Below are 55,208 nucleotides of genomic sequence, written 5' to 3' on the forward strand. Positions count from 1 at the left end.
TAGACTAGAATTGTCTCTCATTGACCTGGCTTGTTGACTACCCTCACATTTCGGGCAAATAATTCGCGAAAAGAAATAAGATTTTCTGATGCATAAAAAAACCGGCCCCGGGGCCGGTTTGTTAACATCCTCAGGCAAGCAGGGTGACTACGCCTTAGGTGCCTGCGGATCGGTGTCGTATTCAGCACAGGTCTGATAGCCGGAGTTGATCACATGACCGGTATCATCCAGGGCGACAAAGTAGGTTTCTGCCTTACCATCACGTTGACCCAGGATATAGGTCTGGCAGGTCCCTTTCGCATGAATCATGGTGACTTCAGAAGAAGGTTTACCGGCAATCGCAGCCACCTGCGAACGGGTCATCCCCTTTTTAACGTCTTTTACTACGGGCTGCGTAAACTGATCCTTGGTGCGATCGTAAGCCGTACACCCTGCCAGCATAGTCAGTACCGCCGCTGCGCTAAGAATTCCTGCTACGTTCTTGTTCATATTCCGTCCTCTTGTTTATCAGCGTGTTATCTAAGCATGGGATAAAAAGTACTATTGTTCAACTTTGTGCGTTACGCCAGACGAATTTCGGAAAATTCTAATAAAACAACGATAAGCTGCTAAATCGGCGCAAATTAGCGCACTCGAAACTGTGATCCTTGTCGTTTCTCGCCCAAAGGGTTAGTTTTAACAGTTAACACATTCTGTTTATGGAGAGCGTGATGACTCTGCAACAAGAGATTATCCAGGCGCTGGGCGCGAAGCCTGCGGTAGATGCACATGAAGAGATCCGCCGCAGCGTGGATTTTTTAAAAGCGTATTTAAAGAAGAACTCTTTCCTGAAATCTCTGGTGCTGGGCATCAGCGGCGGCCAGGATTCAACGCTGACCGGCAAGCTCTGCCAGATGGCCATTTCAGAGCTCCGCGAAGAGACGGGCGATGAGACGCTGCAGTTTATCGCTGTGCGCCTTCCTTACGGCGTACAGGCAGACGAGCAGGATTGCCAGGACGCCATTGCCTTCATTCAGCCTGACCGCGTGCTGACCGTGAATATTAAAGGCTCGGTGCTGGCAAGCGAGCAGGCGTTACGCGAAGCGGGCATTGAGCTGAGCGATTTCGTTCGCGGCAATGAAAAGGCACGCGAGCGCATGAAAGCGCAGTACAGCATCGCCGGGATGACCAAAGGCGTCGTGGTCGGCACCGACCATGCGGCCGAAGCGATCACCGGCTTCTTCACCAAATATGGCGACGGCGGCACCGACATTAACCCGATCTTCCGCCTGAACAAACGTCAGGGCAAGCAGCTGCTTGCCGCGCTGGGCTGCCCTGAGCATCTGTATAAGAAAGCGCCGACAGCTGACCTTGAAGACGATCGCCCTTCCCTGCCGGATGAAGCGGCCCTTGGCGTCACCTACGACAACATTGACGATTATCTGGAAGGCAAAAAGCTGGATGAAGGCACCGCGAAGATCATCGAAGGCTGGTATCTGAAAACCGAGCACAAGCGTCGCCCACCGATTACGGTGTTTGACGACTTCTGGAAATAAATGCAAAACGGTAACCCCGTTTTGTAGGCCGGGTAAGGCATCGCCGCCACCCGGCTCTTTTTTAACCACCACACTCCTGCTACACTGTATACCTGAACAGTATATGGAGCAGTATGTGAGCAGGCGTCAATCCGCCCCGCGTCTTGAGTTTGAAGCGGCGGCTATCTACGAATATCCCGAGCACCTTCGCCCCTGGCTTGAAGCACTGCCTAAACAGCCGGGCGTGTACATCTTTCACGGCGAAAGCGACACCCTGCCGCTCTACATCGGCAAGAGCGTTAACATTCGCAGTCGGGTATTATCCCATCTGCGTACGCCGGACGAGGCCGCCATGCTGCGCCAGTCGCGACGCATTACCTGGTTCCAGACGGCGGGAGAAATGGGCGCGCTGTTGCTGGAGGCGCGGTTGATAAAAGAACAACAGCCGCTTTTCAACAAGCGCCTGCGCCGCAACCGTCAGCTCTGCTCCCTGCAGATCAACGAAGGCAAGCCACAGGTCGTCTACGCGCGCGACGTCGATTTTTCTCATGCCCCGAATCTCTACGGACTGTTCGCCAATAAACGTGCCGCACTTCAGGCGCTGCAGACGCTGGCGGACGAGCTCCAGCTTTGCTACAGCCTTTTGGGCCTGGAGGCGACCACGCGCGGACGCGCCTGTTTTCGATCCGCGCTGAAGCGCTGTGCCGGTGCCTGCTGTGGCAAAGAGAGCGTTGAGGCGCACCACGCACGGCTCCTCTCCGGTCTGGGGGCCATCAGCGTGAAGTGCTGGCCCTGGGAAAGCGCCGTTGCGCTCAAAGAAGTGGGTGACGCGATGACCCAGTACCACATCGTCAATAACTGGCTCTGGCTGGGCGCTGTAGACGATATCAACGACGCGGCAACCCTGCTGCGCACGCCCGCCGGATTTGACCACGATGGCTACAAAATTCTCTGTAAACCTGTGCTGGCCGGTAAGTTTGAGATCATTGAACTCAATGGCCTGGCAGCCACGTGATTTCGCTGAACAATAAGGTACCCTGAGCCTCCAGCAGACGCAGCGTATGGGTACCCTCCTCCCAGCTGGCGCCCTGATCGGCCGTCAGCAATTTATCACCCAGTTGCCACGCCCCGCTTAACACAAACACCACGCCCCCGCGTGTGCCAAAGGTGGTAAAGGTACGGTCAGCCACGCGCACCTTCGCCCGGCAGCAGTCGCGACGGGTCATGATGTTGAAGTCCATCGCCATCCGCCCATCGGACAGCAGCGCTTTCACCGGCAGGTCGCCGGCAAAACTATAGGGCTGATGGTGCTTCAGGGTATGGAAGAACGCCTGACCGGCATCCAGCGTCACCTCCCCACCTTCCAGCAAGGTAATCACCCGATCGACGCCGGGGAAAGAGGAGAATTCGCCGTTGCTGGCGATAGTCGCGATACTGGCACGCCAGTGAAAATCACGCGTCGCGGGAGGGAAACAACAAATCTCACGCGTTTCACCCGCACCATTGCGCCACAGGCTGACCGGCATTTTACGGATATCAAAGAACTCCATCACCACTCCTGAATGGCACAACCCGTGCCAGGGCAAGGATATTGCTATCGTTGCTGTCTTGTTTGTTATCGTTAGGTATTCACAGACACAGTATCGGCAGCAGAGCGGGCAGGCCTTAGCGGAACGTCAATAAAAATGCTAACGCCATGACTCTACAAACATTCTCTGATGCGACTACAGGAGCATACCGCGCTGGCGGCGGCAGACAAGAGGGCAGGAAAGAAAAACCGCCGGTCCTGTCCACAGCGTTTTCGCTTTTGTGGACAGGATCCCGGCGGTCTTAAGAGAGTGAACCGATTATTCGGTTGGTGCTGGCATTTTACCTTCCATCGCCGGACGTTCTGTCAGACGCTTCTCAAAATTCGCATTAAATTGTTTTTTCTGTTCCGGGGTCAGAATGTTGTAGATCTTGTTCTGGGTTTCCAGGTGAGCCAGCATGCGGGCTTTGTGCTGCTCGGCCATTTTGTCGATCTGCGCTTCGGCTTTTGCCTTGTCGAAGCTGTCGCTGGCGATGATGTCATGCATGGCACGACGCTCTTCCAGCGGCGGACGTTTCATCTGGTCGCGTTCGCTTTTCCGGATATCGCGGATCTGCTGTTTCTGCGCATCCGTCAGGTTGAGATCCTTAAACATCATCATCTCGTTGTGCATACCCGGGCCTTTATGATGCATCATCATTTTGCCTTCAGCAGGCGCGGCAGCGGTTGTGGTCGCAGTATCTGCGGCGAACGCCATGCTGGTAGCGCCCAGAGCCAGGGTAGAAGCAACAAACAGTGCAGTAAACTTACGCATAATTTATTTCCTTTCTTTCAGTTATTCTTCGGCGCTATGCCGTGTTGACGAGATTAACTTTACGGGGTTTATCGTCAATTAGTCAGAGCAACGGTAAAACAATGAAAGTGTAAAAAACAAATTTTCGCCAAATGTGGAGGAAATAAGGATAAAGCGTGGAGAGTTGCAACCAAAAATATTCAATACGATGATTTTAAAGCGATTTAGCAAAAGTATAACGAAGTGAAGGTGAATAATAAAGCAATTCACCAGGAATATTCTGCAAAACACGTACAGGCGCTTTAATTGCTAAGAAAGGGTATTTTACTTCCCCTCCCGGATGAAGAGAGGGGAAAGGTTCAGGATATTTTTTCCAGCATCAGTCCGGCACGCAAGCCAAACGCCACGGTGGGATTAGGAAATAAAACATACTCGGTGGTTTTCTGCACCTCATAACGCTCCTCGCCATCCTCGGCCAGCAGCGCCCCTTTGCGGAACGGCGTGAAGTTCAGGGTATGCGCGGCCATATGGAGCAGGAAGGCATCGCTGCGCCGCGTGATCTGCTGGACGACCCGGTACCGCTCGACGGGCTGATGCGTAGGCTCGGGAGCCTTTCCTCCCAGCAGCGCCCGCAGGGCGAGATGCGTAGGCGCAAAGCGAGAGAGATCGTTTTGCCCAAACGGCAGCGCTTTCCCCAGCTCCAGCGTACAGGACAACGCACCAAAGTGTTCACAGGTGAAGTGCGTAAAGGTTCCGCCCGGCGACTGGTGAAACACCAGCGCCTCCAGCCCGGCGTCTCCCAGCCAGCTCAGAAAATCTTCCTCCCACGGCTGATTGCGCTGCGGCAACACGCCGAAGCGAACATGGTAGGACGCGCGGATGGCCGTATGCAGATCCAGATGCCAGCGCGCCGGTCCCGCAGCAGCAAAAAACGCGGTCACGACGTTCTCCAGCCACGCTGCCCGCGCCGTTTCGTCACTCTGCGGAAACTGCGACCAGCGCCCGCCGAACATGCGGTTAATGTCGCTCACCAGATACCGTTTGTTTTCCGCCAGCGCAGGCGGATTGCCGAGCACCACCAGCACGCGGCACGTCAGGGCAATCTCATTGCGATACAGCGCGCGCAGCAGCAGATCGACAATCTCAACGGGTGCCGTTTCATTCCCGTGAATGCCCGTTGAAAGCAGCAGCGAGAGATCGCTTTTTGCGGTCGGCGTCAGCTCAAGCACCCCGCGCCCCAGCCACCGCCAGCGAAATGAGGGACCGTCCCCCTCTTTCTGTTCCGGCGTTTCATCGGCCAGGGTCAGCGCCAGTAAATTTTCCATATCCACTCCTTTAGCGCTGGAACGGATAAACCGATCCCAGTTGCAGGATTGTCGATAACGCGTCCAGCGCCTCACGTCCTTCACGCAGAAGCTGCGGGTCAACCAGATCGGCCTGCGTTAGCCGGTCGCGATAGTAGCGATCGACCCAGTCATTCAGGCGCGTAAAGAGCGTATCGTTCATCATGACCGCCGGATTAACCGCCTGCATTTCGTCCTGAGTCAAGACCACGCGCAGACGTAAACAGGCTGGACCACCGCCGTTGGCCATACTTTCACGCAGGTCAAACACGCGCAGTTCGTCAATCGGGTTATCGGCCTTCACCAGTTCAGTCAGGTAGCGCCACACGCCCTGATGATCCCGGGACTCCTGCGGCAGAACCAGCATCATGCTGCCGTCATCGCGGCTCAGCAGTTGGCTATTGAACAGATAGGTTTCAACCGCGTCCTGCACGCTTACCGCCGCCGTTGGCACCTGAATGGGCGTAAAGCCGCGCACGCGCTCATGCAGCGTGGCGAGCAGCTTTTCCTGATGGGCAAACGCCTGCTCGTGGCAGAACAGCACCTGGCGGTTGGAAACGGCAATCACGTCGTTATGGAACACGCCCTGGTCGATCACATGCGGGTTCTGCTGGGCGAAAATCACCTGGGAAGGATTGACCTGGTTCAGGCGGGCAACGGCCTGGCTGGCCGCCAGCGTCTGGCGCGCAGGATAACGGGTTGGCGCGGCGTGGCCCCCCTCTTCGCGCCCGTAAATAAACAGCTGCAGACCCGGCTCGCCATAATCGCCCCCCAGGCGGTTATGGTTGGCCGCGCCTTCGTCGCCAAACATCGCCACCTGCGGCAAGGCCTGATGCACCGCGAAATGGGCGGTCTGACTGAAAATGGCGCGCAGCACGCGCTCGGTGGTTTCCGCTTCGGTGGCGCGGTGGAACTTGTTATTCAGGTTAGCCACCGTCAGATGGACTTTGCCATCCAGCGTATCGGCGGACGGCGCGACGGTTGCCGCGTTGGCGACCCACATCGAAGAGGCGGAGCTTGCCGCCGAGAGCAGGTGCGGCGTCTGCGTCCCCGCTTTTTCGACCACCTGCTCATCGGTACCGCTAAAGCCGAGCTGACGCAGCACCGCCACGTTCGGACGCTCCTGCGGCGGGATCACCGCCTGCGGGAAACCGGCATCCGCCAGCGCTTTCATCTTAAGCAGCCCCTGCTTCGCCGCCAGCTTCGGGTTGGAAACCTGAAAACGGTGCTTCGTGGAGGCTTCATTACCAAAAGAGAGACCGGCGTAGTGGTGGGTCAGACCCACCAGCCCGTCAAAGTTGACTTCACGCGCTTTCATGACGATCCCCTCCGGTAAAGTCCAGCCCCGGATTAAGCGTCTCCGGCAGCGTCAGCGCCGGGGTTTCCAGGCTCGCCATCGGCCAGGCACAGTAATCGGCGGCATACCACGCGCTGGCGCGATGGTTGCCCGACGCGCCCACGCCGCCGAACGGCGCGGTGCTCGCGGCCCCGGTCAGCGGTTTATTCCAGTTCACAATCCCGGCGCGCGCTTCCAGCAGCAGTTGGTCAAACTTCTCGCGATGCGGCGAAATCAGCCCGCTCGACAGGCCGTAGCGGGTGTTATTGGCCATCGCAATCGCCGCATCGAAATCGTCATAGCGCCAGACGCACAGCAGCGGGCCAAAGACCTCTTCATCCGGCACGTTGCTCGCGCCGCTCATCTCAACGATGCCCGGCGTCAGGAGCGAGGCACCCGGCTGAACCTGCTTCGGTTCGAGCAAGGTTTTCGCGCCGCGCGCGACGTGGTCCTGCCAGGCCTTCAGCACGTTCAGCGCGGCCTGTTCGGAAATCAGTCCACCGATAAACGGCTGCGGATCGGCATCCCACGCGGCTGGCACCAGGCGCGCGCTCACCTCTACCAGACGCTTCAGGAAAGCATCACCCTGCGCGCCTCTTTTCACCAGCAGGCGGCGGGCGCAGGTGCAGCGCTGTCCGGCGGTAATAAAGGCGGACTGAATCGTCAGGTGCACCGCGGCGTCAATATCATCCGGGTCTTCCACAATCAGCGGGTTGTTGCCCCCCATCTCCAGCGCCAGAATTTTTTCCGGCTGCCCCGCCAGCTGGCGATGCAGCTGATAGCCCGTCCCGGCGCTGCCGGTAAACAGCAGGCCGTCGATATCGCTCAGCGCGCTCAGCGCCTGGCCGGTTTCGCGTCCGCCCTGCACCAGATTCAGCACGCCCGGCGGCAGGCCAGCCTGTTCCCACAGCTTAACCACCGCCTCGCCGGTGAAGGGCGTGAGCTCGCTCGGTTTAAAGATGACGGTATTGCCCGCCAGCAGCGCGGGCACAATGTGGCCATTCGGCAGATGCCCCGGGAAGTTGTACGGCCCAAACACCGCCAGCACGCCGTGCGGACGGTGGCGCAGCGTGGCCGCGCCGTCCGGCATCTCGGTGTGCTGTTCGCCGGTACGGGTGTGGTAAGCCTTCACCGAAATGGCGATTTTGTTGATCATGGCCGTCACTTCGGTTGCCGCTTCCCAGCGCGGTTTACTGGTTTCAGACGCGATGATGCGCGTCAGCTCGGCCTTGTTTGCCTCCAGCAGCCCGGCAAACTTTTCAACAAGCGCCTGGCGCACGGCGAAAGGCTGTTTTGCCCACGCCGGGAACGCGCGGCGAGCGGCATGGCAGGCTTGTTCCACCTGCGCAGCGCTGGCGTCATTCCCCTTCCAGAGCGCCTCTTTTCCTACCGGATTGGTCTTTACGCGCTGTTCGCCTTCGCCCGTGACCCAGTCACCGTTAATCCATGATGTCATGCTGTTTTCTCCTCAGGGCAGAGACGCACCAGGCGAACCTTATCGCCGGCGTTACATTTCAGGGCATCCAGTTCTGCAGCCGTCAGCACCAGACGTTCACATTTCGGGTTGGTCCGCACCAGCATGGCGCGGAAGTTGGCATAATTTTCGTTCGCCACCAGGCACGCCGGCCAGTCGCCCGGCGCGGGCTGGCCTTCAGAGACCTCAACCAGCCGGCTCTTACGGATCGCGCGCACGCGGTCGATATCGCACTCAAGCGTAGGCCCGCCGTCAAAGATGTCGACATAGTTGCGGTAGCGGAAGCCTTCTTTCTCCAGCACCGCGCGGGCGGGTGCAGTTTGCGGATGCACTTCGCCGATCACCGCCTGCGCTTCCGGGCTGAGGAAATGGGTATAGATAGGATGCTTCGGCATCAGTTCGGCAATAAAGGCCTTCTGACCGGTGCCGCAAAGATAGTCTGCCCGGCTGAACTCCATCGAGAAGAAACGCTCTCCCAGGCTCTCCCAGAACGGTGAGTAGCCGGTGTCGTCGATTACGCCGCGCATCTCCGCGACCACTTTTTCGTTAAAGCGATCGCGGAAGGCGGCCATAAACATAAAGCGCGATTTGGAGAGCAGATAGCCGTTGCCCTCTTTGCGCCACGCCGGATCGAGGAACAGCGTGCAAAGCTCGCTGGCGCCCGTGTGATCATTGCAGAGAAACAGCGTAGGCAGCGCGTTATAGACGTTCAGCTCTTTCGAGGCGTGAACCATGGTACCCACGCGGTAGTTGTACCACGGGTCGTTCAGCCCGACGGCCACTTCAATGGCGCAGATCCCGGCCACGGTTCCCGTATCGGTGTCTTCCAGCACGAACACATACCCCTGTTCGCTTTTTGGCAACGTCCCCTGCCAGGTTTGCAGGGCGCGCTCAATGCGCGCCGACAGCGTTTTTTCATCGGCAGGAAGCGAGGTCAGCCCGCCTCCCGTCTTACCGGCAAGCTGCATGAGCCCGGCGAGATCGCCGCGCTCAACGGGACGGATGACCATCATGATGACACCCCGGATTTCACTTTTTCACACGCCAGCGCAAAGCGGTCCAGACCGGTTTGCACCTCTTCCTCGCTGACAATCAGCGCAGGAGCAAAACGCACGACATTAGCACCGGCAATCAGCACCATCACGCCTACTTTTGCCGCTTCCTGTGAAATAAGTTTAGCTTTTCCGGCAAACTCAGCGGTGAGCTCGCAGCCAATTAACAGCCCCAGGCCGCGAATTTCTTTAAACAGGCCAACCTTGCTGTTGATGGCATTCAGGCGCTCAACAAACCAGTCGTGGCGCTGCTTAACGCCCTTCAGCACCTCAGGGGTGTTAATGATGTCGAGCACCTGTCCGGCGACGGCGGTGGCCAGCGGGTTGCCGCCGTAGGTGGTGCCGTGGGTGCCGACGGTCATCACGCTGGCGAATTTATCGGTGGTCAGCGTCGCGCCAATCGGGAAGCCGCCGCCCAGCGCTTTGGCGGTCGACAGCACGTCCGGCGTCACGCCGTAGTGCATATAGGCATACAGCTCGCCGGTGCGGCCCACGCCGGTCTGCACTTCGTCGAAAATCAGCACCGCGTTGTGACGATCGCACAGCTCGCGCAGCCCCTGCAGGAACGCTTTTTGCGCCGGAAGCACGCCACCCTCGCCCTGCATCGGCTCGACGATCACCGCGCAGGTGGTGTCGTTAATCAGCTCGCTGGCGGACTGCAGATCGTTATAAATACCGTGACGAATATCCGGCGGCAGCGGCGCGAAATCCTGCGAGTAGGAAGGCTGCCCGCCTGCGCTGACGGTAAAGAGCGTGCGTCCGTGGAAGGCATTTTTGAACGCCACGATACCGCTCTTGTGGGTTCCAAATTTATCGTGCGCATATTTGCGTGCCAGCTTCAACGCCGCCTCGTTGGCTTCCGCCCCCGAGTTACAGAAAAAGACCTTCTCCGCAAACGTCGCGTCGATCAGTTTTTTGGCCAGGCGCAGCGCGGGCTCGTTGGTGAAGCCGTTGCCGGTATGCCAGAACTTCGCCGCCTGATCGTTCAGCGCCTGACGCAGCGCCGGGTGCGCATGACCCAGCGCGTTCACCGCAATCCCACCTGCAAAGTCGATATACTCTTTACCCTGCTGATCCCACAGGCGCGAGCCTTCCCCACGAACCGGAATAAAAGCCGCCGGAGCGTAAACCGGCATCATCCATTCATCGAAATTTTCACGCGTAATTGACAGAGACATAGCGACCTCATCCGGTAAATAAAAGGTTATTTGAATGTTAAATAATTGAGTGTTTGCACTGTGAATGTAGATTGCAGCCTTCGTGCCAGCCAGCGATAAAAATGCATAAACGGGTTGAGGTAACAGAATATCAATGATTTACAATATGGAGTTATTCACTGTTAGTGCATAAAAAGTGAATATTTTTACGACAAGCGGCGCTTTGCCGCATGAAAATCAGAAAGAGTATGCACAGGCCAAATATAATTCTGGAATTGTGATCGCTCGCGAAATTTATCGGCCATTTACGCCCTGTTTGAGGGCGAAGCGCGTCAGAATGGTGCAAATATTGCACCACCGGCATTATCTGTTGCAGTTATTGGTCGAAGCCGGTAACAGTTGACGCAAATTCTGCTACCATCCTTGCACTATTCACCTTGCACTGGCAGCGACTATGAAATTTGTCTCTTTTAATATCAACGGCCTGCGTGCCCGCCCTCATCAGCTTGAAGCTATCGTTGAGCAACATCAGCCAGATGTGATCGGCCTGCAGGAGACAAAGGTTCACGACGACATGTTCCCCCTCGAAGAGGTGGCGAAACTCGGCTACAACGTCTTTTATCACGGCCAGAAAGGTCACTATGGCGTCGCGCTGCTCACCAAAGCGCCGCCGGTTTCCGTGCGTCGCGGCTTCCCGGGCGACGGTGAAGAAGCGCAGCGTCGTATTATCATGGCGGAAGTCCCTTCTGCGATCGGCAATATCACGGTCATCAACGGCTATTTCCCGCAGGGTGAGAGCCGTGACCATGAAACCAAATTCCCGGCGAAAGCGAAGTTTTATCAGGATCTACAGGACTACCTGACCACCGAACTCAAAAAAGAGAATCCGGTGCTGATCATGGGCGACATGAATATCAGCCCGACGGATCTCGATATCGGTATTGGCGAAGAGAACCGCAAACGCTGGCTGCGCACCGGAAAATGCTCCTTCCTGCCGGAAGAGCGTGAGTGGATGGAGCGCCTGCTGGGCTGGGGCCTGGTGGATACCTTCCGCAATGCCAATCCGGAAACGCAGGATCGCTTCTCCTGGTTTGACTATCGCTCTAAAGGCTTTGACGACAACCGCGGCCTGCGTATCGATCTTCTGCTCGCCAGTACACCGCTGGCCGAGCGCTGCATCGAAACCGGGATCGACTACGACATCCGCAGCATGGAAAAACCATCTGACCACGCGCCAGTGTGGGCTAAATTCAAGCTGTAATGACGCGTGAACATTCCAAAAACACTCTTCCTGTGCGCCCTTCTGGGCGCATTTATGTTGACGTTTGTCATGCTTCCCCCGGGAACCCTCTCCCTGGAAGGGATTAAAACGCACCACCAGGCGTTACTCGCCTATGTCGACCACGCGCCGCTGCGCAGCGCGCTGATCTTCTTTGCGGTCTATGTGGCGGTCTCCGCCCTCTCGATACCCGGCGCGGCTGTCCTGACCCTGCTGGGCGGGGCATTGTTTAGCCTGTGGGAAGGCACCGTGCTGGTCTCCTTTGCCTCCACACTCGGGGCCACGCTGGCGATGCTCGCCAGCCGCTATTTTTTGCGCGACTGGGTGCAACGGCGGTTTGCCCGGCAGATGAGTACGGTGAATACCGGCATGGCACGCGACGGCGCGAACTTTCTTTTTGCCCTGCGCCTGATGCCGCTGTTCCCGTTTTTTCTGGTGAATTTGCTGATGGGGCTGACCCGGATTGGGGTATTTCGCTACTGGTGGGTGAGCCAGGTCGCCATGCTGCCCGCCACGATTATCTTTCTGAACGCCGGGCGCGCGCTGGGAAAAGTGACCTCGCTGCGCGATATTTTGTCGCCGGGCACGGTATTCGCCTTTACACTACTGGGGTTATTACCGCTGGTCACCCGCCGGCTGTTTTCCCGTTTTCTCCCGTCTGCTAAAAAGTGAGGCATTATGCGCCGTGTGCGTTTTTGCACGTTTCTGACCGGTCTGCTGCTGGCAGCCCCCCTATTTGCCGCCGACGGCTGGCAGGCCATTCAGCAACAGGCTAAAGGCCAGACCGTCTGGTTTAACGCCTGGGGCGGCGATCCGGCGGTCAACCGCTATCTGGAGTGGGTCAGCGGTGAGATGCAAACGCACTATGCCATTACCCTTAAAATTGTCCCGCTGGCGGATGCTGCCGACGCGGTAAAACGCATTCAGACCGAAGCCGCCGCGGGACGTAAGACCAACGGCTCCGTCGACCTGCTGTGGGTTAACGGCGAGAACTTCCGCACGCTGAAAGAGGCAAACCTGCTGCAGACCGGATGGGCGCAGACGTTGCCCAACTGGCGCTATGTTGATACCCGCAAGCCCGTCACGGAGGATTTTGCTATCCCCACAGACGGCGCGGAATCGCCGTGGGGCGGCGCGCAGCTGACCTTTATCGCTCGCAAGGCCAGCATGCCGACGCCGCCTGTGGATCCTCAGGCGCTGCTGGCTTACGCGCAGCAGCACCCCGGCAAGATCAGCTATCCTCGCCCGCCCGATTTTACCGGCACGGCATTTCTTGAGCAGCTGCTGATGACGCTAACCGCTCACCCGGAGGCACTGCAAAAGGCCCCCGATAGCACCTTTGCCGAGGTGACGGCGCCGCTCTGGGATTATCTGGACAAACTCCACCCGCTGCTGTGGCGCGAAGGGAAAGATTTCCCCCCTTCTCCTGCACGGATGGATGCCCTGCTTGCCAGCGACAGCCTGAACCTGTCCCTGACCTTTAACCCCGCACATGCGCAGCAGAAAGTGGCGAGCAGCGAACTGCCCGCCGACAGCTACAGTTTTGGTTTCCAGGGCGGGATGCTCGGCAACGTTCATTTTGTGGCGATTCCGGCCAACGCCAGCGCGAGCGCGGGAGCGAAAATAGTCGCCAATTTCCTGCTGTCGCCGCAGGCGCAGATCCGTAAAGCTGACCCGGCCATCTGGGGCGATCCGAGCGTGCTGGATGCCAAAACGCTGCCTGAAGGTGAAGCCAGACAGCTGCTGGCCCACACGCCGCAGGGGCTGCCGAAGGTGCTTGCAGAGCCCCAGTCCGCCTGGGTGAATGCGCTGGAGCAGGAATGGCTGCGTCGTTACGGCACCCGCTGAGCGGGCTTGTCTGGCTGGCGATGGCGGTAATTTATCTGCCGCTCCTGCCCGCCGGCGCCATGCTGCTTGCCCCGGCGTTTTCGGTGACAAACTGGCAGCGGCTGCTGAACGATCCGCAGTTGCCTCAGGCAACCATTGCCACGCTGGTCTCAACGCTCATCGCCACGCTGGGGGCGTTGCTGATTGCCCTTCTCCTCGTCAGCCTTGTCTGGCCCGGGAAACGCTGGCGACGTCTCACAACCCGCCTGCCGTGGCTGCTGGCGATCCCCCATGTGGCGTTCGCCACCGGCGCGCTACTGCTGTTTGCCGAGGGCGGTCTGTTTTATCAGGTCTGCACCGTCTGTTCCCCACCGTTTGACCGCTACGGTGCCGGGCTGGGCCTGACGCTCGCCGTCAAAGAGAGCGCCTTTGTCCTGTGGGCGATTTACGCCGTGCTGCCGGAAAAACGGCTCGCGCAGCAAAAAATCGTCCTGCAGACGTTCGGCTACGGGCGTTTTCAGACGCTCAGCTGGCTGATCCTTCCGGCTATCGCCCCTGTCCTCGGGGCAGTAATGCTGGCGGTACTGGCGTGGTCGCTGTCGGTCGTCGATGTGGCGATCGTTCTCGGGCCGGGCAACCCGCCTACCCTGGCCGTGCTGGCCTGGCAGTGGTTAAGCCAGGGCGACGCGCAGCAGCAGGCAAAAGGGACGCTGCTGTGCCTGCTTCTCCTTCTGCTGCTGGCCGCGCTTGCCGCCCTGGGATACGGCCTCTGGAAGGCATGGGTTCGCACGTTTGCGGATTTCACCGGAACGCGTCCCCGGTCTCAGCTCACCCTGCCTGAGCGGGCACTGAGCGGGTTCCTGCCCGCGTGCGGCGTGCTGTGCGCCGCGGTGCTGCTGATGCTGGCGCAACGGGAAGACGTTGGCCCGGTGGGGACCAGCCTGTCATTCGGTCTGCTTTCAGCCCTGATCGCCCTGGTCGTCGGCTTACTCTGGCTGGAATGGGGTCCGCAGCGCGGCGCGCTGTGGGTATGGTTACCGCTCGCCCTTCCGGCCCTCCCGCTCGTCACCGGCCAGTATGCCATTGCATTGCACCTGGGCGTCGACGGGCACTACGCCGCCGTGCTCTGGAGCCACCTGCTGTGGGTATTGCCGTGGACGCTGCTGGTGCTGCAACCCGCCTGGCGCCGGATCGATCCCCGTCTGCTCCTCACCGCCAGAACCCTCGGCTGGCGACGGACCAAAGTCTTCTGCCTGGTGAAATGCCCCCTGCTGGTGCGCCCTGCGCTGCTGGCCTTTGCCACCGGCTTTTCCGTCAGCATGGCACAATACATGCCGACGCTGTGGCTGGGCGCGGGGCGTTTCGCCACGCTGACCACCGAAACCGTCGCGCTGAGCAGCGGGGGCAGCATCCCGATTCTTGCTAACCGGGCGCTGGGATTACTGCTGGTCACGGGCACGGTGTTTGGTGTTGCCGCCCTGCTATCCCGGCTCGTGGGCCGCTACCGACAAGGGTTACGTTAATGCTGAAGGTAAAAAATCTCACCATCGAACCGCTTTTCCGCGAGGTCAGTTTTTGCGTGCCCCGGGGGGAGATCGTCACCCTGATGGGGCCGTCCGGCAGCGGCAAATCGACCCTTTTTGCCTGGATGGTCGGCGCGCTGTCAGACGATTTCCAGGCGCGGGGCGAACTGTGGCTCGACGCGCGTCGCTGCGACGGTCTTCCCGTGGAGTCCCGCGGGCTGGGTATTCTCTTTCAGGACGCGCTGCTGTTCGATCAGTTCAGCGTCGGGCAAAATTTGCTGCTGGCGCTGCCTGAGCGGATCGCCGGCAGCGCGCGGCGGGAAGCGGTCGCGCAGGCGCTGGATTCCGCCGGGCTGAGCGGCCATTACGCCAGCGATCCGGCCACCCTTTCCGGCGGAGAGCGCGCCCGGGTCAGCCTGCTGCGGGCCCTGCTCGCGGAGCCGCAGGCGCTGCTGCTGGATGAACCGTTCAGCCGCCTCGATAAAGCGTTGCGGGCCTCATTTCGGGCATGGGTGTTTGACGCCGTCCGCGCGCGCAATATTCCGGTGGTGCTGGTCACGCACGATGAGGACGATATTCCGCCCAGCGGCGAGCTGATTGAGATTTCTCGCTGGCAATAATGTGCTAACGCAATGTTTTCCGATTCGGGAGAGACGACAATGCCCCCCTCTTTTACTGACGTCAGGTTATTCGATGAAACGTGTTTCTCAACTGACCGCGCTGGCCCTGCTCTGCGGCCTCGCTTCTTTTTCCTCACTGGCGGCTGATATGCCCAACGCCATCACGCTGTCTCAGCTTCAGGCACAGCACGGCACGCCTGTCGACACACGCGCCAGCGCCTTCTATAACGGCTGGCCGCAGACGCTCAGCGGCCCCTCCGGGCATGAACCCGCCGCACTCAACCTTGCTGCCGCCTGGCTTAGCGCCATGAGCGACGAGCAGATTGCGCTGTGGGCCAAACAGCATCAGCTTACCCCTGCGACGACCATCGCCCTGTACGGCGACGAGAACGATAACCAGGCGGTGAAAGCCCGCCTGGAGAAAGCCGGATACCGCCACGTTTCGCTGCTCAGCGATGCACTGCAGACCCCAGACCGCCTTCAGCGCCTGCCCCACTTTGAACAGCTGGTTTACCCGCAGTGGATCCACCGGCTCCAGCAGGGTAAACCCGTGACTGCCGCACCGGCGGGCGACTGGAAAGTGATCGAAGCCGCCTGGGGTGCACCGAAGTTTTACCTGCTGAACCACATTCCCGGCGCGGGCTATATCGACACCAACGAGGTGGAAAGCGAACCGTTGTGGAATAAAGTCTCCGACGACAAGCTGAAAGCGATGCTGGCGAAGCACGGGATCCGTCACGACACCACTGTCATCTTGTATGGCCGCGACGTCTACGCCGCCGCGCGCGTGGCGCAGATTATGCTGTATGCGGGCGTGAAGGATGTGCGTATTCTCGACGGCGGCTGGAAGGCGTGGTCAGATGCAGGCCTGCCGGTTGAGCGCGGCACGCCCGGTAAAGTAATGCCAGCCCCCGATTTTGGCGCGCCGATCCCCGGTCAGCCGCAGCTGATGGTGGATATGGAACAGGCGCGCGGCATGCTGCACCGTCAGGATGCCTCCCTGGTCAGCATTCGCTCGTGGCCGGAGTTCATTGGCGAAACCAGCGGCTACAGCTACATCAAGCCAAAAGGTGAAATTGCCGGTGCCCGCTGGGGCCACGCGGGCAGCGATGCTACCCACATGGAGGATTTCCATAACCCGGATGGCACCATGCGCAGCGCAGACGACATCGCCGCCCAGTGGAAGCGCTGGAATATTCTGCCGGAACAGCACGTCGCGTTTTACTGCGGCACCGGCTGGCGGGCGTCTGAAACCTTTATGTACGCCCGGGCGATGGGCTGGAAGAATATCGCCGTCTATGACGGCGGCTGGTACGAATGGAGCAGTCACCCGCAGAACCCGGTGACGACCGGTGAGCGCGGGCCTGAAAGCGCGCGCTAAGGGTTGAGTGACTTCAGCGTCACGTAGCCGCTCCAGATGCGCGTTGTGGTGGTCAGCCAGCACAGCGCGCCAAATACCCACGCGAAAAGCGTAAAGTGCGCCGGAAAGAGGCAGCACAGCACAAACAGCGCGAGGGTCTCCGTCCCTTCCGTTAACCCGCCGATGTAATAAAACGACTTGTGCGCATAGCCGGGGTTGTCGATCTCGTGCTTCGCGGCCAGCGCCGCAAACGCCAGAAAACTGCTGCCGGTCCCGATAAACGCAAACAGCAGCCAGGCCGCGGCCAGCGCATTCTCAACGGGTGCTGCCAGCGCAAAGCCAAACGGCACCAGGGCGTAGAACAGAAAATCGAGCGCAATATCGAGAAATCCCCCCGCATCGGTCAGCCCTCTGCGGCGCGCCAGCGCACCATCCAGACCGTCCAGCAGGCGGTTCAGCACGATGACGGCCAGCGCCGCCGGATACCAGCCAAGGGCCAGAAACGGCAGCGCCAGCACGCCGATGGCAAACCCGGTCAGGGTTAATCCGTCGGGCGTTATTCCCGGTCGGTCCAGCACGGAGACCAGACGATTCAGCGCCGGTTTTATCCGCGGATGAAGGTGGCGATCAAGCATGAGGCGTCTCGTTAAAGGTGGCGCACAGCCCCTGCGCCGGAATATCCAGCGCGGCGTTAAAGCGGGCAGAGAGATTCTGAAAGGCAATGAGCGCCGTCATCTCGGTGATAGCGTCATCCGTAAAATGGCGCTTCAGCGCCGCTCTGATGGCCTCATCCGCCCGGGGCGGCGTGGCGGTCACCGCCTCGGCGTAGGCCAGCGCCGCGCGCTCCTGCTCCGTGAACAAGGCGGAACCCTGCCAGTCGCTCACGGCCTGCACCTTATCCAGCGCCCCGCAGCGCTCGGCCAGCCGCAGGCTGTTGGCATCAATACAGAAAGCGCAGTGGCAGAGCTGGGACACCCGCGTCATTAGCAACGAACGAAGCACGGGCGTCAGGCGCGCGCGACGACGATCCAGAAAACCGACGAACAGCGCTACCAGCCAGAACAGACGCGGCATGCGCCCCCACCAGCGCGTGGGATTCAGCACGGCGCCAAAATGCTTTTTCTGCATCACGGCAATGGGTTTAAGGCTGGCGGGAAGGGATTCGATAGGGGCAACCCAGGCGGTAGTCTCTTTCACCTGATTCTCCTGATAGCTGGACTCTGAGAAAGGGCACGATAATATGTCTTTTTTCGTTATCAATTATTGACGACCATGCTGAAAACACTCGATGTCGTTGCCGCCATCATCGAAAAAGACGACAAAATTTTACTGGCACAGCGCCCTGCCCACGCCGACCAGCCGGGCATGTGGGAATTTGCAGGCGGCAAAGTCGAGGCGGGAGAAACCCAGCCCGAGGCGCTTATCCGCGAGCTGCGTGAAGAGTTAGGTATTGAAGCACGCCCTGCGCAATACGTGGCCAGCCACCAGCGTGTAGTCTCGCAGCGGTTAATCAACCTGCACGCCTGGCACGTTCCTGCGTTTAGCGGCGAGCTCACGGCGCACTACCACAGCGAGCTGGCGTGGTGTACGCCGGAAGAGGCGTTTGGCTACGCCTTAGCCCCCGCGGATATTCCCCTTCTGGAAGCGTTTATTGTTTTACGCGACGCCAGACCAGCGGGTTCGTGCCAATAACGCGCTCGTCACGCTGGCACTGCAACAGAACGCCCTCCGCTTTCACCACGGCCCCTTCCGAGTAGTTCTGGTTCTGATAGATGCAGCACTGATTACAGGGCTGCACCGTTTGATTCTGGCCGCTGGAGCTAAACACTTCCGGCGGCACATTCACTTCCACGTCCGGGCGAATGCGGTCAGCCTGCGCACCTGCGGTAAAGATCACACATAATGCGGTCAGTAGATAACGGTTCATAGACACATCTTCCTGTTGTTCCCTTGATAATGACTATAACGGTAAACCAGCGCGGAACCTTTAATATATCTCGTCATCGCTTTTGGTTATGACGCAGCTCATTTCATTAATTTCCCTTTCGCCCTGAATTTCTGCTTGCCAGACAAAGCAGTACGGGTGGTATAGTCAAAAAAACAACACAAAACGCATAAGTCATATACAAACATTATTATAAGAGGTTCTTATATCTATGGATCAGACACGCTCTCTGGAAAGTTTCCTTGCCCACGTTCAGCAGCGCGACCCGCACCAAAGCGAGTTCGCCCAGGCCGTGCGTGAAGTGATGACCACCCTGTGGCCCTTCCTTGAACAAAACCCGCGCTATCGCCAGATGTCTTTGCTTGAACGCCTTGTCGAGCCAGAGCGCGTGATCCAGTTCCGCGTGACGTGGGTGGACGATCGCAACCAGGTGCAGGTTAACCGCGCGTGGCGCGTACAGTTTAACTCCGCCATCGGCCCGTTTAAGGGCGGCATGCGTTTCCATCCGTCCGTGAATTTGTCCATTTTGAAATTCCTCGGCTTCGAGCAGACCTTTAAAAACGCGCTGACCACGCTGCCCATGGGCGGCGGGAAAGGCGGCAGCGATTTCGACCCGAAAGGCAAAAGCGAAGGCGAAGTGATGCGTTTCTGCCAGGCGCTGATGACCGAACTCTATCGCCATCTTGGTCCTGACACCGACGTGCCTGCCGGTGATATCGGCGTGGGCGGGCGTGAAGTAGGCTTTATGGCCGGTATGATGAAAAAGCTCTCCAACAACAGCGCCTGCGTCTTTACCGGCAAAGGGTTGTCGTTTGGCGGGAGCCTGATCCGCCCGGAAGCGACCGGGTACGGCCTGGTTTACTTCACCGAAGCCATGCTCAAGCGTCACGGCTTAGGTTTCGAAGGTATGCGCGTCGCGGTGTCCGGCTCCGGTAACGTGGCGCAGTACGCAATTGAGAAAGCGATGCAGTTTGGCGCTCGCGTAGTGACCGCCTCTGATTCCAGCGGAACGGTGGTGGATGAAGCGGGCTTCACGGCAGAGAAGCTGGCGCGCCTGTGTGAAATCAAAGCCAGCCGCGATGGACGCGTGGCGGATTACGCCCGGGAGTTGGGCCTGACCTACCTGGAAGGGAAACAGCCGTGGGGCGTGCCGGTGGATATCGCCCTGCCGTGCGCCACGCAGAACGAGCTGGATGCTGAAGCCGCGCGCACGTTGATTAGCAATGGCGTAAAAGCGGTGGCCGAAGGGGCGAACATGCCGACCACAATCGACGCGACGGACCTGTTCCTGGAGGCGGGCGTGCTGTTTGCACCGGGCAAGGCCGCTAACGCGGGCGGCGTAGCGACCTCCGGCCTCGAGATGGCGCAAAACGCCGCGCGTCTCGGCTGGAAGGCGGAAAAAGTGGACGCGCGCCTGCACCATATCATGCTGGATATTCACCATGCGTGCGTGGAGTACGGCGGTGAAGCATCGCAAACCAATTACGTGCGCGGGGCGAATATCGCCGGGTTCGTGAAGGTAGCGGATGCGATGATTGGGCAGGGTGTGATTTAAGTTTTCGCTGCGTTCTCAACGTGTAGGCCCGGTAAGCGTTAGCGCCACCGGGCTTTTTTCAGGACGCAGAGCTGCTTTTCGCCGGGTGGCGGCTTCGCCTTACCCGGCCTACGGGTTAAGAGGCGGCCGCGCTCTTTTTCTTTTTGAAAGGTTTCTTCGCGCCACCACCGGGTGCAACCATCCCTCTGAAGCGCTTCACCGGCGTGCTGCGCGCCTGATCGATCAGCTGGTAAAGCGTCCCCACCAGCGGCTGCATAAAGTCCTGATAGCGGCACTGCTTCTCGCTGATCTGCGTCAGCACCGACTCCCAGTGCGCGGTCATGTCCGGCCTGGCGGCCAGCTCAGGCAGGGAGTGAATCAGCGCGCGGCCCGGCTCGGTCGAATGGATGTAGCGCCCCTTTTTCTCAAGAAAACCGCGCTTAAAGAGCAGCTCGATGATCCCCGCGCGGGTTGCTTCCGTACCCAGACCGTCGGTGGCGCGTAGGATCTTCTTCAGATCTTTATCCTGCACGAACCGGGCGATGCCGGTCATCGCGGAAAGCAGCGTCGCATCGGTGAAATGGCGCGGCGGCTGGGTCTGACGTTCAACCACTTCGCCTTTCTCGCATAGCAGTTCGTCATCTTTAGCAACGACGGGCAGCGGCGTGCCGTCGTTCTCCTCGTCACGCTCTTTATTCCCCAGCAGCGTGCGCCAGCCTGCTTCAGCAAGGAAACGGGCTTTCGCAATGAATTTCCCTTTCGCGATTTCCAGTTCGATCACGCATTTGCGGAACACCGCGTCCGGGCAGAACTGCATCAGGTACTGGCGGGCGATCAGGTTATAGACCTTTGCTTCGTTGTCGGTCAGATTGACGTTGCTGGCGCGCGCCGTCGGGATAATCGCGTGGTGGGCGTCCACCTTTTTGTCGTCCCAGCAGCGGTTATGGGTGTCAGGGTTCACCACCGGCTGCGGCAGCAGATCCGGCGCATGCACGCTAATGGCGTTCATCACCGAATGACGACCGGCAAAATGCTCTTCCGGCAGATAGCGGCTATCTGAACGCGGATAGGTGATCAGCTTATGGGTTTCATAGAGCTTCTGGCAGATGTCCAGAACGTTCTGCGCGCTGAGGCCAAAGCGCTTCGCGGCCTCAATCTGCAGGGCCGACAGCGAGAATGGCAGCGGCGCGGGTTCTGATTCCCGTTTATCGTTATAGCTGGTAACGATAGCCGGCTGTCCGGTAATGCGGTTAACCACATGATCCGCCAGCGGACGGTGCAGCAAACGCCCCTCTTCATCCTGATACGACTCGCAGGCATCGCTCGGCTGCCAGACGGCGGTAAAGCGCTCGTCTTTAGGCGTGACGATATGCGCTTTCACCTCAAAGAAATCTTTAGCGACGAAGTTCTCAATCTCTTCGTCACGACGCACGACCAGCCCCAGCACCGGCGTCTGCACGCGGCCCACGGAGAGCACGCCCTGATAGCCCGCGTTGCGCCCGAGGATGGTGTAGGCGCGGGTCATGTTGATACCGTACAGCCAGTCGGCGCGGGCACGCGCGAGCGCCGAGACGCACAGCGGAATAAACTCGCTGTTGGCGCGCAGGCGCGAAATGGCTCGCTCGACCGCCTGTGGGTTGAGGTCGTTGATCAGACAGCGCTGCACCTGCTGGCGCTTTTCCGGCGCCAGCTCCAGATAGTCCAGCACCTCATCGACCAGCAGCTGTCCTTCCCTGTCCGGGTCACCCGCGTGCACGATTTCTTCGGCTTCATGCAGGAAGCGCTTGATCACGTTGAGCTGTTTGGTGACTGAAGGCCGGGGCTGCAGGCGCCATTTTTCCGGCACGATGGGCAGATCGTTCAAATTCCAGCGGGCGTAGCGGCTGTCGTAGACATCCGGCTGCGCCTGCTCAAGCAGGTGACCGATACACCAGGTGACCACCTGCCCGTTACCGCATTCGATAAAGCCGTCGCCCTTGCGATGCGGCTTGGGCAGCACATCGGCAATGGCACGGGCCAGGCTCGGCTTTTCGGCAATAAACAACCGCATCGAATTAACGGATCTCAATCATCGGTCGGCCACCGCGCGCGGTTACCAGCTCGCCGATCGCCGTCAGGGTAATGCCGAACTCGGCGGCAGTGGCCTGGACCTCGGCTTCGGATTCCGGCGTGACCGCCAGCAGCAGGCCGCCGGAGGTTTGCGGATCGCACAGCAGGTTGCGCCATTCTTCTGGCATTTCGCCCATCAGGTGACCGTAGCTGGCGAAGTTACGCTGGGTACCGCCCGGGACCGCGCCCTGAGCAATGTACTCTTCCACGCCCGGCAGCTTCGGCACGTCCTGATACCAGACCTGCGCCTGCACGCCCGCGCCCTGACACACTTCGGAGAGGTGCCCCAGCAGACCAAAACCGGTCACGTCGGTCATTGCCTTCACGCCGTCGATATTGGCGAACGCCGCACCGGCGAGGTTCATCTGGCACATGACTTCGGTTGCCAGCCCTTTGTGCTCCGGTTTCAGCAGGGACTTTTTCTCGGCGGTGGTCAGCACGCCAATGCCCAGCGGCTTGGTGAGGAACAGCTTGCAGCCCGCCTGTGCGGTGCTGTTGCGCTTCACGCGTTCGGTCGGGACCACGCCGGTAACGGCCAGGCCGAAGATAGGCTCCGGCGCATCAATAGAGTGACCACCGGCCAGCGCAATTCCTGCCTGCTGGCAGGCGAAACGGCCGCCATCAATCACTTCACGAGCCACTTCCGGCGGGATGGTGTTGATCGGCCAGCCCAGAATGGCGATCGCCATAATCGGCTTACCGCCCATGGCAAAGATATCGCTGATGGCGTTGGTGGCCGCAATGCGCCCGAAATCGAACGGATTGTCGACAATCGGCATAAAGAAGTCGGTGGTACTGATAATGCTGGTGCCGTTACCTAAGTCATAAACTGCAGCATCGTCGCGCGTTTCATTGCCGACAAGCAGGTTCGGGTCGACAAACTTCGCCTGTTCACTGTGAAGGATGGTCTCCAGCACTTTCGGGGAAATTTTACAACCGCAACCGGCTCCGTGGCTGTACTGCGTTAAACGAATGGTTTGCTCGCTCATGGACGTCTCCTGTCATCTCAATCGCGCTATGGTAGCGCTCATTCCATAAAGAGGTAAGTATGACTGTCTGAATTCTGCGGCAGATGCTCAGAATCCAGACAGTTTAGCGTGCGTTATCAGAAGCGGCTGACGAAAGGCGTGGTGTCCGGCACGCTGATGGTGCTGGAGGCTTTAAGCTGCGGGGTGCCGAGGTAGAGGAAACCGACAATTTTGTCATGCTCACCGCAGCCAAAACCGTCACGGACCGCCGGGCTTTCGGTCAGCGCACCGGTGCGCCAGATACCGTTGAAGCCTTGCGCGACGGCGGCCATTTGCATCGCCATCACCGCACAGCCCGCGGACATTTCCTGCTCCCAGACCGGCACCTTATGGCCCGCCTGACATTTTGCCACGACGGCGATGATCATCGGGGCGCGGAACGGGGCATTACGCGCCTTGTCGATCCCCTTCTCATCCTGCCCTGCGGCCAGCGCCCCCTGCTCCAGCAGTTGGCTGAAACGATCGCGTCCTTCGCCTTCAATTACAAAGAAGTGCCACGGCTGCAGTGTGCCATGATCGGGGGCACGCATGCCGGCACGCAGAATGTTCTCCAGCTGCTCGCCTGCCGGGGCAGGTTCGGCCAGACGGGAAGCGCTACGGCGGTTAACAAGCAGTTCGAGTGCGTCCATTGGTTAACTCCTTTCTTGAAATTTACTCACAAAATTAACACGACGGCAGATTTTGTTACAGCCTGGCAGGCGATTCCTGCTGACAAGTGGCGGTTGGGTCATTACGATAACCCAACATTACCGTCCAGTGGCGACGGAAACAGTCATTTTCTGGTTAGGGAGAATACATGCGAACCCTTTGGCGAATTATTGCCGGTTTCTTTAAATGGACGTGGCGACTGCTCAACTTCGTCCGCAACCTGGTGATGAACATCTTCTTCATCCTGCTGGTTCTGGTTTGCGCGGGTATCTGGATGCACATCAGCAACGCGAATCAGGCGCAGCATTCGACTCGCGGGGCCTTGTTACTTGATATCACCGGCGTAATCGTTGATAAACCGTCAGCCAGCAACCGTCTGGGCGTAATCAGCCGTCAGCTGTTTGGCGCCACGTCAGACCGTCTGCAGGAAAATTCCCTGTTCGATATCGTCGATGCCATCCGTCAGGCCAAAGATGACCGCAACATCACCGGCATCGTGCTGGATCTGAAAGATTTTGCCGGCGGCGATCAGCCGTCTATGCAGTACATCGGTAAAGCGCTGCGCGAATTCCGCGACAGCGGCAAGCCGGTCATTGCCGTGGGCGACAGCTACAGCCAGGGACAATATTATCTGGCGAGCTTCGCCAATAAGATCTGGCTCTCCCCACAGGGTACGGTCGATCTGCACGGCTTTGCCACCAACGGCCTGTACTACAAATCGCTGCTCGATAAGCTGAAGGTCACCACCCACGTCTTCCGCGTCGGTACGTACAAATCTGCCGTGGAGCCGTTTATCCGTGACGATATGTCCCCTGCCGCCCGCGAAGCGGACAGCCGCTGGATTGGTGAGCTGTGGCAGAACTATCTGGGCACCGTTGCCGCGAACCGTCAGATTACGCCTGAGCAGGTGTTCCCTGGCGCGCAGGGCGTGCTGGCAGGCCTGCGTAAGGTTGACGGCGATACCGCGAAATATGCGCTCGATAACAAACTGGTTGATGCCCTGGGCACCAGCGCCGAGATTGAAAAATCCCTGAGCAAACAGTTTGGCTGGAGCAAAGAGGACAAAAATTACAGCGCCATCAGCATGTATGATTACTCGACGAAGAAACCGGATGAGAACGGTGACAGCGTCGCGGTGGTCTTTGCCAACGGTGCGATCATGGACGGTCAGGAGACCCCGGGGAACGTGGGTGGCGATACCACCGCGTCACAAATCCGCGATGCGCGCCTGGATCCGAAAGTGAAGGCGATTGTCCTGCGGGTCAACAGCCCTGGCGGTAGCGTCAGCGCCTCCGAAGTCATCCGCGCTGAACTGGCCGCGGCGCGCGCCGCCGGTAAGCCGGTCGTCGTCTCAATGGGCGGAATGGCCGCCTCCGGAGGTTACTGGATCTCCACGCCAGCCAACTACATCGTGGCTAACCCAAGCACGCTGACCGGCTCGATTGGTATCTTCGGGGTGATCAACACCGTAGAGAACAGCCTGGATTCTCTGGGCGTGCATACCGACGGCGTAGCGACTTCTCCGCTGGCGGATGTCTCGGTGACCAAATCCCTGCCGCCGGAAGTCTCTGAGATGATGCAGCTCAGCATTGAGAACGGCTATAAACGCTTTATCACCCTGGTCGCAGACTCGCGTAAAAAGACGCCTGAGCAGATCGACCAGATTGCACAGGGCCACGTCTGGACCGGTCAGGATGCGAAGAGCAACGGACTGGTGGACAGCCTGGGTGACTTCGATGACGCGGTGAAGAAAGCCGCCGAACTGGCGAAGCTGAAGCAGTGGCATATCGAGTATTACCAGGACGAACCGTCGTTCTTCGATATGGTCATGGACAGCATGTCCGGCTCGGTACGCGCCATGCTGCCGGAGGCGCTGCAGGCTTACCTGCCTGCGCCGGTCGCCACGGCGGCAAAAGCGATGAAGGCGGAAAGCGATAAGCTTGCGGCCTTTAACGATCCACAGAGTCGTTACGCGTTTTGCCTGACCTGCGCGAACGTCCGTTAAAAACCGTCCCCTCTTCCCGCGAAGAGGGGATTTTTTTCTTTTGAAGAACAAGAACTCACTACCATGCAGAAGAAATCGATTTATGTAGCCTACACTGGCGGTACCATCGGTATGCAGCGCTCCGAAAACGGCTATATCCCCGTCTCCGGCCACCTTCAGCGTCAGCTTGCGCTGATGCCCGAATTCCACCGTCCGGAAATGCCTGACTTTACCATCCACGAATACGAGCCGCTGATGGACTCCTCCGACATGACGCCGGAAGACTGGCAGCACATCGCGGATGACATTAAAGCCCATTACGACCAGTACGACGGCTTCGTGATCCTGCACGGTACCGACACTATGGCGTTTACCGCCTCGGCGCTCTCCTTCATGCTGGAGAACCTGAGCAAGCCGGTTATCGTCACCGGGTCGCAAATTCCGCTGGCGGAACTGCGCTCCGACGGGCAGATCAACCTGCTGAACTCCCTGTACGTGGCGGCGAATTACCCGATTAACGAAGTGTCGTTGTTCTTTAACAACCGTCTGTATCGCGGTAACCGCACCACCAAAGCCCACGCCGACGGCTTTGACGCCTTTGCCTCACCTAACCTGCAGCCGCTGCTGGAGGCCGGTATTCATATCCGTCGTCTGGGAACCCCTCCTGCGCCGAACACCGCGGGCGAGCTGATTGTTCATCCGATTACTCCGCAACCGATTGGCGTGGTCACCATCTATCCGGGTATCTCTGCGGACGTGGTGCGTAACTTCCTGCGCCAGCCGGTGAAGGCGCTGATCCTGCGCTCCTACGGCGTGGGCAATGCGCCGCAGAACGGTGAATTCCTGAAAGAGCTTCAGGAAGCCAGCGAGCGTGGAATTGTGGTGGTGAACCTGACCCAGTGTATGTCCGGTAAAGTGAATATGGGCGGCTATGCCACCGGCAACGCGCTGGCGCATGCGGGGGTGATCAGCGGTTTCGATATGACCGTTGAGGCAACGCTGACTAAACTTCACTATTTACTGAGTCAGGATCTGGACATTCAGTCCATTCGCAGCGCGATGATGCAAAACCTGCGCGGCGAACTGACGCCTGACGAATAAGGAGGTCTCATGAAGCAACGCGCCCTGCTCCTGGTCGATTTGCAAAATGATTTCTGCGCGGGCGGTGCGCTGGCCGTCGCCGAAGGTGACAGCACCGTTGACGTGGCCAACACGCTGATTGACTGGTGCAAAGCCCGCGGTGAAGCGGTTGTCGCAAGCCAGGACTGGCACCCGGCAAATCACGGCAGCTTTGCCAGCCAGCACAACGTCGAACCGTTCACCCAGGGTGAACTCGACGGGCTGGCGCAAACCTTCTGGCCGGATCACTGCGTACAGCAGACGGAAGGCGCGGCGCTGCATCCGCTCCTGAATCAAAAGGCCATCGATGCGGTGTTCCACAAAGGCGAAAACCCGGCTATCGACAGCTATAGCGCGTTTTTTGATAACGGGCATCGTCAGAAAACCGCTCTCGATGCGTGGTTACGTCACCACGAAATCACGGAGCTGATTGTGCTGGGGCTGGCAACGGACTACTGCGTGAAGTTCACCGTGCTGGATGCGCTTCAGTTAGGCTACACCGTCAGCGTCATCACCGACGGCTGCCGCGGGGTGAACATTCACCCGCAGGACAGCGCCCAGGCGTTTATGGATATGGCTGCGGAAGGCGCGACGCTGTATACGCTCGAAGACTGGCTGGAAACGCAGGCTTAGGCCTTTTAAGCCGGGTGGCGGCTGCGCCTTACCCGGCCTACTTCTTTGGTTTTGTAGGCCGGGTAAGCGTCAGCGCCACCCGGCAAACCCCCTCCGATCTCCCATAAAGTGAACTCCCTCGCAACCTCAGCGAAGCGGCAATGCTATTCTCTTCAGGCTGTTTTTTCGCCACGCCTTTTCCGTGGCGTGGTTAATTTTATTTAGTCAAAGAGGAACTTGTATGAAACGTTTGCCCTTGCTGGCAGCATTACCCTTGCTTTGCGCGTCAGTTGCCTCCGCCAGTTCCCTGATGTCCGTGGGCTACTTTAACGGGGGTGGCGATGTCACCGCCGGACCGGGTGGCGATATCAATAAACTGGACGTTCGCCAGATCACCCACCTGAACTACTCGTTTGGTCTGGTCTATAACGACGAAAAAGACGAAACCAACGCCGCGCTGAAAGATCCGGCGAAGCTGCATCAAATCTGGCTATCGCCAAAAGTGGCGTCCGATCTGGCCTTAATCCCCACTCTGCGTAAGCAAAACCCAAATCTTAAGGTCCTGCTCTCCGTCGGCGGCTGGGGCGCGCGTGGCTTCTCTGGCGCAGCGGCAACCCAAGAGAGCCGCGCGGTGTTCATCCGCTCCGCACAGGAGATTGTCGAAAAATATGGTCTGGACGGGATCGATCTCGACTGGGAATATCCGGTCAACGGCGCCTGGGGGCTGGTGGCAAGCCAGCCCGCCGACCGGGATAACTTTACCGCCCTGCTGAAGGAGATGCGCGACGCGTTCGGGCATAAAAAGCTGGTGACCATTGCGGTAGGCGCGAATGCGGAAAGTCCGAAAAGCTGGGTGGATGTGAAAGCCATTGCGCCTCTGCTCGACTACATCAACCTGATGACCTACGACATGGCGTACGGCACGCAGTACTTCAATGCCAACCTGTATGACTCCAGCGCCTGGCCGACGGTGGCCGCCGCGGACAAATACAGCGTCGATTTTGTGGTGAACAACTATCTGGCCACCGGACTCAAGCCGCAGCAGATGAATCTCGGGATTGGTTTCTATGGCCGCGTACCGAAACGCGCCGTGGAGCCGGGCATTGACTGGACGAAACCCGATGCGCAAAAAAACCCGGCCACTCAGCCCTACTTCGGGTCGCAGGAGATTGGGTTATTCAAGTCACTCGGCTATGACCTGACCAAAGATACCTACGTGAAGTACAACGATATCGTCAAAAAGCTGCTGAACGATCCGCAGAAACGCTTTACCGAACACTGGGACGACCAGGCAAAGGTGCCGTGGCTCTCGGTGAAAGGTGCCGATGGCAGCGCGCTGTTTGCGATTTCGTATGAGAACCCGCGATCCGTGGCGATCAAAGCGGACTACATCAAAGAGAAAGGGCTCGCCGGAGCGATGTTCTGGGAGTACGGCGCGGATGACGAAAACCAGTTAGCGAAGCAGCTGGCGGCGTCGCTCGGGATCCCACACTAAGGTGTAGTGTGCCGGGTGGCGCTAGCGCTTACCCGGCCTACAGGGAGAGCCTTATTTGAAAGTCGCAATCGGCTTCGGCGTGATACCGAAGTCCTCTTTCAGCTCACGCTTGCTCTTCATCACCATCTGACCACGGGTGTCGATCGTCATGTGCTGCGCGTCAGTGTTGTTGCGCGCCTGCCACAGCATCACCAGCTGCAGGCTGTTCTCTTTCTGCTCCGGGGTCAGCGCGACGCCATCGGGCCATTTTCCCAGCTCTACGGCGGTGACCAGACGCTGATAAATTTCCGGCGTCATCCCGCTAATCATGTCTTCAATATTCACAATCCCGCCCTTTCGAAGGAATAATTTGCTGAATCGTTTTTTCAACCCTTGATCTGGTCGCCGTTTTCGTCGTCAGTGAAGCTCATTGAGGCTGAATTCACGCAGAAACGCTCGCCCGTTGGCTGAGGGCCATCCGGGAAGACGTGGCCAAGGTGCGCATCGCAGTTGCCGCAGCGAATTTCGGTGCGCACCATACCGTGCGACGAGTCGGTCAGATAGCGGATAGCCTCATCGCTCACCGGCTCGTAAAAGCTCGGCCAGCCGCAGCCCGAATCAAATTTCGTTTGTGAATTAAACAGCGGGGCATCACAGACCAGGCAGTGGTAGACACCGTCCCGCTTGTTGTGCAGTAAACGCCCGGTGAACGGGGGTTCCGTTCCGTGGTTCTGCGTCACGTAAAACTGCATTTCTGTGAGGTTTTTTTTCAAATCGTCAGGGTTACGTTGGTTCGACATATGCTTACATCTCGCTGTAGAAACAGACATCTTTTACCCCGCATTCTAACAAAACATTAACACCCTTGCGTGCACTTTTGATCTAAACTTATGTGTCGCGAAAAGGCGGTCAGGCAATTGTGATCACATTCACATTTTTATCCTGCGAGGACTTTAAAATTCCGGGCGCAGCCCCCATGTGGTTGCAAGCTCAAAGGGAAAGTGAGGCGAGTCAGTCGCACAAACGTTAGTCACAGGATTGATTTGTCGCAATGATTGACACGATTCCGCTTGACGCTGCGTAAGGTTTTTGTAATTTTACAGGCAACCTTTTATTCACTAACAAATAGCTGGTGGAATATATGACTATCAAAGTAGGTATCAACGGTTTTGGCCGTATCGGCCGTATTGTTTTCCGTGCTGCTCAGAAACGTTCTGACATCGAAATCGTTGGTATCAACGATCTCCTGGACGCTGAATACATGGCGTACATGCTGAAGTACGACTCAACTCACGGTCGTTTCGACGGCACCGTTGAAGTGAAAGACGGCCACCTGGTTGTAAATGGCAAAACCATCCGCGTTACTGCTGAGAAAGACCCAGCTAACCTGAAATGGAACGAAATTGGTGTTGACGTTGTTGCTGAAGCAACCGGTATCTTCCTGACCGACGAAACTGCACGTAAACACATCACTGCGGGTGCGAAGAAAGTTGTTCTGACTGGTCCTTCCAAAGACAACACCCCAATGTTCGTTCGTGGTGCAAACTTCGAAACTTACGCTGGCCAGGATATCGTGTCTAACGCATCCTGCACCACCAACTGCCTGGCACCGCTGGCTAAAGTTATCAACGACAACTTCGGCATCATCGAAGGTCTGATGACTACCGTTCACGCAACCACCGCTACTCAGAAAACCGTTGATGGCCCGTCTCACAAAGACTGGCGCGGCGGCCGTGGCGCGGCTCAGAACATCATCCCATCCTCTACCGGTGCGGCTAAAGCTGTAGGTAAAGTACTGCCAGAACTGAATGGCAAACTGACTGGTATGGCGTTCCGCGTTCCAACTCCTAACGTATCCGTTGTTGACCTGACCGTTCGTCTGGAAAAAGCTGCTTCTTATGAAGAAATTAAGAAAGCAATCAAAGCTGCTTCCGAAGGCCCAATGAAAGGCGTTCTGGGTTACACCGAAGACGACGTTGTTTCTACCGATTTCAACGGCGAAGTGTGCACTTCCGTGTTCGATGCTAAAGCAGGTATCGCACTGAACGACAACTTCGTTAAACTGGTATCCTGGTACGACAACGAAACCGGCTACTCTAACAAAGTACTGGACCTGATCGCTCACATCTCCAAATAAGTTGAGATGAGTGTTTGATCCAAAAAGGCGACTTCGGTCGCCTTTTTTATTTATAAGACAGAGGATTGCTGAATGATTAATAAAATTTTTGCACTTCCGGTAGTCGAACAACTTACCCCTGTGCTCTCCCGCCGCCAGATTGACGGTGCTGACGTTATCGTCGTTGACCATCCACGCGTTAAGGCCTCCGTGGCGCTGAACGGTGCCCACCTGCTCTCCTGGAAACCCGAAGGGGAAGCTGAGGGATTGTGGCTGAGCGATGCGACCTCTTTCAAAAAAGGGGCGGCGATTCGCGGCGGCGTACCGATCTGCTGGCCGTGGTTCGGCCCGTCCGCACAGCCGGGTTTGCCTTCTCACGGTTTTGCCCGTAACCAGCAGTGGACCCTGAAAGCGCATAACGAAGACGACAACGGCGCCGTGCTGACCTTTGAGCTGCAGGCTAATGACGAAACTCGTGCCCTCTGGCCGCATGATTTCACCCTGTACGCCCGCTTTAAGCTGGGTAAAACCTGTGAAATCGAACTGGAAGCCCATGGCGAGTTCGAAACCACCTCCGCCCTGCACACCTATTTCAACGTGGGTGACATCAGCGCAGTGAAGGTGAGCGGCCTTGGCGATACCTTTATCGACAAAGTCGATGACGCCAAAGAAGGGAAGCTGAGTGACGGCGTTCAGGCGTTTCCTGACCGTACCGACCGCGTCTATCTGCATCCGGAAGCATGCAGCGTGATCCACGACGGTGCCCTGAACCGCGGCATTGAGGTGGTACATCACCACCATAGCAACGTGGTGGGCTGGAACCCGGGTCCGGCGCTGTCTGTCAGCATGGCCGACGTGCCTGACGACGGTTATAAAACGTTCGTCTGCGTGGAAACCGCCTGCGTGACCACCCCGCAGAAAGCGAGTGAAGAAAAGCCATCTCGTTTAGGGCAGACGATCCGCATTGTTAAGCGATAATTTCACTGCACCACACTAAAGCAAACGGGGCGCATGCGCCCCGTTTTAATGCATCAATTGCACACTTTTAGTGCACAATCAGAACTTGTAGGTCACACCGACAGAGAAGATGCCTGCCCAGGACTTGTCGACCATCGGGCTATCCTTCACTTCATCGCTCAGACGCTCATAACGGCCAGTACCGTACACGCTCCAGTCGCCGAGGAAGTTATAGCTCGCGGTCAGCTCCAGGTACGGATCCCAGCCGTCATCTGCGCTGTAACTCTTCAGACCGCTACGACGGGACTCGTTTTTAGAGACGCCATAATAGTAGTCGTTGTAGTTCTCGCTGTTGTACTGCACACCAATCCCCGGGGTCAGAGTCAAAGCACCGTTGGTATAGCGGTACAACCACGCCAGGTCCCAGATAAAACCGTTGCTGTTATCCAGCGTATCGCCTGCCAGGGCCGTACGCAGGAAGCCATACTGGGTGTTATGCACATAAGAGAGGCCGGCCATCATCGAGCTTTTACGCTTGTCGAGCTGGCGAAGCGCGTGGCTGTCGCTGTCACCCGGCTTGAAGTGCGTCGGATCGTAGTAGGCCATGATGGAGAGCTTATCGGCCGTATCGTTCCACAGATAGTAGCCGCCGCCGAGCCCACGGAACCAGACGTTATCCCCTTCATAGGTGATAACGGGAACAGGGTAAACATCACGGTCATACTGTTTGTACGGGCTGTTAATGACGCCAACACCCGCGCCAACCGTCCACTGACTTTCCGCCTGTGCGGTGCTTACTGCGGTCGCGGCAAGGATGCCTAATGCCAGAAGTTTGAGTTTGGTCACAATCCATTCTTTCCTGTAGTCAAATAATCAGCGGGTGAAGTGTAACCGCCATTCCCGTACATCCCAAAATTTTTTGCCTGCTAATCAGTCCGATTAACCCATTATTTTTAACTTATCAGATGACAACCTGCTTTCATTTACATGAACGCTGAATGAAAAACGTGCTTTTGCCTTATTACCAGAGTGGAAATTTTTGGATGAGTTATTGATATGTCATTGAAAGTAGATTTTATGGGCATGCAAGTTTTGCAAATGCCATCTACGCTTTAATTTAAGAAGAGTTTTCCTGAACACCTGCGGTTCTTAGCGTCTGACCTGGCACACAGGTTGCTGCTCTGGCAGTGAGGTGCGAGAGATTCTCTTCCGGGAGCCTCCACTACTCATACGAACGGCTCTTATCCTGTGCTAAAAAACGAAAGGACGGCATGCCATGAATATATTCGATCACTATCGCCAGCGCTATGAAGCTGCCAAGGACGAAGAGTTCACACTGCAGGAGTTTCTTACCATCTGTCGGCAAGATCGCAGTGCCTATGCCAATGCGGCAGAACGGCTATTAATGGCTATTGGTGAGCCAAACATGGTTGACACTGCCCTGGAACCCCGGCTTTCCCGTCTCTTTTCGAATCGGGTGGTCGCCCGATACCCGGCGTTTGAAGAGTTCTATGGTATGGAAGATGCCATCGAACAGATTGTCTCCTACCTGAAGCATGCCGCTCAGGGTCTGGAAGAGAAGAAACAGATCCTCTATTTACTCGGCCCCGTGGGCGGCGGTAAATCCTCGCTGGCGGAACGCCTGAAGTCGCTGATGCAGCGCGTGCCTATCTATGTGCTGAGCGCCAACGGCGAGCGCAGCCCGGTGAATGACCATCCGCTGTGCTTGTTCAATCCGCAGGAAGATGCGCAGATTCTGGATAAAGAGTACGGCATCCCGCGTCGCTACCTCGGCACCATCATGTCGCCGTGGGCGGCCAAACGCCTGCACGAATTTGGTGGCGACATCACCAAATTCCGCGTGGTGAAAGTCTGGCCGTCGATCCTGGAACAGATCGCCATCGCCAAAACGGAACCCGGTGATGAGAACAACCAGGATATTTCGGCGCTGGTCGGTAAGGTCGACATCCGCAAGCTGGAAAACTTCGCGCAAAACGACCCGGATGCCTACGGTTACTCGGGTGCACTGTGCCGGGCTAACCAGGGGATTATGGAATTCGTCGAGATGTTTAAAGCGCCCATCAAGGTGCTGCATCCGCTGCTGACGGCGACTCAGGAAGGAAACTACAACGGGACGGAAGGTATCTCTGCCCTGCCGTTTAACGGGATCATTCTTGCCCACTCGAACGAATCTGAATGGGTGACTTTCCGTAATAACAAGAACAATGAGGCCTTCCTTGACCGCGTGTACATCGTCAAGGTGCCTTATTGCCTGCGGATCTCCGAAGAGATCAAAATTTACGAGAAACTGCTTAACCACAGTGAGCTGGTGCATGCGCCGTGCGCGCCGGGCACCCTGGAAACGCTGTCACGCTTCTCCATCCTTTCGCGCCTGAAAGAGCCGGAAAACTCCAGCATCTACTCGAAAATGCGCGTGTATGACGGTGAGAGCCTGAAGGATACCGATCCGAAAGCGAAATCGTATCAGGAATACCGCGACTACGCCGGGGTCGATGAAGGGATGAACGGTCTGTCCACGCGCTTCGCGTTTAAGATCCTCTCCCGCGTCTTTAACTTCGACCATGCGGAAGTGGCGGCCAACCCGGTGCATCTGTTCTATGTACTGGAGCAGCAAATTGAACGCGAACAGTTCCCGCAGGAGCAGGCTGAACGCTACCTTGAGTTCCTGAAAGGTTACCTGATCCCGAAATACGCCGAGTTCATTGGCAAAGAGATCCAGACGGCCTACCTGGAATCCTATTCAGAGTACGGGCAGAACATTTTCGACCGTTATGTCACCTACGCTGACTTCTGGATCCAGGATCAGGAGTACCGTGACCCGGATACCGGCCAGCTGTTTGACCGTGAATCCCTGAACGCGGAGCTGGAAAAAATCGAGAAGCCAGCCGGGATCAGCAACCCGAAAGACTTCCGTAACGAGATTGTGAACTTCGTCCTGCGCGCCAGAGCGCATAACAACGGGCGCAATCCGAACTGGACCAGCTACGAGAAACTGCGCACGGTCATTGAGAAGAAAATGTTCTCCAATACCGAAGAGCTGCTGCCGGTGATCTCGTTTAACGCCAAAACCTCAACCGATGAACAGAAAAAACACGACGATTTTGTCGACCGTATGATGGAAAAAGGCTACACCCGCAAACAGGTCCGCCTGCTCTGCGAATGGTACCTGCGCGTGCGTAAATCGTCTTAAAACAAGTGCCCGGCGGCGGTTAGCGCCTGCCGGGCCTACAAAATGCAAGTTGGCAAATGCAGTACGGGGGGTATATGACCTGGTTTATTGACCGGCGTCTTAACGGCAAAAACAAGAGCACGGTGAACCGCCAGCGCTTCTTGCGTCGTTATAAAGCGCAAATTAAACAGTCTATCTCCGAGGCCATCAACAAACGCTCGGTGACCGACGTCGACAGCGGCGAGTCTGTCTCCATCCCCACCGATGACATCAGCGAACCGATGTTTCATCAGGGGCGAGGCGGCCTGCGCCATCGCGTACACCCAGGTAATGACCACTTCGTTCAGAACGACAGAATTGAGCGCCCTCAGGGCGGCGGCGGTGGTTCAGGAAGCGGTCAGGGACAGGCCAGCCAGGACGGTGAAGGCCAGGACGAATTTGTCTTCCAGATTTCGAAAGATGAATATCTCGACCTGCTGTTCGAAGACCTGGCGCTGCCGAATCTGAAAAAGAATCAGCATCGTCAGCTTAATGAATATAAAACCCACCGCGCGGGTTATACCGCCAACGGCGTGCCCGCCAACATCAGCGTCGTGCGTTCGTTGCAGAATTCGCTGGCGCGACGCACGGCCATGACGGCAGGCAAACGTCGCGAACTGCGCGAGCTGGAGAGTAGCCTGAAGGTGGTGGAAAACACGGAACCGGCGCAACTGCTGGAAGAGGAGCGCCTGCGTAAAGAGATTGCAGAGCTGAGGGCGAAGATCGAACGGGTACCGTTTATCGACACCTTCGACCTGCGCTACAAGAACTACGAAAAACGCCCTGAGCCCTCCAGCCAGGCGGTGATGTTCTGTCTCATGGACGTGTCCGGCTCGATGGATCAGGCCACCAAAGATATGGCGAAGCGTTTTTATATCCTGCTCTATTTGTTCCTGAGCAGAACCTATAAGAACGTGGAGGTGGTCTATATCCGCCACCACACCCAGGCGAAGGAGGTGGATGAACATGAGTTCTTCTACTCGCAGGAGACCGGGGGCACCATCGTCTCGAGCGCGCTGAAGCTGATGGATGAAGTGGTCAAAGAGCGCTACGACCCGGCGCAGTGGAACATTTATGCCGCGCAGGCGTCGGATGGCGATAACTGGGCCGACGACTCGCCGCTGTGTCACGAGATCCTGGCGAAGAAAATTCTGCCGGTCGTGCGTTACTACAGCTATATCGAAATCACCCGTCGCGCACACCAGACCCTGTGGCGGGAGTATGAGCATCTGCAGGCGATGTTCGATAATTTCGCCATGCAGCATATCCGTGACCAGGATGACATTTATCCGGTGTTCAGGGAGCTGTTCCACAAGCAGTCAGCTACCAGCAACGCATAAACCCACAGCCAGCGAACCCGCTGGCTGTTTTCTTTCGACCCTGTTCATCCCGTGCTAATGTAGAAGGCTGCATACTGGATTATCACCGGGAAAATCGTTATGACTGACGACGTTATTGGAACAGGAACCCACCAGCAGCTCATTACCTTACTTACCGAGCAGGGCGCGCGTTTTCGCGTCATGGAGCATGAGGCGGTCGGGAAATGTGAAGCGGTAAGTGAAATTCGCGGAACCGATCTGCGGCAAGGCGCCAAAGCCCTGGTCTGCAAGGTGAAGGGAAACGGCGTGAAAAAACACGTTCTGGCGATTCTGGCCGCCGACCTGCAGGCTGACCTGAGCCAGCTTGCCAGCCATTTTGGCGGGCTAAAGGCCTCCCTCGCCAGCCCGGCCGAAGTCGATGCCCTGACCGCCTGCGTTTTCGGCGCTATCCCGCCCTTTAGCTTTCATCCTGACCTGGCACTGGTTGCCGACCCGCTGCTGTTCGAGCGCTTTGACGAAATCGCGTTTAACGCCGGCCTGCTGGAGAAATCCGTGATTATGGATACCCAGGATTATCTGCGCATCGCCCGTCCTGAGCTCGTCACCTTCCATAAAGCGTAACTGCGATGGCTGACGCCCTGTCAGCCTTTTCGTTCCAGAAACAGCACGGAGGCAACGAGAATAACGGCAATAGCGAAAAACGATGAGGAGATAATCAGCGTTTCCACAAACATGTGATCGTTCATGATGGCGCCCCCTTTTGCGATATCTGCTTTCGTTTTAATCCGCGTAAATGACAAGGTTATGACAACGACAAAATCTTTTTAACCCTGTTCTCTGCCGCGTTTGCGCGTACAGTAAACAGAACAATTTTTCTGGCAAGGATTCCCTATGTTTGACCCTACTCTGCTCATTCTTCTGGCACTCGCCGCGCTCGGCTTTATCAGCCATAACACTACCGTCGCCATCTCGATTCTGGTGCTGATTATTGTGCGCGTGACCCCGTTAAATACCTTTTTCCCGTGGATAGAAAAACAAGGCCTCACCATCGGGATTATCATCTTAACCATTGGGGTGATGGCGCCGATTGCCAGCGGTACCCTTCCCGCCTCAACGCTGCTGCACTCGTTTGTAAACTGGAAATCGCTGGTGGCGATCGCGGTGGGGATTTTTGTGTCGTGGCTGGGCGGTCGCGGCGTCACGCTGATGAGCAGCCAGCCCTCGCTGGTGGCGGGTCTGCTGGTGGGCACCGTGCTGGGCGTGGCGCTCTTTCGCGGCGTGCCGGTCGGCCCGCTGATTGCGGCTGGCCTTGTCTCGCTGTTTATTGGGAAGTCGTAGTCAGGCTGGCCATATAACGCGCCGGCGTCTGGCCCAGCCCCTTTCTGAACATGGTGATAAACGCGGTGGTCGAGTCATAGCCCAGTGACTGAGCCACCTGCTGTACCGATTTCCCGCCGATCAGGTGCTGTAATGCCACAATCAGCTGCAGCTGGTGGCGCCAGCGGCGAAAGCTTAAGCCGGTCTCTTTCACCACCAGCCGCGCCAGATTGCGCTCGCTCATGGCGAAGTGGCTCGCCCACTGCGTTAGCGTCTGCCAGGCGGCGGGCTCCTCCGCCATCTTCTCGCTCATCAGCCTGATTTTGGGATGGGGCGACACGGGCAGCTGCAGATGTTCCTGACGCTGGAGCGGTAGCTCGTCAAACAGCACGTCCACCAGGCGAGACGTGGTCGCAAGAGAGAGCTGCTCACGTGATTTTTCCGCCAGCGATAAAATCAGCTCCCGCACCAGAGGGGAGATTTTCAGGGTACAGCAGCGCTCGGGCAGGCTGACGGCCCCCGGCTCAATAAACAAAAAGCAGAGCTGCGCGCCCGGCGTGGCCCTGTTGCTGTGCGGCATCTGGCCGGGGATCCAGACGGCATACTGAGGCGGCACCATCAGCATCGCATTTTCCACTTCACAGGTGATTGCGCCGCCGAGGGCCAGAATCAACTGCCCCTTACGGTGATGATGCCGGGGAATATACTGTTCCTCCGCCACCACCTGAATGCGAAATGCGACGGCCGCATCGTGCTGGCTATCTGGATCGTAGCCTTCCAGTCCCAGACCAATCATCAGTTTGTCCGATATTAGCGATAAACTGTCATTTTAGCCTGATTTCAACCGCTGAGAAAATCGGTATTGTGTCCGCTCGCTTGAACGTATGAGAACATAATGACTACTGCTATTCGCACCTCAGGAAAACACGGCGCGCTGTTGATTGCAGGCATCCTGATGATTGCCACTACGCTTCGCGTCACCTTCACCGGCGCAGCGCCGCTGCTTGATACCATTCGTCTTGATTATGGCTTAAGCACGGCACAAACCGGTCTGCTGACCACCCTGCCCCTGCTGGCTTTCGCCCTCGTCTCGCCGCTCGCCGCAGGCGTTGCCCGGCGTATCGGCATGGAGCGCAGCCTGTTTATCGCCCTGCTGCTGATTTGCGCCGGGATTGCCGTTCGCTCGCTGCCCTCCGCCGCTTTGCTTTTCACCGGAACGGCGATCGTCGGGTGCGGTATTGCGCTCGGGAACGTGCTGTTACCCGGATTAATTAAGCGTGATTTTCCGGGCCAGGTGGCGAAGCTCACCGGCGCCTATTCCCTGACGATGGGCGTCTCGGCGGCGTTTGGCTCAGCGATGATCGTTCCCCTGGCACAAGGGAGTGCGGGCTGGCATGGCGCGCTGCTGATGCTTATGGCGTTTCCGCTGGTCGCATTGCTGCTCTGGCTGCCGCAGTGGCGTCAGAAACACGTCGCAACGGTAACGGGCGCAGGCGCGCTGCATAACCGCGCGATCTGGCGCTCGGCCCTCGCCTGGCAGGTCACGCTCTTTTTGGGGATAAACTCGCTGATTTACTACGTCATCATCGGCTGGCTGCCGGCAATACTGCTGAGCCACGGCTACAGCGAAGCGCAGGCTGGCTCGGTGCACGGTCTGTTGCAGCTGGCCACGGCCGTGCCGGGACTCGCCGTTCCGCTGATCCTCCACCGTCTGAAAGACCAGCGGGCGATCGCAGGCGCGGTGGCGCTGATGTGCGCGATAAGCGCGGCGGGATTATGGTTTATGCCGGGCATGGCGGTGATGTGGACGCTGGTGTTTGGCTTTGGCACAGGGGCAACGATGATCCTCGGCCTGACGTTTATCGGTCTGCGCGCCAGCACTGCACACCAGGCGGCAGCGTTGTCCGGCATGGCGCAGTCGATTGGCTATCTGCTCGCCGCCTGCGGCCCTCCGCTAATGGGGAAAATTCACGATAGCGCGGGAGACTGGCGGATCACGCTCTTGGGCTGCGCGCTGGCCGCCGTGATTATGGCCCTCTGCGGCATCTTAGCCGGGCGAGACCGGGAGATCGCGCCCCGTTAAACAGTGTGGCAGCCCCTTGGGTCTGCCTTTTTTACCCGCGCGCCGCGCGCAGCATCGCCTGTACCAGCACGACCGGACGTCCTTCCAGCGCAGCACGCTCGTGCTGGAATAAGGTGATCACGAAGAACGGGTGCGTGACCAGTTCCGCGGCACGGATTTCACCCTGATCGTCCCAGCCCGTCACATGCATATCACCGCTCTCCAGCGCCTGTGCAAACGCTGGAGACACGCCATAGTTACAGTGATATCCCTCTTCAATTTCCGGCTTGCCGTACGCTTTGGCAATTAATGTATTCCTGCGCAGTTCAATCGCATCGGTTTTTTCCACCAGCGAGCAGGTCAGCGGCGCAATCACCATGGTACCTTCGGTATCCGTCTCAGCGTGTGCCGCATCAGCCCAGCCCAGCACGTTTCGGGCATACTCAATCAGCGCATGCTGGAACCCGCCGCAGGTGCCCAGGAACGGGATGCTGTTTTCACGGGCGTAGCGCGCGGCAATAAAAGCGGCCTCGGTGTTTTTGTAGGGGCTGGCAGGAACCAGCCAGATGGCATCGTAGCCCACCAGATCTTCAGAGCTTGTCAGCTCCGTCGTGGCCAGCCAGTCGTAATCGGCGGTGAGGTCAAGCACTGCGGCGGCGTCGTCAATGGCCAGCGGGATCGCCTGATGCGCAATAACATTGGGATTATAATCGCCAACCAGCGCAATGCGCAGCGTCGTTTTAACCGGGAGGTGTTCCATGAAAGGTTCCTTATGCCAGAGTATTATCAGATAACATAAGGAACCTCAGACTACCGATCTTTTGCAATTATCACAATACCTTAAATTGGGAGGGTGAAATCATGATTCAGTGCAAACGGGTCTACGAACAGGCAGGCTCTGATGACGGCTATCGGGTACTGGTGGACAGGCTGTGGCCGCGCGGCGTTAAGAAAACGGACCTTGTGTATGACAAATGGTGTAAAGCGCTCGCGCCCTCAACGGAACTACGCAAGGCCTTTCATAGCGAAACGATTGATTTCACCGCCTTCAGCCAGGCCTATCGGGAAGAGCTGGCGCAGCAGGCTGACGAGGGCGCGCGTCTGGCGACGCTGGCGCGCAGGCAGACCGTCACCCTGCTCTTTGCTGCCAAAAACACGGAGCAAAATCACGCCCTGGTCTTAGCCGACTGGCTGCGCCATCTGTGATCAGCCGATCGTCAGTTCATCCAGAATTTGCGGCGCTTCATCCGGGGTGAGCGGCATCAGATGTTCGGCGCGGACAAACGCAAAGCCGTGCTGATTATCGAAGGCGTAGACATCACCCGTCACCAGCCAAAGTGCGCGATCTGCGGTAGTGGGTAATTGCGTCATCACGCCGTTGACCGGGTTAACGAAGCGCAGGCCAGGCTGGCAAAGGCCAAACAGCTCAACAGATTTACCAATATTGCGACGGCCTGACGCCGTGCGGGCACCCACGATCATCGCCATGCTGCCCGGTTTTAACTGAAACATACTTCTCTCGCGGAAACGAACGCCAGATACTGGCTAAGATTAATCCTAAAGAGAAGTGTATCGCAGGCGGTATCCGTCTGTCACCTGGTGGGTTGCGGATGATCGCGACGATAGAGCGTCCATTCATCGATCACTTCCCCGCCCGGTAATTTGCACTCGGTGCGAACGCCCTGCGGGCTTTGAACCGGGATCTGTTCCCCGCCTTTCTCCAGGCAGTAGACGGAGGCCGGGTTCGCCATACCGATAACGTGCGGCGGTTTCGGCGCATCGGGTGGCGTGGTTTTTGCGGTGCAGGCGGCCAGGGGAAGCGCCAGCGTCAGAAGCAGAAATCTCATCTCATTGATCCTTTTGACATCATTACACCCTAAGGGTAACGGGTCATCGCCGCGTTCTCCATGATTTCTCCATTTTAACTGCACTTTTCAGCACTATAGTGTGGCATGTTCTCGATATGACCAGAGAACATCATTCCGTAATCAAGATGTCTTTGCCCCGGTCTCAACAACGGGGCTTTTTTTCTCGCCTGCTCCCCGCTTCCTGCATATATTAAATTTTCTGTATTCATGTTTTACTATGCCTGAAGCCTAAAAACTCAGCATAACATGCAGATGCAGACGTCTTCTGCCTGGGAGTCATTCTACGTCATGTCGGACCTTATCCTCGCTCGCGTTTCAGAAACCCTTGCCACCGAGCAATCCCTTGAAAGCCTCGTTCGCCAGCTGCTGGAGATGCTGGAAATTGTCACCGACATGGAGTCGACCTACCTGACGAAGGTGGATATCGAGGCGCGGCTGCAGCACATCCTCTACGCCCGCAACAGCAAACAGATGACGATCCCGGAGGGGCTGAGCGTCCCATGGGATGAGACGCTGTGCAAACGCGCGCTGGATAGTGACACGATGTTCAGCAATGACGTGCCTGAACGTTGGCCCGAGTGTGAAGCCGCAAAAGCACTTGGCATTACCACCTACATGAGTATTCCTGTCCATCTTGCCGATGGTTCACTTTACGGAACGCTCTGCGCCACCAGCACGGCCAGAAAGCCGCTGAGCGAGCGCGCTGAACAGGTGCTGAAGCTCTTCGCCGGGCTGATTGCCCAGTCCATTCAGAAAGAGTCGCTGGTGACCCAGCTTCGCGAAGCCAATGCGGCCCTCATCGCGCACTCTTATACGGATGCCCTTACCGGTTTACCCAACCGTCGCGCCATTTTTGAAGATCTGACTACCCTCTTTTCTCTGGCCCGGCACCTGAAGCGTAACGCCATCATCGCGTTTATCGATCTGGATGATTTCAAGCTGATTAACGATCGTTACGGCCACGAGGCTGGCGACCAGTTCCTGATAGAAGTGGGCAAGCGTTTGACCGAAGAGAAACAGCAGGACGATATTATCGGTCGTCTGGGCGGGGATGAATTTCTGGTCGCGTCGCTGAGCCAGCCCCACCAGGACGGGGATAACGCGCAGCTTACGCTGCTCAAAACGCGCCTCAGCGCCTGCATCGCCGGCGAATACTGGCTCGGCAGCGTTCATATTATTTATCCGGGCGCCAGCTTCGGCGTGATCGAAGTGGACCCTGCCGCAACCGATCCTGACAGCGCGTTACGCGCTGCGGATGTAGCGATGTATCAGGATAAGAAAGGAAAAAGCAAAACACGCTTTCTCACTATGGATTAACCCCGTACACTCTACGGCGTTACAGAAACCGAAACAGGTGATGGTATGAGAATAGGGATCCTCTTCCCGGTCGTTATATTTATAACGGCGGTGGTTTTTTTAGCGTGGTTTTTTGTTGGCGGCTACGCGGCGCCGGGGGCATAAATGCGGAAGACAACCGTCATTATGCTGATCGTTGCCATTGCAGCGTTTGCCGGCACGCAGCTTGGCTGGTGGTAAACCCAATACGTAAAAAGGCCGCCATCTGGCAGCCTTTTTCAACGCTTTCAGAACTTAGCTTTTGATCTTTCTGTAGATAAACAGCACAACCAGCGCACCGATCACCGCGACGGCGAAACTGCCGAAGTTAAAGCCATCGACCTTGCCAAAACCGAACAGCGTACTGATCCAGCCGCCGACTACCGCGCCGACAATACCCAGTATTACGGTGACGATAAACCCACCGCCATCTTTGCCCGGCATGATCCACTTCGCCAGAATACCCGCAATAAGCCCAAAGATAATCCAGGATAAAATTCCCATAACTTTCCTCTCTGTATGGTTTTTGTCATTAAATCAACGACACAAAAAAGAATAGCACAGGATTCCAGAAAGGAAATTTGTGATAAGCATCACAGTGAGAGAGTGCGTCATTTTTCATCAACAAAAAGAACGGGCCACATAAACTGTGGGGTTGCAACTTTTGTTGAGAAAGATTATCTTTCTCAACACTGAATAGTTGAGAGAAACACTCAGGTATTCAGTACGACATTGCTCACATTGCTTCCAGTATTTCTTGCCCACTCCTGAGTGGGCTTTTTTTTTAGCTCATACCCCAACAAACGCGTACCGGTTACGTCCCGCGCGTTTCGCCTGATAGAGGGCCTGGTCTGCGGCAATAATGATATTTTGCTGGCTGCCCGCGATGTCGACGGCACGGGCGGTTGAAATCCCGACGCTTACCGTCACCCGGCCGAAGGGGCTAAAGGCATGAGCGATTTGCAGCGAGAACACATTGCGAATAATCGTCTGGGCCAGACGAAGCGCCTCCTGAATATCCGTATCCGGCAATATCAGCGCAAACTCCTCTCCGCCGTATCGCGCCACAAGCTGATTATCACGGGTAAGGCTCTCCCTGAGGCTGTTTCCAAGCATAGCCAGACACCGATCCCCTTCCGGATGGCCGTAGTTATCGTTGTATTTTTTGAAGTAGTCCACGTCCACGATCAGTATCGAAATCGGTGCGTCATGCGCGGCACACAGAGCGATGTCCGAGAGGATTTTTTCATCAAAGACGCGGCGATTGTACAGCCCGGTCAACGCATCTTCTGAGGCAATAATCTTCAGCGCTTTGTTATCCCGTGTTTTACGGGACAGGTCGGAATAGAGGAAGTATGACGCGACGATGAGTATCGCCGTGAACACGAAAATGAGTACCGCCAGCTGAATCGCCTGCTTGCGCCAGGGGGCAAGGGCTTCATCAATGCTAACCGCCACGGTGGTGACCAGTCCGTAGCGTCTGTTTTTCTCATAGGCATAAATGCGCTCGATTTTATCAAACCGCGAGATGGAGCTGGCTATCCCCGTATTTTGTACCTTGAGATATTTCCTGAAGAGTGGTGAATCAGAAACAATCGTGCCGATATAGGTATTTTTAAAGGGATACCGGACCAGCAGCACGCCTGATTGCGTCGTTAAGCCGATGACGCCCGAGTGACCGATATTAATCTGCCCGTAGAGCGCCAGAAAATTTTCGATACCCAGCGTCACCACCACCACACCGTTAAATGCCCCGGTCTGGGTTTCAAGGCGCCGGCTGATGGTGATAACCCATTTGCCATTGGTTCTGCTTACCACCGGTTCCCCAATAAAAATCGCCTGATTTTTATTTTCTTTGTGATAGATAAAAAACTCTCTGTCCGAGCCTTTGCGTGGCCCCGTAAAAGTTTCATGCAGCGCGGTAAAGATATCGCCCTGAGCATTGTAAACAACCACATTATTAATCTGGGTAAGAAGGTTATCCTGATTATTGATCATGTGCTGAATATTGGTCGCCTGCTGCGGGGTCATGCCATAAATTTCGATTATGTCGGAAACGGTAGTAATTAACATTTCACTCTGGCGCATGATCCCTTCAGTATAGACATCAAGGGTATGGCTCAGGTTAGCGACGCTGGTATTAATTTGCTGGATTGACTGCTGTCTGGACGTGGCAATTTGGACAGCAAGCGCCAGCGAGATGATCAATGAGACAATGATGACGGTAATGGTTGTTGTGTAAAAAGTATTTTTCACATGCACGAGCTTTTCCACCTTATCACGCCTGATATCCCTGGCTGACAACTCTTGTCACTGTAACAAAGCTCAGGATAAGAGGAAAATGAATTGCACTTAAGCATACAACAGAAGATCGTCTTTATTTTGTTTTTCACCGCCTGGTAACCAGCGCTATTCCTGACGCTCAGCAACGCCCGCGTTTTACACCATCACGGTCTCCCTGGGCTTAGATAAAATGACTTTAATAAAATCGATATAGGAGACGGGTTTACCAAAATAATAACCCTGCAGCAGGGTAATCTCATTACGGTTGAGATACTCCAGCTGCTCTTTCGTTTCTACGCCTTCGGCCACGATCCGCAATGAAAGTTTTTTCGCCAGGTCAATAACGCAGTCCAGCAGGATCGTTGAGTCCTTCTCCTCTGATACCCGGTTAACAAAGCTTTTATCAATTTTAATATAATCTATGGCAAGCGCATTGAGACATGACAGCCCGGAATACCCTGTACCAAAATCATCCAGTGCTATGACAAAACCGGCGTTATGCAGCGCGTTGAGGTTTTCCACCAGATGAGGATTATCGATCAACGGTTCACGTTCGGTCACCTCAAGCACCAGCTTCACGGCTTTACCCTGAAACCCCTTGCCGAAGATTCGGCAGTCACCGATGAAAGAAGGGGCATTGATGTGTCTGGCGCTGATGTTCACCCCGATATGGAACCCGTCCGGCAGCTTAGGCAGGAGCGGCTTAAGCTGTGTGACCACTTTCGCCATCAAGCCTTTGGTCAGTGGAATAATCAACCCGCTACGTTCAGCTATCGGGATAAAGACGTCCGGCGGGATAAAGCCTGACTTAGGATGCTTCCACCTTGCCAGGACTTCAACACCGTATAACCCGCCGGTATCGCCGTTCACGATCGGCTGGTAATAAGGCACGATCTCTCCCTGCAAAATGGCCTTACGCAAATCGTCTTCAAAGGTGGTACTTTTCCCCTTGTAGCGGCGGATCAAAATGCCCACCGCCACGGATAGCGCGAGAATCAGCAGAATCAGGCTCCATCCCTGTTGCAGTAGCCGCGTCAGGCTAAAAAAGGCAGGCGGTTGCCAGGCCAGACTGAAGGGGAAGTGCGAAGAGGTCGTCAGTGACCCCGCCCACGAGGCCGCTTTCCAGCCGGTCACCTCACCGTTGCGCGTAAACATCCTGTCGCCGACAACCAACCCCAGGTCAACGCTGTTTGATGCGTTCGCGATGACGTCCTGCAAATGCGCATCACTGACGCTGACGATGACGCGCCCTCCCGCAATGGGCATCTGGAAGACAAGCACCGGGATGCCGTTCACCAGTCGGTTACCGGGTAGCAGCATTAATTTTTGTTCAGGTAACGTCTCCGGATGCACAATCAAAACGCCATTCCCGGGAAGGGAAGTACAGATGATTTTTCCCTGCTGCTGGATCATGATGGCGCGCAGATGCGGTTTTAACGCGGCTTCTGTCCCCAGCGCCAGCTGTCCGCTGCTGCTACACCCCTGCTCCGCAACGCGCTTCGCCGTGCTGGCCGCACTGACGGCTTCCGACAGAATGTTTTCTATTTTCTGGGTGCTTACCGTGGCGGTATGAACGTTATTCATTTTCGCCATCTGCCATAACTGCCAGTTAATAATCAGTATGCCGATCAGAAAAAGAAACAAGGCACTGAGAACAGGGATCATCACGTTACGCACGATGTTTTCCTTAATAGAATAAACAAGCATGGAGGATCGGAAAGAAGAACCCGTGGTTTAACCGGCGTTGCTTATCACAATGAAAATAGCTTAGCTGAGAATTGTCTTAAAAAACTGATGCTTTCGTATGAGTTCACCCGCTCAAATTTGCTCACCCGACGTGACTATCAGGCTTGTGCCTTGCCCTGGCTGTGTTAAGCTTTGTGAAATCAGGGAGCGGACAGGATAACTGGAAAATGAAAAAGCGCATTGCCGTTGCGATCGTTTCAACGCTTCTGGTCATCCTGTCTCTTTATGCGGTCAACGTGGTTATCATCGGTCAGCAAAAAACCAAACAGCTTGAAATATCCCAAACCCTTTTACATTATTCAGAAGATCTGTCCCAAAGCGTGGCGCTGGGCCTCAAAAGCATAACGACGCAGGGATGTGATAAAGCCAGTCTTGATAGCTACAGGCAAATAAAGCTTAATAACCTCTATTTCAGCGATATCGGTTTTATCGAAAAGGGAAAAATTGTCTGTACCGCTTTTTGGGGTAAACTCGCGACGCCCGTTCCACTTCCTGCGGAACTGCATAAAACGCCGAGAGGTTTTCTCCTGGCGCAGTTTTCCAGAAAAGACTTTTTCACCGGCAATGCGGCTATTTATAATAATATTATTATCTTCACCTCCCGCTATGCTTACGATAAATTTACCCCGGTTACCGCAAGCTATTCTCTGAGCGCCACCACGAAGGACTTTGGACGGATCTTTTTTTCAGCCGCCCCTGAGCTGAAGCCGCGGAGCTGGCTGCATTCGGTGTTGTTCACCCTGACCATTACACAGTGCAGCGCCTTGTGGGATCTATGCGTGATTGTAAAACACCACGATGCAGGACTGGCCTCACTCCCCCCGTTTATCTTTACGTTTCTCGTGGTCATACTCTTTTTTATCTGGGTCGCGATAACGTTATTTATCTTCCGTCTCTATGAAGACCGTTTTTCGCTGGAACGCACGCTGATCAAAGCCGTGATAACGAATACCTTCAGCGTTAATTATCAGCCCATTATTCGTATTCGCGATCAAAAAATCGTGGGCGTCGAAGTTCTGTCGCGATGGCGCGATCAAAAGCACGGAGACGTCTCGCCGGAGCTGTTCATCCCATTAATTAAGAAAATCGGTCTGTATAAAAAATATTACAGCAATATTATCGCGAAGTCCCTTTCAGAAATTGCCCCGCTGGCGATTAAGCATCAGCTGATCGTTTCAATCAACGTTGGGCGAAAGGAAATTGAAGACGGACAGTTTATTAACATTTTGCGTCGCGAGTGCTTAGCCAATCGCCTCCCCCTTTCCCTGATGAAGGTCGAGCTTTCTGAAAAAGCCGTTTCCGCGGCGGGTATCCTCGAGGAGTTCTGTCAGGAACTGAAGTCGCTTGGCGTTAAAATTTCAATCGATGATTTTGGCGTGCAAAATTCAAATCTGGCCCGGCTGTCGCAGCTTGAATATGATGAAATTAAAATTGATAAGTCGCTGGTGGATGGCGTCAGCGAGCATTATAAGCAAAACATCTTTGTTATCTTCAGCGATGCCCTTGCGAAGTTGAATAAAACCCTTGTTTTCGAGGGCGTGGAAAATGAAATTCAATATCGCTTCATTGCGGACAGATATCCCGATGCCTTGATCCAGGGATGGTATTTTTCAAAAGCACTCACCCGGAGCGAACTGGCGAAGCGACTCACTGGCGTCGCCCCGTAATCAGAAGCCTGCCATGCACCTTTTTTTACGCTCAGGCGTTTCCATTTTTTCCGCCAAAACATATAGTCGTCATATTCAGACGGTAGATTACCCTGAAGCACATTCTTATTTTGGTTAAAAACGTGAAATTATCCTTACTTTTTCCAGTGGTACTGTTCTTTCTGATTGTTATTTTCGCGCTGTTTATTGATAAACCCACTTCGCCTATTCTGCGGAAAAAATGCATGTGGTCCGATAGCGTGATGCTGAGCTGTATCGCAAAGCATCAGCATAACGGTTTCTAAGGCAGGCTATTCATTTCCCCACTGATTGAGGAAGTTCGCAACATCATCAATGCGACCCGCACGGATCCCGGCTTCAGTGGCCATCTCCTGCTGGGCTTCCTCGCTGATCTCCTCATTATTCGCTAAGCGGATGAGCAGCAGCTGGAAATAGTGTGCCAGCGCGTCGCGCTCTGACTCAGCGACTTGCTCTGCGGCTTCCGTCGCGTACTCGTCGGCAATGTCATAATATTTCAGTGGGATGTCGTTGTGCATAACAGTCTCGTCTCAGGTCAATAAAGGTAACGTCACGAGTATATCGGAGGCGTTATCTCAACCAAAGCATTGCTTCAGAGGAGTAACGCAAGCAGCGCTGCAAGCGCGGGTATGGCCTGCACATACAAAATTTTACGGCTGGCGGTGGCTGCGCCAAAAAGTCCGGCGATCAGTACACAGCTCAGGAAGAAGATGGCTACCTGAATCCCCTTTTCGCCGAGCCAGAGGCTCCAGAGCAGACCGGCTGCCAGAAAACCGTTATACAGCCCCTGATTCGCGGCCAGCACGCGGGTGTCGCGCGCAAAATCAGGACGCAGATTAAAAGCCTTGTGCCCTGTTTTGGTATTCCACAGGAACATTTCCAGCACAAGAATGTAGAGATGGATGAGTGCAACGACAGCGATAAGGACAGTGGCTAACATCGTGTTGTCTCCTGCAGGCAGAGGCAAAAAAAACGGGAACCCTCAGGCCCCCGCTCTTGTTTAACCCAGAATCTGGATTACATGTTCGCGATAATCGCGTCGCCAAACTCTGAACATTTCAGCAGCTTAGCGCCTTCCATCAGACGTTCGAAATCGTAAGTTACGGTTTTCGCGTTGATCGCGCCTTCCATACCTTTAACGATCAGGTCTGCGGCTTCGAACCATTCCATATGACGCAGCATCATCTCTGCGGAGAGGATGATAGAGCCTGGGTTCACTTTGTCCTGACCTGCGTATTTTGGTGCCGTACCGTGGGTCGCTTCGAACAGGGCGCACTCGTCACCGATGTTCGCGCCAGGGGCGATACCGATACCGCCAACCTGTGCAGCCAGGGCGTCAGAGATGTAGTCACCGTTCAGGTTCATACAGGCAATCACGTCGTATTCTGCAGGACGCAGCAGGATCTGCTGCAGGAACGCATCGGCGATCACATCTTTAATGATGATCTCTTTGCCGGTGTTCGGGTTTTTGATCTTCTGCCATGGGCCGCCGTCGATCAGCTCACCGCCGAACTCTTCTTTCGCCAACTGGTAGCCCCAGTCTTTGAACGCGCCTTCGGTGAACTTCATGATGTTGCCTTTGTGAACCAGGGTCACTGAGTCACGGTCGTTGGTGATCGCATATTCGATGGCCGCGCGCACCAGACGCTTGGTCCCTTCTTCGGAGCACGGCTTAATGCCGATACCGCAATGCTCAGGGAAGCGAATTTTCTTCACGCCCATCTCTTCGCGCAGGAATTTAATCACTTTTTCTGCGTCAGCAGAGTCCGCTTTCCATTCGATACCCGCGTAGATGTCTTCTGAGTTTTCGCGGAAGATAACCATGTCGGTCAGTTCCGGGTGCTTAACCGGGCTTGGGGTGCCCTGATAGTAACGAACCGGACGCAGACACACGTACAGGTCCAGCTCCTGACGCAGAGCCACGTTCAGAGAACGGATACCGCCGCCGACTGGGGTGGTCAGGGGGCCTTTAATAGCAACGCGGTAGTCGCGGATCAGGTCCAGCGTTTCTGCTGGCAGCCAGACGTCCTGGCCATAAACTTGCGTCGATTTCTCACCGGTGTAAATTTCCATCCAGGAAATTTTACGCTCGCCTTTGTAGGCTTTCTCAACAGCGGCATCAACCACTTTCAGCATTGCCGGGGTAACGTCTACACCGATACCGTCGCCTTCGATGAACGGAATAATCGGATTGTGAGGAACGTTAATCTTGCCGTTTTGCAGGGTGATCTTTTTACCTTCCGCCGGAACAACTACTTTGCTTTCCATTAACCTCTCCTTCGAGCGCTTCTGGTTGTTACTGATCTTATGTTAATAAATTGTAATGAGCCCTTCGATAGTACCTGATTGTCCGACGCCATGAAAGGTCTTCGTTATTAGGCTATAATGCGGCAATTGATAACGCCTGAAAATACCATGAAGAAAACTTCTTTTACAAAACACCGGGTTGAGCGATTCAGCTCCCGACAAGCCGCCAGACGACCGCAAGAAACCCAGCCAAAGCGGGTGATTCTGTTCAATAAACCCTACGATGTTTTGCCGCAGTTCACCGACGAAGCCGGACGCAGCACGCTAAAGGACTACATTCCTGTTCAGGGGGTCTACGCGGCCGGGCGTCTGGACCGGGACAGCGAAGGCCTGCTGGTCTTGACCAACGACGGCGCGCTGCAGGCGAAGCTCACGCAGCCGGGAAAACGCACCGGCAAAATTTACTTCGTCCAGGTCGAAGGCGAGCCGGACGAAGAAACGCTGGATAAATTGCGCAAAGGCGTCACGCTGAACGACGGTCCCACCCTGCCGGCAGGTATTGAACGCGTGAATGAACCGGAGTGGCTGTGGCCGCGCAATCCACCGATTCGCGAACGCAAATCCATTCCGACCAGCTGGCTCAAAATCACCCTTTATGAAGGCCGCAACCGTCAGGTTCGACGGATGACCGCGCACGTCGGCTTCCCTACCCTGCGTCTGATTCGCTACGCTATGGGTAACTACACCCTGGAAACGCTGGCAAACGGTGAATGGCGAGACGTTACCTTTTAAGGAGTCACTATGTTTAAACCTCATGTCACGGTTGCCTGCGTGGTCCACGCCCGGGGTAAATTCCTGGTTGTCGAAGAGAGCATTAACGGCAAAGCGCTGTGGAACCAGCCAGCCGGGCACCTTGAAGCCAATGAGACCCTTCTTCAGGCCGCAAAACGCGAGCTATGGGAAGAGACCGGCATTCACGCTGACCCCCAGCACTTCATCCGTATGCACCAGTGGATTGCACCCGATAGCACCCCTTTCCTGCGTTTTTTATTTGCCGTTGAGCTTAGCGAAACGTGCGCCACTGAGCCGCAGGATGACGATATCGACCGCTGTCTGTGGGTCACCGCCGACGAGATCCTGAACGCGCGTAACCTGCGCTCGCCGCTGGTTGCGGAAAGCATTCGCTGCTGGCAGTCAGGCGCACGCCTGCCGCTGGATGTCATCGGCGCTTTTAACTGGCCGTTTACAGAGGGTGCCAATGGTGGGGGGGCGTGATAGAATACGCCGCCTTGAAGTTCAATGTCGTGAGTATTCCATGTCAGATAATAGCCAGAAAAAAGTGATCGTCGGCATGTCCGGCGGTGTCGATTCCTCCGTTTCCGCCTACCTGTTACAGCAACAGGGCTATAAGGTGGAGGGCCTGTTCATGAAGAACTGGGAGGAAGATGATGGCGAGGAATACTGCACTGCCGCTGCGGATCTCGCCGATGCGCAGGCCGTATGCGATAAGCTCGGCATTGAACTGCACACCGTTAACTTTGCCGCAGAATACTGGGACAACGTGTTTGAACTGTTCCTCGAAGAGTACAAAGCGGGCCGCACGCCGAACCCGGATATTCTGTGCAATAAAGAGATCAAATTTAAAGCCTTCCTGGAATTCGCCGCGGAAGATCTGGGCGCAGACTACATTGCGACCGGTCACTACGTGCGTCGCGCAGATGTGAATGGCAAAAGCCAGCTGCTGCGCGGTCTGGACGGCAACAAAGATCAAAGCTACTTCCTCTATACGCTGAGCCACGAGCAAATCGCCCAGAGCCTGTTCCCTGTCGGCGAGCTGGAAAAGCCGCAGGTGCGTAAAATCGCCGAAGAGCTGGACCTGATCACCGCGAAGAAAAAAGACTCTACCGGTATCTGCTTCATCGGCGAGCGCAAATTCCGCGATTTCCTCGGTCGTTACCTGCCCGCACAGCCGGGTAAAATTGTCACCGTCGACGGGGAAGAGATTGGCCAGCATCAGGGGCTGATGTACCACACCTTAGGCCAGCGTAAAGGCCTGGGTATCGGCGGGACGAAAGAAGGTAGCGAAGAACCGTGGTACGTGGTCGACAAAGATGTCGAAAACAATATTCTGGTTGTTGCTCAGGGTCACGACCATCCGCGTCTGATGTCCATTGGCCTGATTGCGCAACAGCTGCACTGGGTCGATCGTGAGCCGCTAAAAGGCACGCTGCGCTGCACGGTGAAAACACGCTACCGTCAGACCGATATTCCTTGCACCGTTACCGCGCTCGATGACGATCGCATTGACGTGCGCTTCGACGAGCCGGTCGCCGCCGTCACCCCGGGCCAGTCTGCTGTCTTCTACAGCGGCGAAATCTGCCTGGGCGGCGGGATCATTGAACAGCGCCTGCCGCTGCCCGCTGTTTAACAGCGATTGCACACATAAAGGAGACCGTGTGGCGAAGAACTACTATGACATCACCCTGGCGCTGGCGGGAATTTGCCAGTCAGCCCGTCTGGTGCAACAGCTGGCGCATCAGGGTCATTGCGACGCTGACGCCCTGCACGTTTCACTCAACAGCGTTATCGACCTCAACCCCGGTTCAACCCTGGGCGTGTTCGGTGGCAGTGAAACCAATCTTCGTCTCGGTCTTGAAACCCTGCTTGGCGTGCTTAACGCCAGCAGCCGTCAGGGGTTAAACGCAGAGCTGACCCGTTACACGTTGAGCCTGATGGTGCTGGAGCGTAAGCTGAGCGCAGCAAAAGGCGCGCTTAATACCCTGGGCGATCGCATTGCCGGGCTACAGCGTCAGCTCGATCATTTTGACCTGCAGTCCGACACGCTGCTGAGCGCCATGGCCGGCATTTATGTTGACGTCATCAGCCCGCTGGGGCCGCGTATACAGGTCACCGGCTCCCCTGCCGTGCTGCAAAGTCCGCAGGTACAGGCAAAAGTGCGCGCGTCACTGCTGGCTGGGATCCGCGCTGCCGTGCTGTGGCACCAGGTTGGCGGTGGCCGCCTGCAGCTAATGTTTTCTCGTAATCGCCTGACCACTCAGGCAAAACAAATTCTTGCTCATTGTTAACCTCCCGGAGTTGCGAATTATGGAATTATCCTCACTGACCGCCGTATCCCCTGTCGATGGACGCTACGGCGATAAAGTCAGCGCGCTGCGCGGGATCTTCAGCGAATATGGTTTGCTGAAGTTCCGTGTTCAGGTTGAAGTACGCTGGCTGCAAAAGCTGGCCGCCCAGGCAGCAATCAAGGAAGTTCCTGCTTTTGATGAAAAGGCAAACGATTACCTTGATAAAATCGTTGCCGACTTCAATGAAGAAGATGCCGCGCGCATTAAAACCATTGAGCGCACCACCAACCACGACGTGAAGGCGGTCGAGTACTTCCTGAAGGAGAAAGTGGAAAGCGTTCCTGCGCTGCACGCCGTGTCTGAGTTCATCCACTTCGCCTGTACGTCTGAAGACATCAACAACCTGTCGCACGCCCTGATGCTCTCTACCGCGCGCAAAGAGGTGGTGCTGCCTTACTGGCGAAAAATCATCGACGCGGTGAAAGCGCTGTCCGTGGAATACCGCGACATTCCGCTGCTCTCCCGTACCCACGGCCAGCCAGCCACCCCATCCACGATGGGTAAAGAGATGGCGAACGTCGCGTACCGTATGGAGCGCCAGTATCGTCAGCTGGAACAGGTTGAAATTCTGGGCAAAATCAACGGCGCGGTCGGTAACTATAACGCCCACATCGCCGCGTATCCGGAAGTGGACTGGCA

58 protein-coding genes (1 of these 58 only partly in view) are annotated in these 55,208 nt (G+C 56.5%); 30 read left to right on the top strand and 28 right to left on the bottom strand.

Going from position 1 to position 55,208, the window contains the following annotated elements:
• Nucleotides 1-147 precede the first annotated feature (147 nt).
• Nucleotides 148-489 (bottom strand): osmotically-inducible lipoprotein OsmE, encoded by a 342-nt coding sequence (gene osmE / locus BMW97_RS05020; RefSeq protein ID WP_008500677.1) that lies wholly within the window; start codon nucleotides 487-489, stop codon nucleotides 148-150.
• A 221-nt stretch (nucleotides 490-710) separates the two neighbouring features.
• Here osmE and nadE point away from each other — a divergent pair, with 221 nt between their 5' ends.
• Complete coding sequence (gene nadE / locus BMW97_RS05025; protein WP_032651538.1) at nucleotides 711-1,535, top strand: ammonia-dependent NAD(+) synthetase; 825 nt, start codon at nucleotides 711-713, stop codon at nucleotides 1,533-1,535.
• A gap of 115 nt (nucleotides 1,536-1,650) precedes the next feature.
• Nucleotides 1,651-2,529, top strand: a complete 879-nt coding sequence (gene cho, locus BMW97_RS05030; RefSeq protein WP_045910612.1) for an excinuclease Cho — start codon at nucleotides 1,651-1,653, stop codon at nucleotides 2,527-2,529.
• On the opposite strand, the gene ves is transcribed toward cho, so the two are convergent.
• The 7 genes from ves to BMW97_RS05065 all read right to left on the bottom strand — a co-directional run bounded on the left by ves (nucleotide 2,507) and on the right by BMW97_RS05065 (nucleotide 10,218).
• Nucleotides 2,507-3,064, bottom strand: a complete 558-nt coding sequence (gene ves, locus BMW97_RS05035; RefSeq protein ID WP_021241069.1) for an environmental stress-induced protein Ves — start codon at nucleotides 3,062-3,064, stop codon at nucleotides 2,507-2,509. The two genes, cho and ves, sit on opposite strands and share 23 nt — an antisense overlap.
• A 297-nt stretch (nucleotides 3,065-3,361) precedes the next feature.
• Nucleotides 3,362-3,856, bottom strand: coding sequence for an ATP-independent periplasmic protein-refolding chaperone Spy (gene spy, locus BMW97_RS05040; RefSeq protein WP_008500682.1), 495 nt, complete (start codon nucleotides 3,854-3,856; stop codon nucleotides 3,362-3,364).
• A 338-nt stretch (nucleotides 3,857-4,194) separates the two neighbouring features.
• Entirely contained in the window at nucleotides 4,195-5,160 is a 966-nt protein-coding gene (gene astE / locus BMW97_RS05045; protein ID WP_045910254.1) for a succinylglutamate desuccinylase, read from the bottom strand.
• Nucleotides 5,161-5,170: 10 nt separating this feature from the next.
• The gene (gene astB / locus BMW97_RS05050; RefSeq protein WP_045910253.1) at nucleotides 5,171-6,496 is read right to left on the bottom strand and encodes an N-succinylarginine dihydrolase; all 1,326 of its coding nucleotides are present in this window, start codon (nucleotides 6,494-6,496) and stop codon (nucleotides 5,171-5,173) included.
• Complete coding sequence (gene astD / locus BMW97_RS05055) at nucleotides 6,483-7,970, bottom strand: succinylglutamate-semialdehyde dehydrogenase (protein WP_045910252.1); 1,488 nt, start codon at nucleotides 7,968-7,970, stop codon at nucleotides 6,483-6,485. Before astD ends, astB begins: the two co-directional genes overlap by 14 nt.
• Nucleotides 7,967-9,001 (bottom strand): arginine N-succinyltransferase, encoded by a 1,035-nt coding sequence (astA, locus tag BMW97_RS05060; RefSeq protein WP_008500686.1) that lies wholly within the window; start codon nucleotides 8,999-9,001, stop codon nucleotides 7,967-7,969. Before astA ends, astD begins: the two co-directional genes overlap by 4 nt.
• Complete coding sequence (locus tag BMW97_RS05065) at nucleotides 8,998-10,218, bottom strand: succinylornithine/acetylornithine transaminase (RefSeq protein WP_045910251.1); 1,221 nt, start codon at nucleotides 10,216-10,218, stop codon at nucleotides 8,998-9,000. Before BMW97_RS05065 ends, astA begins: the two co-directional genes overlap by 4 nt.
• Nucleotides 10,219-10,651: 433 nt before the next feature.
• Here BMW97_RS05065 and xthA point away from each other — a divergent pair, with 433 nt between their 5' ends.
• The 6 genes from xthA to BMW97_RS05095 all read left to right on the top strand — a co-directional run bounded on the left by xthA (nucleotide 10,652) and on the right by BMW97_RS05095 (nucleotide 16,827).
• On the top strand, nucleotides 10,652-11,458 hold the full coding sequence (gene xthA / locus BMW97_RS05070; RefSeq protein WP_032667291.1) for an exodeoxyribonuclease III: 807 nt from the start codon (nucleotides 10,652-10,654) through the stop codon (nucleotides 11,456-11,458).
• Nucleotides 11,459-11,464: 6 nt separating this feature from the next.
• Entirely contained in the window at nucleotides 11,465-12,148 is a 684-nt protein-coding gene (locus tag BMW97_RS05075) for a TVP38/TMEM64 family protein (protein WP_045910250.1), read from the top strand.
• A 6-nt stretch (nucleotides 12,149-12,154) separates the two neighbouring features.
• A complete protein-coding gene (locus BMW97_RS05080) occupies nucleotides 12,155-13,324 on the top strand; it encodes an ABC transporter substrate-binding protein (protein WP_082087766.1) in 1,170 nt (389 codons plus the stop codon).
• Nucleotides 13,297-14,826 carry an ABC transporter permease family protein gene (locus tag BMW97_RS05085; protein WP_045910249.1) on the top strand — a complete coding sequence of 510 codons (1,530 nt, stop codon included), beginning with the start codon at nucleotides 13,297-13,299 and terminating at the stop codon, nucleotides 14,824-14,826. Before BMW97_RS05080 ends, BMW97_RS05085 begins: the two co-directional genes overlap by 28 nt.
• A complete protein-coding gene (locus tag BMW97_RS05090; protein WP_090392568.1) occupies nucleotides 14,826-15,446 on the top strand; it encodes an ATP-binding cassette domain-containing protein in 621 nt (206 codons plus the stop codon). The genes BMW97_RS05085 and BMW97_RS05090 overlap by 1 nt, the downstream gene beginning before the upstream one ends.
• A 73-nt stretch (nucleotides 15,447-15,519) precedes the next feature.
• Nucleotides 15,520-16,827 carry a sulfurtransferase gene (locus BMW97_RS05095; protein WP_045910247.1) on the top strand — a complete coding sequence of 436 codons (1,308 nt, stop codon included), beginning with the start codon at nucleotides 15,520-15,522 and terminating at the stop codon, nucleotides 16,825-16,827.
• Here the strand turns inward: BMW97_RS05095 and BMW97_RS05100 are convergent.
• Entirely contained in the window at nucleotides 16,824-17,441 is a 618-nt protein-coding gene (locus BMW97_RS05100; protein WP_045910246.1) for a CDP-alcohol phosphatidyltransferase family protein, read from the bottom strand. The genes BMW97_RS05095 and BMW97_RS05100 overlap by 4 nt on opposite strands.
• The gene (locus tag BMW97_RS05105; RefSeq protein ID WP_045910245.1) at nucleotides 17,434-18,003 is read right to left on the bottom strand and encodes a carboxymuconolactone decarboxylase family protein; all 570 of its coding nucleotides are present in this window, start codon (nucleotides 18,001-18,003) and stop codon (nucleotides 17,434-17,436) included. The genes BMW97_RS05100 and BMW97_RS05105 overlap by 8 nt, the downstream gene beginning before the upstream one ends.
• Before the next feature lie 75 nt (nucleotides 18,004-18,078).
• Between BMW97_RS05105 and BMW97_RS05110 the strand changes: the two genes are divergently transcribed.
• Entirely contained in the window at nucleotides 18,079-18,498 is a 420-nt protein-coding gene (locus tag BMW97_RS05110) for a pyrimidine (deoxy)nucleoside triphosphate diphosphatase (RefSeq protein ID WP_045910244.1), read from the top strand.
• On the opposite strand, the gene BMW97_RS05115 is transcribed toward BMW97_RS05110, so the two are convergent.
• Complete coding sequence (locus tag BMW97_RS05115; RefSeq protein ID WP_045910243.1) at nucleotides 18,455-18,733, bottom strand: DUF1496 domain-containing protein; 279 nt, start codon at nucleotides 18,731-18,733, stop codon at nucleotides 18,455-18,457. The two genes, BMW97_RS05110 and BMW97_RS05115, sit on opposite strands and share 44 nt — an antisense overlap.
• 229 nt (nucleotides 18,734-18,962) lie before the next feature.
• Between BMW97_RS05115 and gdhA the strand changes: the two genes are divergently transcribed.
• On the top strand, nucleotides 18,963-20,306 hold the full coding sequence (gene gdhA, locus BMW97_RS05120) for an NADP-specific glutamate dehydrogenase (RefSeq protein WP_045910242.1): 1,344 nt from the start codon (nucleotides 18,963-18,965) through the stop codon (nucleotides 20,304-20,306).
• A gap of 115 nt (nucleotides 20,307-20,421) precedes the next feature.
• On the opposite strand, the gene BMW97_RS05125 is transcribed toward gdhA, so the two are convergent.
• The 3 genes from BMW97_RS05125 to BMW97_RS05140 form a co-directional block, all read right to left on the bottom strand.
• A complete protein-coding gene (locus BMW97_RS05125; protein WP_045910241.1) occupies nucleotides 20,422-22,335 on the bottom strand; it encodes a DNA topoisomerase III in 1,914 nt (637 codons plus the stop codon).
• 4 nt (nucleotides 22,336-22,339) lie between these two features.
• Nucleotides 22,340-23,383, bottom strand: a complete 1,044-nt coding sequence (gene selD, locus BMW97_RS05130) for a selenide, water dikinase SelD (RefSeq protein WP_008500702.1) — start codon at nucleotides 23,381-23,383, stop codon at nucleotides 22,340-22,342.
• 116 nt (nucleotides 23,384-23,499) lie between these two features.
• The gene (locus BMW97_RS05140) at nucleotides 23,500-24,051 is read right to left on the bottom strand and encodes an NAD(P)H nitroreductase (protein WP_045910240.1); all 552 of its coding nucleotides are present in this window, start codon (nucleotides 24,049-24,051) and stop codon (nucleotides 23,500-23,502) included.
• Nucleotides 24,052-24,218: 167 nt separating this feature from the next.
• On the opposite strand from BMW97_RS05140, the gene sppA reads away from it, so the two are divergent.
• From sppA to BMW97_RS05160, 4 genes are all read left to right on the top strand, one after another.
• A complete protein-coding gene (gene sppA, locus BMW97_RS05145) occupies nucleotides 24,219-26,075 on the top strand; it encodes a signal peptide peptidase SppA (RefSeq protein ID WP_045910239.1) in 1,857 nt (618 codons plus the stop codon).
• Between the two features lie 63 nt (nucleotides 26,076-26,138).
• Nucleotides 26,139-27,155 carry an asparaginase gene (gene ansA / locus BMW97_RS05150; protein WP_008500705.1) on the top strand — a complete coding sequence of 339 codons (1,017 nt, stop codon included), beginning with the start codon at nucleotides 26,139-26,141 and terminating at the stop codon, nucleotides 27,153-27,155.
• Between the two features lie 9 nt (nucleotides 27,156-27,164).
• Nucleotides 27,165-27,806, top strand: a complete 642-nt coding sequence (pncA, locus tag BMW97_RS05155; RefSeq protein ID WP_023327146.1) for a bifunctional nicotinamidase/pyrazinamidase — start codon at nucleotides 27,165-27,167, stop codon at nucleotides 27,804-27,806.
• Nucleotides 27,807-28,026: 220 nt separating this feature from the next.
• The gene (locus BMW97_RS05160) at nucleotides 28,027-29,280 is read left to right on the top strand and encodes a chitinase ChiD (RefSeq protein WP_045910238.1); all 1,254 of its coding nucleotides are present in this window, start codon (nucleotides 28,027-28,029) and stop codon (nucleotides 29,278-29,280) included.
• A gap of 51 nt (nucleotides 29,281-29,331) precedes the next feature.
• Here BMW97_RS05160 and BMW97_RS05165 read toward each other — a convergent pair whose 3' ends face one another.
• Both BMW97_RS05165 and msrB read right to left on the bottom strand, forming a co-directional pair.
• Complete coding sequence (locus BMW97_RS05165; protein WP_023327144.1) at nucleotides 29,332-29,604, bottom strand: YeaC family protein; 273 nt, start codon at nucleotides 29,602-29,604, stop codon at nucleotides 29,332-29,334.
• Nucleotides 29,605-29,645: 41 nt separating this feature from the next.
• Nucleotides 29,646-30,059, bottom strand: a complete 414-nt coding sequence (gene msrB / locus BMW97_RS05170; RefSeq protein ID WP_008500710.1) for a peptide-methionine (R)-S-oxide reductase MsrB — start codon at nucleotides 30,057-30,059, stop codon at nucleotides 29,646-29,648.
• A 341-nt stretch (nucleotides 30,060-30,400) separates the two neighbouring features.
• Here msrB and gapA point away from each other — a divergent pair, with 341 nt between their 5' ends.
• Together gapA and BMW97_RS05180 are read left to right on the top strand one after the other, a co-directional pair.
• Entirely contained in the window at nucleotides 30,401-31,396 is a 996-nt protein-coding gene (gene gapA, locus BMW97_RS05175) for a glyceraldehyde-3-phosphate dehydrogenase (protein ID WP_006809136.1), read from the top strand.
• A gap of 72 nt (nucleotides 31,397-31,468) precedes the next feature.
• Nucleotides 31,469-32,353, top strand: coding sequence for a D-hexose-6-phosphate mutarotase (locus BMW97_RS05180; RefSeq protein ID WP_045910237.1), 885 nt, complete (start codon nucleotides 31,469-31,471; stop codon nucleotides 32,351-32,353).
• 78 nt (nucleotides 32,354-32,431) lie between these two features.
• On the opposite strand, the gene BMW97_RS05185 is transcribed toward BMW97_RS05180, so the two are convergent.
• On the bottom strand, nucleotides 32,432-33,178 hold the full coding sequence (locus BMW97_RS05185; RefSeq protein WP_045910236.1) for a MipA/OmpV family protein: 747 nt from the start codon (nucleotides 33,176-33,178) through the stop codon (nucleotides 32,432-32,434).
• A 430-nt stretch (nucleotides 33,179-33,608) separates the two neighbouring features.
• Between BMW97_RS05185 and yeaG the strand changes: the two genes are divergently transcribed.
• The 3 genes from yeaG to BMW97_RS05200 all read left to right on the top strand — a co-directional run bounded on the left by yeaG (nucleotide 33,609) and on the right by BMW97_RS05200 (nucleotide 37,501).
• On the top strand, nucleotides 33,609-35,543 hold the full coding sequence (yeaG, locus tag BMW97_RS05190; protein ID WP_008500713.1) for a protein kinase YeaG: 1,935 nt from the start codon (nucleotides 33,609-33,611) through the stop codon (nucleotides 35,541-35,543).
• Between the two features lie 74 nt (nucleotides 35,544-35,617).
• Entirely contained in the window at nucleotides 35,618-36,901 is a 1,284-nt protein-coding gene (locus BMW97_RS05195) for a YeaH/YhbH family protein (RefSeq protein WP_032651499.1), read from the top strand.
• 99 nt (nucleotides 36,902-37,000) lie between these two features.
• Entirely contained in the window at nucleotides 37,001-37,501 is a 501-nt protein-coding gene (locus BMW97_RS05200) for a YbaK/prolyl-tRNA synthetase associated domain-containing protein (RefSeq protein WP_008500735.1), read from the top strand.
• A gap of 20 nt (nucleotides 37,502-37,521) precedes the next feature.
• Here BMW97_RS05200 and yoaI read toward each other — a convergent pair whose 3' ends face one another.
• Entirely contained in the window at nucleotides 37,522-37,626 is a 105-nt protein-coding gene (gene yoaI / locus BMW97_RS05205) for a small membrane protein YoaI (protein WP_010430055.1), read from the bottom strand.
• A 145-nt stretch (nucleotides 37,627-37,771) separates the two neighbouring features.
• On the opposite strand from yoaI, the gene BMW97_RS05210 reads away from it, so the two are divergent.
• A complete protein-coding gene (locus tag BMW97_RS05210) occupies nucleotides 37,772-38,218 on the top strand; it encodes a DUF441 domain-containing protein (RefSeq protein WP_008500737.1) in 447 nt (148 codons plus the stop codon).
• Here the strand turns inward: BMW97_RS05210 and BMW97_RS05215 are convergent.
• The gene (locus BMW97_RS05215; protein ID WP_045910235.1) at nucleotides 38,202-38,993 is read right to left on the bottom strand and encodes an AraC family transcriptional regulator; all 792 of its coding nucleotides are present in this window, start codon (nucleotides 38,991-38,993) and stop codon (nucleotides 38,202-38,204) included. The genes BMW97_RS05210 and BMW97_RS05215 overlap by 17 nt on opposite strands.
• Before the next feature lie 99 nt (nucleotides 38,994-39,092).
• Here BMW97_RS05215 and BMW97_RS05220 point away from each other — a divergent pair, with 99 nt between their 5' ends.
• Entirely contained in the window at nucleotides 39,093-40,280 is a 1,188-nt protein-coding gene (locus BMW97_RS05220) for a CynX/NimT family MFS transporter (protein ID WP_045910234.1), read from the top strand.
• A gap of 31 nt (nucleotides 40,281-40,311) precedes the next feature.
• Here BMW97_RS05220 and BMW97_RS05225 read toward each other — a convergent pair whose 3' ends face one another.
• On the bottom strand, nucleotides 40,312-41,019 hold the full coding sequence (locus tag BMW97_RS05225) for a CTP synthase C-terminal region-related (seleno)protein (protein ID WP_045910233.1): 708 nt from the start codon (nucleotides 41,017-41,019) through the stop codon (nucleotides 40,312-40,314).
• Nucleotides 41,020-41,120: 101 nt separating this feature from the next.
• On the opposite strand from BMW97_RS05225, the gene BMW97_RS05230 reads away from it, so the two are divergent.
• Nucleotides 41,121-41,465: a DUF488 domain-containing protein gene (locus tag BMW97_RS05230; RefSeq protein ID WP_045910232.1), complete on the top strand. Its 345-nt coding sequence runs from the start codon at nucleotides 41,121-41,123 to the stop codon at nucleotides 41,463-41,465.
• Here BMW97_RS05230 and BMW97_RS05235 read toward each other — a convergent pair whose 3' ends face one another.
• Together BMW97_RS05235 and BMW97_RS05240 are read right to left on the bottom strand one after the other, a co-directional pair.
• The gene (locus BMW97_RS05235; protein WP_045910231.1) at nucleotides 41,466-41,771 is read right to left on the bottom strand and encodes a nuclear transport factor 2 family protein; all 306 of its coding nucleotides are present in this window, start codon (nucleotides 41,769-41,771) and stop codon (nucleotides 41,466-41,468) included.
• A gap of 80 nt (nucleotides 41,772-41,851) precedes the next feature.
• A complete protein-coding gene (locus tag BMW97_RS05240; protein ID WP_045910230.1) occupies nucleotides 41,852-42,106 on the bottom strand; it encodes a putative hemolysin in 255 nt (84 codons plus the stop codon).
• Nucleotides 42,107-42,415: 309 nt separating this feature from the next.
• On the opposite strand from BMW97_RS05240, the gene BMW97_RS05245 reads away from it, so the two are divergent.
• Both BMW97_RS05245 and BMW97_RS05250 read left to right on the top strand, forming a co-directional pair.
• On the top strand, nucleotides 42,416-43,444 hold the full coding sequence (locus tag BMW97_RS05245; RefSeq protein WP_032664129.1) for a sensor domain-containing diguanylate cyclase: 1,029 nt from the start codon (nucleotides 42,416-42,418) through the stop codon (nucleotides 43,442-43,444).
• A gap of 45 nt (nucleotides 43,445-43,489) precedes the next feature.
• A complete protein-coding gene (locus BMW97_RS05250) occupies nucleotides 43,490-43,588 on the top strand; it encodes a YoaK family small membrane protein (protein ID WP_014883431.1) in 99 nt (32 codons plus the stop codon).
• Nucleotides 43,589-43,717: 129 nt separating this feature from the next.
• Here BMW97_RS05250 and BMW97_RS05255 read toward each other — a convergent pair whose 3' ends face one another.
• The 3 genes from BMW97_RS05255 to BMW97_RS05265 form a co-directional block, all read right to left on the bottom strand.
• Entirely contained in the window at nucleotides 43,718-43,966 is a 249-nt protein-coding gene (locus BMW97_RS05255; RefSeq protein ID WP_008500746.1) for a GlsB/YeaQ/YmgE family stress response membrane protein, read from the bottom strand.
• Between the two features lie 285 nt (nucleotides 43,967-44,251).
• Nucleotides 44,252-45,724 carry a sensor domain-containing diguanylate cyclase gene (locus BMW97_RS05260; protein WP_045910610.1) on the bottom strand — a complete coding sequence of 491 codons (1,473 nt, stop codon included), beginning with the start codon at nucleotides 45,722-45,724 and terminating at the stop codon, nucleotides 44,252-44,254.
• Between the two features lie 177 nt (nucleotides 45,725-45,901).
• Nucleotides 45,902-47,422 carry an EAL domain-containing protein gene (locus BMW97_RS05265; protein ID WP_082087765.1) on the bottom strand — a complete coding sequence of 507 codons (1,521 nt, stop codon included), beginning with the start codon at nucleotides 47,420-47,422 and terminating at the stop codon, nucleotides 45,902-45,904.
• A 236-nt stretch (nucleotides 47,423-47,658) separates the two neighbouring features.
• Here BMW97_RS05265 and BMW97_RS05270 point away from each other — a divergent pair, with 236 nt between their 5' ends.
• Nucleotides 47,659-49,158, top strand: a complete 1,500-nt coding sequence (locus tag BMW97_RS05270; RefSeq protein WP_045910229.1) for an EAL domain-containing protein — start codon at nucleotides 47,659-47,661, stop codon at nucleotides 49,156-49,158.
• A gap of 290 nt (nucleotides 49,159-49,448) precedes the next feature.
• Here BMW97_RS05270 and BMW97_RS05275 read toward each other — a convergent pair whose 3' ends face one another.
• The 3 genes from BMW97_RS05275 to icd all read right to left on the bottom strand — a co-directional run bounded on the left by BMW97_RS05275 (nucleotide 49,449) and on the right by icd (nucleotide 51,444).
• The gene (locus BMW97_RS05275; RefSeq protein WP_045910228.1) at nucleotides 49,449-49,694 is read right to left on the bottom strand and encodes a DUF2543 family protein; all 246 of its coding nucleotides are present in this window, start codon (nucleotides 49,692-49,694) and stop codon (nucleotides 49,449-49,451) included.
• A gap of 74 nt (nucleotides 49,695-49,768) precedes the next feature.
• A complete protein-coding gene (locus BMW97_RS05280; RefSeq protein WP_045910227.1) occupies nucleotides 49,769-50,116 on the bottom strand; it encodes a DUF1304 domain-containing protein in 348 nt (115 codons plus the stop codon).
• Between the two features lie 77 nt (nucleotides 50,117-50,193).
• Nucleotides 50,194-51,444, bottom strand: a complete 1,251-nt coding sequence (gene icd / locus BMW97_RS05285) for an NADP-dependent isocitrate dehydrogenase (RefSeq protein WP_008500752.1) — start codon at nucleotides 51,442-51,444, stop codon at nucleotides 50,194-50,196.
• A gap of 117 nt (nucleotides 51,445-51,561) precedes the next feature.
• On the opposite strand from icd, the gene rluE reads away from it, so the two are divergent.
• The 5 genes in view from rluE to purB are tightly spaced (at most 40 nt apart) and all read left to right on the top strand, a layout consistent with a single transcriptional unit that may run on beyond the window.
• Nucleotides 51,562-52,215 carry a 23S rRNA pseudouridine(2457) synthase RluE gene (gene rluE, locus BMW97_RS05290; RefSeq protein ID WP_045910226.1) on the top strand — a complete coding sequence of 218 codons (654 nt, stop codon included), beginning with the start codon at nucleotides 51,562-51,564 and terminating at the stop codon, nucleotides 52,213-52,215.
• Nucleotides 52,216-52,224: 9 nt separating this feature from the next.
• Nucleotides 52,225-52,698, top strand: a complete 474-nt coding sequence (locus tag BMW97_RS05295) for an NUDIX hydrolase (RefSeq protein WP_045910225.1) — start codon at nucleotides 52,225-52,227, stop codon at nucleotides 52,696-52,698.
• Between the two features lie 40 nt (nucleotides 52,699-52,738).
• On the top strand, nucleotides 52,739-53,851 hold the full coding sequence (mnmA, locus tag BMW97_RS05300; RefSeq protein ID WP_045910224.1) for a tRNA 2-thiouridine(34) synthase MnmA: 1,113 nt from the start codon (nucleotides 52,739-52,741) through the stop codon (nucleotides 53,849-53,851).
• Between the two features lie 28 nt (nucleotides 53,852-53,879).
• A complete protein-coding gene (gene hflD, locus BMW97_RS05305) occupies nucleotides 53,880-54,509 on the top strand; it encodes a high frequency lysogenization protein HflD (protein ID WP_008500756.1) in 630 nt (209 codons plus the stop codon).
• Between the two features lie 19 nt (nucleotides 54,510-54,528).
• Nucleotides 54,529-55,208 carry the 5' portion of an adenylosuccinate lyase gene (gene purB / locus BMW97_RS05310; protein ID WP_045910223.1) on the top strand. Its footprint extends 691 nt past the window's final position, so only the first 680 of its 1,371 coding nucleotides appear in the window; its start codon is at nucleotides 54,529-54,531; its stop codon lies beyond the right edge, outside the window.

Source organism: Enterobacter sp. NFIX58 (assembly GCF_900110475.1).
Classification (GTDB): Bacteria; Pseudomonadota; Gammaproteobacteria; order Enterobacterales; family Enterobacteriaceae; genus Enterobacter; species Enterobacter quasiroggenkampii.

What these genes read in the sequence shown, in the direction of transcription:
- osmE (WP_008500677.1), bottom strand. Translation starts at nt 489, where the DNA reads ATGAACAAGAACGTAGCAGGAATTCTTAGCGCAGCGGCGGTACTGACT.
- nadE (WP_032651538.1), top strand. Translation starts at nt 711, where the DNA reads ATGACTCTGCAACAAGAGATTATCCAGGCGCTGGGCGCGAAGCCTGCG.
- ves (WP_021241069.1), bottom strand. Translation starts at nt 3,064, where the DNA reads ATGGAGTTCTTTGATATCCGTAAAATGCCGGTCAGCCTGTGGCGCAAT.
- spy (WP_008500682.1), bottom strand. Translation starts at nt 3,856, where the DNA reads ATGCGTAAGTTTACTGCACTGTTTGTTGCTTCTACCCTGGCTCTGGGC.
- astE (WP_045910254.1), bottom strand. Translation starts at nt 5,160, where the DNA reads ATGGAAAATTTACTGGCGCTGACCCTGGCCGATGAAACGCCGGAACAG.
- astB (WP_045910253.1), bottom strand. Translation starts at nt 6,496, where the DNA reads ATGAAAGCGCGTGAAGTCAACTTTGACGGGCTGGTGGGTCTGACCCAC.
- astD (WP_045910252.1), bottom strand. Translation starts at nt 7,970, where the DNA reads ATGACATCATGGATTAACGGTGACTGGGTCACGGGCGAAGGCGAACAG.
- astA (WP_008500686.1), bottom strand. Translation starts at nt 9,001, where the DNA reads ATGATGGTCATCCGTCCCGTTGAGCGCGGCGATCTCGCCGGGCTCATG.
- BMW97_RS05065 (WP_045910251.1), bottom strand. Translation starts at nt 10,218, where the DNA reads ATGTCTCTGTCAATTACGCGTGAAAATTTCGATGAATGGATGATGCCG.
- xthA (WP_032667291.1), top strand. Translation starts at nt 10,652, where the DNA reads ATGAAATTTGTCTCTTTTAATATCAACGGCCTGCGTGCCCGCCCTCAT.
- BMW97_RS05080 (WP_082087766.1), top strand. Translation starts at nt 12,155, where the DNA reads ATGCGCCGTGTGCGTTTTTGCACGTTTCTGACCGGTCTGCTGCTGGCA.
- BMW97_RS05085 (WP_045910249.1), top strand. Translation starts at nt 13,297, where the DNA reads ATGGCTGCGTCGTTACGGCACCCGCTGAGCGGGCTTGTCTGGCTGGCG.
- BMW97_RS05090 (WP_090392568.1), top strand. Translation starts at nt 14,826, where the DNA reads ATGCTGAAGGTAAAAAATCTCACCATCGAACCGCTTTTCCGCGAGGTC.
- BMW97_RS05095 (WP_045910247.1), top strand. Translation starts at nt 15,520, where the DNA reads ATGAAACGTGTTTCTCAACTGACCGCGCTGGCCCTGCTCTGCGGCCTC.
- BMW97_RS05100 (WP_045910246.1), bottom strand. Translation starts at nt 17,441, where the DNA reads ATGCTTGATCGCCACCTTCATCCGCGGATAAAACCGGCGCTGAATCGT.
- BMW97_RS05110 (WP_045910244.1), top strand. Translation starts at nt 18,079, where the DNA reads ATGCTGAAAACACTCGATGTCGTTGCCGCCATCATCGAAAAAGACGAC.
- BMW97_RS05115 (WP_045910243.1), bottom strand. Translation starts at nt 18,733, where the DNA reads ATGAACCGTTATCTACTGACCGCATTATGTGTGATCTTTACCGCAGGT.
- gdhA (WP_045910242.1), top strand. Translation starts at nt 18,963, where the DNA reads ATGGATCAGACACGCTCTCTGGAAAGTTTCCTTGCCCACGTTCAGCAG.
- BMW97_RS05125 (WP_045910241.1), bottom strand. Translation starts at nt 22,335, where the DNA reads ATGCGGTTGTTTATTGCCGAAAAGCCGAGCCTGGCCCGTGCCATTGCC.
- selD (WP_008500702.1), bottom strand. Translation starts at nt 23,383, where the DNA reads ATGAGCGAGCAAACCATTCGTTTAACGCAGTACAGCCACGGAGCCGGT.
- BMW97_RS05140 (WP_045910240.1), bottom strand. Translation starts at nt 24,051, where the DNA reads ATGGACGCACTCGAACTGCTTGTTAACCGCCGTAGCGCTTCCCGTCTG.
- sppA (WP_045910239.1), top strand. Translation starts at nt 24,219, where the DNA reads ATGCGAACCCTTTGGCGAATTATTGCCGGTTTCTTTAAATGGACGTGG.
- ansA (WP_008500705.1), top strand. Translation starts at nt 26,139, where the DNA reads ATGCAGAAGAAATCGATTTATGTAGCCTACACTGGCGGTACCATCGGT.
- pncA (WP_023327146.1), top strand. Translation starts at nt 27,165, where the DNA reads ATGAAGCAACGCGCCCTGCTCCTGGTCGATTTGCAAAATGATTTCTGC.
- BMW97_RS05160 (WP_045910238.1), top strand. Translation starts at nt 28,027, where the DNA reads ATGAAACGTTTGCCCTTGCTGGCAGCATTACCCTTGCTTTGCGCGTCA.
- msrB (WP_008500710.1), bottom strand. Translation starts at nt 30,059, where the DNA reads ATGTCGAACCAACGTAACCCTGACGATTTGAAAAAAAACCTCACAGAA.
- gapA (WP_006809136.1), top strand. Translation starts at nt 30,401, where the DNA reads ATGACTATCAAAGTAGGTATCAACGGTTTTGGCCGTATCGGCCGTATT.
- BMW97_RS05180 (WP_045910237.1), top strand. Translation starts at nt 31,469, where the DNA reads ATGATTAATAAAATTTTTGCACTTCCGGTAGTCGAACAACTTACCCCT.
- yeaG (WP_008500713.1), top strand. Translation starts at nt 33,609, where the DNA reads ATGAATATATTCGATCACTATCGCCAGCGCTATGAAGCTGCCAAGGAC.
- BMW97_RS05195 (WP_032651499.1), top strand. Translation starts at nt 35,618, where the DNA reads ATGACCTGGTTTATTGACCGGCGTCTTAACGGCAAAAACAAGAGCACG.
- BMW97_RS05200 (WP_008500735.1), top strand. Translation starts at nt 37,001, where the DNA reads ATGACTGACGACGTTATTGGAACAGGAACCCACCAGCAGCTCATTACC.
- yoaI (WP_010430055.1), bottom strand. Translation starts at nt 37,626, where the DNA reads ATGAACGATCACATGTTTGTGGAAACGCTGATTATCTCCTCATCGTTT.
- BMW97_RS05210 (WP_008500737.1), top strand. Translation starts at nt 37,772, where the DNA reads ATGTTTGACCCTACTCTGCTCATTCTTCTGGCACTCGCCGCGCTCGGC.
- BMW97_RS05215 (WP_045910235.1), bottom strand. Translation starts at nt 38,993, where the DNA reads ATGATTGGTCTGGGACTGGAAGGCTACGATCCAGATAGCCAGCACGAT.
- BMW97_RS05220 (WP_045910234.1), top strand. Translation starts at nt 39,093, where the DNA reads ATGACTACTGCTATTCGCACCTCAGGAAAACACGGCGCGCTGTTGATT.
- BMW97_RS05225 (WP_045910233.1), bottom strand. Translation starts at nt 41,019, where the DNA reads ATGGAACACCTCCCGGTTAAAACGACGCTGCGCATTGCGCTGGTTGGC.
- BMW97_RS05230 (WP_045910232.1), top strand. Translation starts at nt 41,121, where the DNA reads ATGATTCAGTGCAAACGGGTCTACGAACAGGCAGGCTCTGATGACGGC.
- BMW97_RS05235 (WP_045910231.1), bottom strand. Translation starts at nt 41,771, where the DNA reads ATGTTTCAGTTAAAACCGGGCAGCATGGCGATGATCGTGGGTGCCCGC.
- BMW97_RS05240 (WP_045910230.1), bottom strand. Translation starts at nt 42,106, where the DNA reads ATGAGATTTCTGCTTCTGACGCTGGCGCTTCCCCTGGCCGCCTGCACC.
- BMW97_RS05245 (WP_032664129.1), top strand. Translation starts at nt 42,416, where the DNA reads ATGTCGGACCTTATCCTCGCTCGCGTTTCAGAAACCCTTGCCACCGAG.
- BMW97_RS05250 (WP_014883431.1), top strand. Translation starts at nt 43,490, where the DNA reads ATGAGAATAGGGATCCTCTTCCCGGTCGTTATATTTATAACGGCGGTG.
- BMW97_RS05255 (WP_008500746.1), bottom strand. Translation starts at nt 43,966, where the DNA reads ATGGGAATTTTATCCTGGATTATCTTTGGGCTTATTGCGGGTATTCTG.
- BMW97_RS05270 (WP_045910229.1), top strand. Translation starts at nt 47,659, where the DNA reads ATGAAAAAGCGCATTGCCGTTGCGATCGTTTCAACGCTTCTGGTCATC.
- BMW97_RS05275 (WP_045910228.1), bottom strand. Translation starts at nt 49,694, where the DNA reads ATGCACAACGACATCCCACTGAAATATTATGACATTGCCGACGAGTAC.
- BMW97_RS05280 (WP_045910227.1), bottom strand. Translation starts at nt 50,116, where the DNA reads ATGTTAGCCACTGTCCTTATCGCTGTCGTTGCACTCATCCATCTCTAC.
- icd (WP_008500752.1), bottom strand. Translation starts at nt 51,444, where the DNA reads ATGGAAAGCAAAGTAGTTGTTCCGGCGGAAGGTAAAAAGATCACCCTG.
- rluE (WP_045910226.1), top strand. Translation starts at nt 51,562, where the DNA reads ATGCGGCAATTGATAACGCCTGAAAATACCATGAAGAAAACTTCTTTT.
- BMW97_RS05295 (WP_045910225.1), top strand. Translation starts at nt 52,225, where the DNA reads ATGTTTAAACCTCATGTCACGGTTGCCTGCGTGGTCCACGCCCGGGGT.
- mnmA (WP_045910224.1), top strand. Translation starts at nt 52,739, where the DNA reads ATGTCAGATAATAGCCAGAAAAAAGTGATCGTCGGCATGTCCGGCGGT.